A 57,671-nucleotide genomic window follows, 5' to 3' on the forward strand; every position below is an offset into this window, starting at 1 on the left:
TTAGATTCTTCATAAGTTTGTTTAGTGGCTTTTTCAGTGTACTTTCTATTATAATCCTTAACTTCTGGAATAAATTTTTTAACATCATAATCTGAACTCTTATTAGCTAATTTGATTGCGCTATTACTCAAGAGAATACGAGTGTCTTTATTAGCTTTCTGCCAAAGTGCCTTAATGATATCTACTACTGATCTTGAAATAGCATAGTCTAAGATTGTATAATTGTTATTAACCTTATCTGTCAAAACCTTTTGTATATCACTGTTGCTATTACTGTTGAATATGTCATGGACCTTTTTAAGACTGCCCTGCTGGACTGCATAATACAATGAATTTAGAGTTTTTTTACCTTTCCAGAAAGCATAGGTGTTCTTATCAGCTTTCTGACGAATTTGTTCAATGACCTCTGCATTTCCTTTGAGATTATCAGGATCGAAGATGGCACGACCGTTATAATACTCGCTTCTTAAAATTTCTTGTATATAACTGTCGCTATGACTGTTGAATATATACTGGATCTTTTGGTGATCGTTCTTCCAAATTGCATCAAGTAATAAATCTTTAACTCCATTTTTTTTAAAAATTAATTCGCTTTGTTCAAAAATTGATGCCATACCATACCTCTCTATTTAGAACAAATTTATTTGCTGTAGTTACACGTATTTATAGTCAAGTCAAGAGAAAAAATTAGCAAAGTAGTTGAATTTTTAATAACATATAGCTTTCACTGTACTATCTATGGAAAATTTGCAAATTTTACGTTCAATTGTATTTATTGTGGGAATTTTCCTATTGTTGTTTGGCGTAGCAATGCTTATTCCTGCTATTACTAATAATTATCTAGGTTACGAATGGAAAAATTTTCTGGTTGGATTTATAGTTACCTGCACATTTAGTGCGACTTTTATTCTACTGGGTAAACTAAATAGGGTACATGGAATGCCGGCAATTTTTGCGATTACCAGTTGTACCTGGATTGCATTATCTCTGTTTGCAGCTATTCCATTTTATCTTGATAGTTTAAGCTACATTGATGCACTGTTTGAAGCAGTATCTGGGATTACAACCACAGGAGCAACTGTTCTAAGTTACATCGAGCAACAATCTCCGGGGATACTACTGTGGAGAGCAATGCTACACGGTATAGGTGGTTTTGGAGTAATTACAGTAGGAATTGCAATTTTTCCCATATTTAAGGTTTTGAGCTTAAATAATTTACTCTATTCTGAGTACTCAGATGCTCTTAAAAGAAAGTTACCACATACGCGAAGCGTAGTAATACATATTGCAGAAATATATTACTGCCTAATTTTATTGTGCATATTTTCCTATTATCTAGCTGGCATGCCATTATTTGACGCAGTATGTCACGGAATGTCCGCTGTATCAACTGGTGGATTTGCTAACTATAACGATTCTATAGGCTACTACAATAACCCTATATTGGAGGTCATAACAATTATCTTTATGATTTTAGGCTCTTTACCTTTTCTGAGCTATTTAAAAATTGTAAGACGATTAGACGTTTGTTATGATGAACAGGTCTCTTACTTTATTAAGATAGTTGTTATTTCATCTTTGCTTGCTTGTTTTTGGTTATATAAAAATTTTGACTTAGGAGTATTTTTATCATTTAGGTACAGCACATTCACCATTACCTCCTTTATCACATCAACTGGCTATATAATGTGCAACTACTTGAATTGGAGCTTTATTTCAGTCTTAGCTTTCTTTTTAGCCTTTATTGGTGGATGTGGTGGTTCTGCTAGTGGTGGAATCAAAATCTTCCGTTTAGTCATTTTTCTAAAATCTATAAGGAATTACTTTAGCTCTTTATTAAATCCAAGTGAAAGCGATAGAGTAAAACTCAATGGTAAAATACTGGAAAATGATGAAGTTCAATCCGTCTTTACGTTTTTTGCGATTTACATGTTAACGTTCACTATATCATCAATAGTGATGTCTTACTTGAGCAATGCGGACTTTATAACTAGCATCAGCTCTGTTTCTGCAATGCTTACAAATTCTGGCCCAGGATTTAGTAACCTAATAGGTCCTTCAGGTAATTATTCCTCCTTTAGTGGTGGAGTAAAGCTATTTCTATCGTTTTTGATGCTGCTTGGCAGGCTTGAAATATTGCCAATTTATTTTTGTATAGGTAGTTTATACTGGAAACTTTGCCATTCCAGAGTGTAACGCTAATTCAGGTTGGCTTTGTTGCATCGCTACCTATGAAAGGCTAACTATACAAGCAACTTATTGAAAATCTTATTTTTTTGCAGTCAATCTGATCAAATTTAAGAATAGTAATTTATTGTTTGTATTAGTAAATTTAATTCTACTTAAAATAGCTAAAGCATTGAAATTCTTGAATTTTAGCTAGATTAGTGAATGGTAGTAAAATTTCTTTTACTCAAATTTAGATATTCACTGACCGTCCTTACTATAAATGCTAGAATAATAAGCTACTGATATTCTTCATCTTTTTTATCTTTAATCCGCCGTAGATAGCGATGCAACAAAGCCATTCAGGTTTACATTTAAATTCTATTACATATTATTATAAGTATTACAAAACTTTAAAGGACAATTATGGCAGTTATGCCAGATAAATGGATAAGGGAAAAGGCTGAAAACTCTAGAATGATAGAGCCTTTTGTGAATCATAAAAGCAGTAAGGGTGTTGTATCTTTCGGATTATCATCTTATGGCTATGATGCAAGAGTTAGTAATAAGTTTAAGATTTTTACTAATGTTAATTCAGCTATTGTAGACCCAAAGAATTTTTCTGAGAATAGTTTCATAGATAAGGAAACAGATGTATGTATAATTCCACCAAATAGTTTTGTACTTGCCAGCACAGTGGAGTATTTTCGTATACCAAGGAATGTACTGGTAATTTGTGTTGGTAAGTCAACTTATGCAAGGTGTGGTATTATAGTAAACGTTACTCCCTTAGAACCTGGATGGGAAGGTCACGTCACACTTGAATTCTCGAACACCACTCCACTTCCTGCAAAAATTTACGCTAATGAAGGCGCATGCCAATTTGTGTTTTTAAGCGGCGAAAGTGAATGCGAGAAATCATATGATGATATGAAAGGAAAATATATGAACCAACATGGTATCACTTTGCCGTTAGTTAAGTGATTACTTTAGATGCATTTCTTTATTAATTGATATCCTTTCAAGCCGCTAATACTGATTGCATTTCCCTAGTTACAAAAATAATGTCTGTGCTAAAACATGCTCATATATAGCTCTTTTTCTAATAGTTCGAATAGCTGGATATTCTTTCTGGCTCAATTTTTTATAACAAACCAATGGTTTGATTAAAATCAGGAGAATGTGTAGGCAGATATATAACTTCAGCACCGACACTTTTAACAAATTCACTTGTTTTCTATGAAAAGTTGCATTATCCAAAATCACCCAGCAAAAAGTTTGAACTAGCTATTAAAAACGTCTGTATCGCAGTAGCCTTCAAAAATCATAGGCGCCATAATTTTTCCCTTATTCAAAGCTGCAATCATACTAATACGCTGACTTTTGTGTTATCAATTCCAGATTAGTCGATATATACAAGAATTTCAGTGTTTTTTGTTGCTATGAGTTTTTTAAGCTCAGCACGTTTTTTCTGCGTCCTTAAATAGTCCTAATTTTAATTTGTTTTAAGTTTAAAGTCTTTCGTTAGGTTTGCAGAATACATTTCCTTATTATCTTGGTTATAGAAAGTAAATTTGTGATCGTCTAAACCTAATATTGCAAAGCCAAAGCCGAAAAAGTTTCTAACTTCGTGTGCTAAGTAATTTCTACTATTTGGATAGTTAAATTCTACGTTTTGATAAACAGGTTCTTGATCTTGAGCGTGTAATAATGCACCGCCGTTTCCAACTATAATCTGATCTGGAACATTATCCATTAATAAAATCTGGGCTATATGAATGTGGCCAGAAACTATGGTAGTAACATTGCTTGGAAATTTATCTCCAAAAGCTTCAATTTGTGTAAGATTACCATGGCTTTTTAATGTCAAAAATTCTTTTTTTGGAGATCTCCAAAGTGGTTTATGAGTCAAAAACCACGTGGGCTTATCTTGTATCAATTTATCAAACTGCCTCTCAAAAGCATCAACTGTGCTTTGGGTTGTAAAAATTTCCTCACCGGATGAAGAGTCGAAGATAAAAAACTTCATCGGCCCAGCATCTAAGAACCAACTGGAAATAAGATCTTCACATTTTTGAGGGGAAAAGGGGTATGAATCTAAATATCTGAACCATCCTTCATAAGCTCTATTACAACTCTCATGATTTCCACGAACAAAAAGAAAAGGAGATTGTGTTAAAATATCTTTTGCAGGCTCAAACCAATCAGCGTACCAAGCTTCTTTGCTATATCCATAAATATCGCCGCACTTTTTTGTGTTTCTACATTTTGTTTGTCTATAATGATAATCACCAACATGGATAATTAAATCTGGTTTATGAAAAGCGATTGAATCTAAATTTTTTTTCAAAGGCCAGCTATCTACAGAATTACATTCTTGCTGAAATAACATATTTATTCTACATCCTGTATCGCCAATGAAGGCAATTTTGCTGATCTTTTCCGCTAATACGGGAACTTTTATATTGTCAATACTAATGTTTTGAGCATTTGTTTCTACTATCAGTTCACAAACTGTTTCGGTATTGTTAATTGAGCTGCGACTTAGCATTTCTACTTCCTTATTATCGACGTAAGCAATGGGACACATGTTATTGTCTATAATTGCACGTATGCTTAATTTATTTTCTGGAATGATTTGAGACCATGTGTACAATATTTGTGCATGAGTGGAGTGAAAGCTAATTGTAAGAGATAGAATTAAAAAAATGAAGATATTAGCTACTTTCATTTGTATAAAGACCTAAATTAAGAATTAGTATTAAGATTATCTTAAATGATTAAAGTTTGTAACCATAAAATTCATAGTTAAATTATACAGGCATTTCCTAAATTATCCTAGTATCAGATTGACACTTTAGATGAAAAATCCTAAAATGATTAAGTAATTTAAAGTAATTATATAGAAACTAGAATAAAGTGCGGTCGTGGTGGAATTGGTAGACACGCAGCGTTGAGGTCGCTGTGGCTCACAAAGCCTTGGAAGTTCAAGTCTTCTCGACCGCACCAAGTTGTTTGGTGTAGGTGAAATGTTTATAGGAAATCAAAGTAGAAATAAAGTAGAAAGGGCCATCAGTGAAGTCAGGCGTGGTCTTCCAATTTTAATATATGATGATGAAAATAACTATCTATTGCTTGCTGCTGCTGAAACTTTAGAAAAAAATTTATTTAGTCAATATAAGCTTATATCAGGTAATGTGTATGTTACTTTGACTGCAAGTAAGGTAAAATACATATGTCAGAGTAAAGAACATAGTAGCAAACGTCTGTTGATAAGCAATTTTGATGAACTGCTCCATTTAATAAACTGTTCAAAGGAAGATTGGATAAAAGAGTTGCAATGCTCAAAGACAATAGATGCGTATGCTGTTGCCTTGCTTAAGTTCTCAGAATTATTGCCATACGCGTTAGTGGCTGATATGACTTTTGAGAATAAACATGAAATGCGAAATTGGTGTGAAAAAAATGACATTATTGCACTAAATACGTTACTTGTGAATGATTTTCAACAAAATCATAGTGTGTATGAAGTGTGCAAAACATCATTATTTTTAAAGCAGACTCAAGAAGTAGATATCATATCTTATAGAACCAAAAGTGGCGGAAGAGAACATTATGCAATTATCATTGGCAATCCAGATAAAGATAATGAGCCATTAGTGAGAATTCATTCTTCATGCTATACAGGAGACTTATTAGACAGCTTATCATGTGATTGCAGAAGCCAGTTACATCAAGCGATTCAAATAATGACCGACTTTGGGAATGGCATTATATTATACTTGATGCAAGATGGGAGAGGCATTGGTTTAACTAATAAGTTAAGAGCATACAGTATGCAAAGAAAATATAATCTTGATACTGTTGATGCAAATAGAGTATTGGGTTTTGAAGATGATGAAAGGAGCTTTGCTGTTGCAGCTAAAATACTTAAGAAATTGAACATTAACAAAATACAATTACTTACAAACAATGGTAGAAAGTTATCAGAGTTGAAAAATAACGGTATAGAAGTTACAAAGTGTGTACCACTTATTATGGAACGCAATGAATATAATGATTCATATATGGAAACAAAATTTGGCAAGTTAGGCCATGGATTAAGGGTTTATTAGCTTTTTTGTTATAACTACTTTGTTAGCTTGCTATGTTAATTAATATAAGTTAAGATTTTTAAGAATATTGAGATGCTGAAATTTTTAAAACAAGAAAAAAGTAATGAGTTATTGGATAAGGATATAAATTGGAATTCAAGTCGCTATAGCACAGTTGTTGCTCAGAGAAATACTTTACTTTTATTTACATTAATATTACTAGTTGCAATTTCTATAAGCATATTAGCTATATTTAAAATTAGCACAAGTAGCACTATTGAGCCATTCGTTATAGAAATTGATAAAAAGTCAGGAATAGTGCAATTGGTTGATCCTGTTACAGTAAAACAATATTCTGCAAATGAAACGCTGAACGATTATTTTATTTCAGAGTATATAAAAGCAAGGGAGGTTTTTGACCCATATAATTATAATTATAATTATTATACAAAAGTAAGGTTGTTTTCTTCGCCTAGTGTATATAGTGAATTTAGCAATTATATAAAATCGCAGAATATGAATGACCTTTTTAATTTATATTCAGATGCTAAAGGTGAGTTGAAAATTCGTTCAATTCAAAAATTAGGTAATGATGCTCTTCAAGTGAGATTTTCTATAGAATTTACACGAAAAGATGGAAATTCCTCAAGGAAAAATAAGATAGTTGTGATGTCGTATAAATATGCATCGCTTGAAATGAATGATCAGCAAAGATATATTAACCCGTTAGGGTTTCAAGTTATTTCATATAGAGTAGATGATGAATATGTGTAGGATATTGTTAGTTTTAGCTTTACTAATAAGTGGCAACTTAAATGCATCTATTAATAATAAACCTATTTCTGTAGATAGTAGAATAAAGACTTTTGTATATAGCCCTAATGAGGTGTTTACAGTAATTTTTAGTCAAGGTTACTATTCTTATATTGAGTTTGCAGAAGGGGAAAAAGTCAAAAATATTGCTGTTGGTGATGCATCAAGTTGGAAAATTAATCCTTATGATAATAAACTGCTTGTCATGCCATTTGAAGTCAGTAGTCGCACTAACATGATTATTACGACAACTAAAAAGAGAAATTACATTTTTGATCTAATTTCAAGACCAAATTACGATAAATACCCAGATACTGATGCTAAAAAAGTGGATCATGATTATTCCGTTGAAAAGGATATATCTTACGTAATACGTTTTTATTATCCTCAAGAAGAAGATGAATTTGATGTTGATTTAGATGAGGTTTCTTTACCTACTCAAATGCAATACATTACAGAAAAGCCAGAAAAAATAATACAAGAAAATAATACGAGGTACAACTATACATATATTGATGAAGGTGGTAACGTAGATATAGTTCCAATTGAGTTATTCGATGATGGTTATTTAACCTATTTAAAGTTTAGAAATAGTAATAAAATTCCTCAGATTTTTATAGAAGGCGAATCCTGTAAAAGGCTGTTATTTGATGATTATGTTGTAATAAAAGGAGTACATAAAAAGCTATTAATGCGTTATGAAGGTAGTGAAGTTGAAGTTATAAATAGGTCACTTTAGTTCTGGTACATATAATATGAGTAAAGAAAGGCATAATAGTGTAGAAGATGAATCAGAGATAGAAAGCAAGGTAGTAACAGTTGGCTCTAATCAAGGTTATAAGGCATTGATGATAGTTATGGTAGCGCTCTTAGTTGGTGGAGTGTACTATCTTTATTTTAGTCCTTCTAATAAAGAGGGTCCAGAGATTGTTAAAAAAGAGGAAACAAAGCAAAACATTCAAGAATTGAAAGGAAAGTTAGAACAAGTTCCAGATAATGCAATAGTTTCCGAAAGAGTAGTAACTGATCTCTTGCCACCCTTACCTCCTCTTCCTATTCCACAAGTCATACCAGAAGTAAAACAAATCAAAAAAGAGGAAGTGACAAAAAAAGAAGAGCAACTAAAAGAAATTCCCTTGTCAAATATACCTGTTTTACCAAAGCAAAATTTTCCTTCTGGTAATGTTATTAGCAATTTGCCTACTTCATTTCCTACAATAGGGGGTGGCGGTTATCCTAGAGACAGACGTAGTGCACAAATGTTAGCAATTTCAGGTAGTAGTGGGGAAGGTAAAGCTACAGATGCTGTTTTATCCAATACCTCAGCACAATCGAGCAAAGCTACCAAAGCTGGAAAGCTTGGTTTAATGATTATTCAAGGTAAGGTTATTGACGCTATTCTTGAAACTGCAATAAGTTCTGACTTACAAGGAATGCTCCGTGCTGTTGTTAGTAGAGACGTTTATGCAGAAACTGGTGATACAATTTTAATACCAAAAGGTTCAAGGTTAATAGGTGGTTATTCATTCGACTCAAATGTTGCAAAAGCCCGCGTGAACATAAATTGGAATAGGATCATTCTTCCTCATGGTATAGATGTTGCTATTGCATCATCTGGTACCGATGAGCTTGGAAGGGCAGGGATAGCTGGAATAGTTGATAATAAAATAGCAAGTGCATTATTCTCTTCAGTGGCACTTGCTGGTGTTTCGATTGGTTCAGCTGTTGTAGGACAAAAAGCCTCTAATCTTATCGATGCGCTAACTGCCATGGATGCAGTGAAGTCTATTACTGCAACTGAAATAGATATTTCTTCTCTCAAAGGGGCTATTGTTGAGAGATTGGAGAATTCTATAAAAACTGAAGTTGGGAAGGTAGGAGACGAAAAATGGAAATTGGGTATTAGGGCTATTGAAAAAATTCGAAATGCTAAAAGTGATCAGGATTTGCTGAGAATAATAAAGGAAGAAATAGTAAGTGTGATAAAAAGTTCTGGAGCTAGTGGAGTTGATACAATTACTAGTGACAATATCGGTATAACTTTAGACGATGTACGTCAACTGTTGAGGCAAACTCAGAAAAGAAGCAAATCTGTTTATGATGAAGAAATTGGGAAGTCAATCAATGATTTTTCCAAAGACATGCGAGATATAGTTGATAGGAGTGTAGATAAAAAACCAACTATTTATGTTAATCAAGGAACTGCATTGAAAGTATTTGTTAACCAAGATATAGTATTTCCTCCACAGTCAATATTAAATAACTGAAATGAACTATGCTGCACTTGATACATACTTGGAGCCATTACAAGGGATATTTCAAGAGGAAGGTGTAAATGAAATATCAATAAATAAACCGAAGGAAGTATGGATTGAAAATCGCGGTGAAATAAGATGCGAAAAGTTAGAAATATTTGATCTTAATCATTTAAAATCTCTTAGCAGGTTGATTGCTCAAGCTACAGAACAAAAACTGAGCGAAGAGACACCGCTGCTTTCAGCTACATTACCAAATGGTTATCGTATACAGATAGTGTTTCCTCCAGCATGTGAGCCTGATAAAGTAGTCATTTCAATTCGTAAACCTTCTTCTATGCAATTGGCATTGGATGATTATGAAAAAATGGGGGCTTTTTCTGAAACTGTTATAGGAGTGACCGATAATCCAGTAGATCGTCACCTAGATTTGCTACTGAAACAAAAAAAAATAAAAGAGTTTTTAGAATATGCTGTAATAAGTAAGAAAAATATCATAATTAGTGGTGGAACTTCCACTGGTAAAACCACTTTTACTAATGCTACTTTGCGTGCTATTCCATCTGAAGAAAGAATTATTACTGTTGAAGATGCAAGAGAGATAGTTTTGAATGATCATCCCAATAAAGTCCATTTAATTGCTTCTAAAGGAGGGCAGGGCAGAGCAAAAGTAACCACTCAAGATTTGATAGAAGCGTGCTTACGTTTAAGACCAGACAGAATAATAGTTGGTGAGCTCCGTGGAGCGGAAGCTTTTAGTTTTCTCAGGGCAATAAACACTGGCCACCCAGGGTCAATATCAACTCTTCATGCGGATAGTCCGGCAATGGCTCTTGAGCAAATAAAACTTATGGTTATGCAAGCAAATCTTGGAATTCCCCCAGATCAGATCATACCATACATTAGAAATGTAATTGATATTGTTATTCAGCTAAAAAGAACCAGTGGAGGCAAAAGAAGCATTTCTGAGATATTATTTACTAGATCTTCAAATGAAAATGCTTAAATTTATACGTAAGTTAAGAAAAAGTAGTTTATGAGTAATGGAAATCACCTACGCAATATTCTCATAGGAGGTGTAGTATCTTTTAGCATATTTGAATTTTGCTTCTATTTGTCTGGTATATTATTCTACCTGTTTGTTGACGGTCCAGATGGTGTAGATTTTAGAGCAATTAATCCTAGCTTGACACCTTTTCCTCAAGCTCTCTGGCCGACAATTTTTGATCATATACAATATTGTTGGCATCATCCAGAGCTATATAGCTTTGAGCTCAAAATTAAATTAGTTGTATCTTCTGTACTGCCTCAAATTGTTTTGATGATTATTTTGTGGAATGTGAGAGAAAGACTAATTGAGTGGCGGCCATTTAAAAAGAAAGAATCACTTCATGGAGATTCACAGTGGGCATCAGAGAAAGACATACGAAAAGCGGGATTAAGAAGCAAAAAAGGTCTATTGCTTGGTAAAGATAAGAGAGGATATTTTATTGCTGATGGGTTTCAGCATGCATTGCTCTTTGCACCTACAGGCTCTGGTAAAGGTGTTGGTTTTGTAATTCCTAATTTGTTATTTTGGAATGATTCGGTAATTGTGCATGATATAAAATTAGAAAACTATGAAATAACAAGTGGTTGGCGAGAGCGACAAGGACAAAAAGTATATGTATGGAACCCAGCGCAGCCAGATGGGGTAAGCCATTGTTATAATCCACTGGAATGGATTAGTGAAAAACCTGGACAGATGGTTGACGATGTGCAAAAAATAGCTAACCTAATCATGCCTGAACAAGATTTTTGGCAAAACGAAGCAAGAAGCTTATTTGTTGGGGTGGTACTATATTTACTTGCTGCACCAGAGAAAGTTAAATCTTTTGGTGAGGTTGTGCGTACGATGCGTAGCGATGACGTAGTTTACAATCTTGCTGTAGTTTTGGACACAATGGGTAAAATAATACATCCGGTAGCGTATATGAACATTGCAGCTTTTTTGCAAAAGGCTGACAAAGAAAGATCAGGTGTTGTGTCAACTATGAACTCGTCGCTTGAATTGTGGGCAAACCCATTGATCGATACTGCAACTGCATCAAGTGATTTTAATATTTTGGATTTTAAAAAGAAGAAAACTACAGTTTATGTTGGTTTAACTCCTGATAACTTAACTAGGCTCAGGCCTTTAATGCAGGTGTTTTACCAACAGGCAACTGAGTTTTTATGTAGAAAATTGCCATCGGATGACGAGCCTTACGGCGTATTATTTTTAATGGATGAGTTTCCAACACTTGGAAAAATGGAGCAATTTCAAACGGGTATCGCATACTTTCGTGGCTATCGAGTAAGGTTATTTTTAATTGTTCAAGATACTGAACAGCTTAAAGGAATATATGAAGAAGCAGGAATGAACTCCTTTTTATCAAACTCAACCTATAGAATAACTTTTGCAGCCAATAATATTGAAACGGCTAATTTGATATCTCAGCTTATAGGAAACAAAACTGTACAACAAGAATCATTAAACAAACCTAAATTTTTAGACTTGAATCCTGCATCAAGATCATTGCATATCTCTGAAACACAGAGAGCATTGCTCTTACCTCAAGAAATTATTATGCTGCCACGTGATGATCAGATAATTTTGATAGAATCGACTTATCCAATTAAGTCAAAGAAAATTTTGTACTATAGTGATAGCACATTCACAAGAAGGCTGATTAAACCAACACGTGTGCCTACACAAGAGCCATATGATCCAAACAAGGTCTTTTCTGCTGCTAACAAAGATAAGATTAGTAATGAAGAAGAGAGTAATGCTATTGAAGCTGCTGATTATCCTGTTGAAGCTAAAACTGAAGATGCAATATACGATGAGCCAGAGATTGAAGATGGATTTGAAGACGAGGATATTGATGATAAGTTTGAAGGTGGTGATGGGTTTGATGATGAGGAAGACGATGATGAGTTTGATGATGAAGACAGTAAGGATGAATTTGACGATGATGATGAATTTGAAGATGAGGACAAACTAGACGGCAATAAAATCGAGGATAGAGGTTAATTTTACCTATTTTTTAGCTTAGAAAATAATTAGTTTTTTCATATTAAATCATTTTTAATTAATTAGTACTAGATTAGCTATTTTAACTAGAGGAATAGTCATGATGAGTAAAAAAACATTAGCAGTTACAGCACTTGCTTTATTGTTGTCACAACAATCTTTTGCAAGTGAAACGGAAGGATTTTACTTTGGTGGTGGATATTACGGTCAATATTTGAACTTGGGTAAGTTGAAAGCAAAAATTGGAGGCAAAGATGCTACAGATGATAACCGTGTATCTATAAATGACATAGACGCTCAGAACCTGTCTTGAAAGGAGTTAATTGGCTAATTTAGTAAGCATAGAAGTAATCATATTAAATAAGATATTGTTTTTTGAAGTAAGAGGAGAATGTTCGTAATCCTTGCTCATGCGTCTAAAATTGGAAAGCCAGGCAAAGGTTCGTTCTACAATCCAACGTTTAGGAATAACTTGAAATCCTGTATCAACCAATTTCTTGGTAATCGTTAGCAAACATCCAGTTTCCAACAAACATCGATTTTGTAATTTACCTTTATACCCTTGATCAGCAAAAAACCTACGTAATGTTGGAGCTTTGCATTTAGCTTGAACAAAAAGATTGGTAGCACCATCACGGTCCTGAATGCTTGCGCTGTGTACTTCTGCAGTAATTACAAGACCTAGTGTATCTACAATAATATGACGTTTTCTACCCTTTATTTTTTTACCGGCATCATATCCTCTTGATCCCCTTTTTGAGTCGTTTTCACTGATTGACTGTCAATTATACCTACTGAAGGTGTTTCATTTTTGCCAACCATTTTTCTTACCTCTTTTACTAGCATGTCATGTATTTTTTTCAATTTTCCATTATTACGCCACCTGAGAAAATAGTCATACACCGTTTTCCATGGAGGAAAATCTTTTGGTAGCATTCTCCACTGGCAACCACCCCTCATTATGTACCTTATTGCATTAATAATTGTTCTTATGTTATGTTTTCTTGGTCGTCCTATCGCTCCTTGTGCAACATAGGGCTCTAAAATTTCCCATTCCTTGTCACTTATATCACTTGGATACAACTTACCCTCCTATTTTTTGCTTACCTCATCATACTCTTTTCTTCATTACCTTTCAAGACAGGTTCTCAGAGAACAGAAGGTCAGTTAATAAGTAAGTATAAAGGAGATTATAACCCACCTTTTGCTGCAAATGTAACGTTTGGTTACACAGGAGAACTAGGCAATAATAGCTATAGAGCTGAATTGGAAGGGATGTACTCTTCTGTAAAAGTAGATAATATTGGTTTATCAAGTAATCAAGTAACTGTTTCGTATCTAAAAGACGTTGGTGAGAGTACTAATAAAAAAACTTATATGTATAAAACTGTAATTAATCATGACCAAGTAGAAAACGCATCTGTAATGGCAAATGTTTATCATTATTGGAAAAGTGATAGTTTTTCTTTTTCTCCTTACGTTGGTATTGGAGTTGGTGGAACAAGAATGACGATGTTTGAAAAATCGTCAATAAGACCTGCAGGTCAATTGAAAGCTGGCTTTGATTATCGTATAAACGAAGATGTAAATATGCACATCGGATATAGAGGTTTTGGTGTTCTTGGTAGTAATGTTGATTTTGAAGCAGAGGTGTTAGGAGAAATGAAAGAAAAGCAACAGGCAAACTCAGATGGAAAAAAGATATTAGAATTGAATAAAAATCAAAAACCATCGGACCAGAAGTTACACAAAGAAAGTATCAGTATAGGCAATCAAGTGTTTCACACACACGGTATAGAAGCTGGTCTTACTTTTCATTTTGCCAGCAAAGCTTAACTCTGATAGAGACTATTTTCCTGTTAGCACGTCTGCGTCACACGACTGTAGCTGCTAACCAGATGACAACTTTCTCGTTATCTGAATATTTTCTTTCTTGTAATTCAGGCTCTTTTTTTCTCAGTTCCAGCGTGTAGCGCTGGAACAACAATAAAGAACATATAAAGAATGGTTATGCAAGAAGTCTACTTTTTATTCTTAATTAACTCTAAAGCCTTCTTCAGATCTATACTTTCAATATCTGCATTCTTGCCCAAAGCAACGTTTGTTTTACCGCATTTTATATAGAATCCGTACCTACCGTTGCAGATAAAAACTTCTTTTCCCTTTTCATTAAAACCAAGAGATTTTAGCTCTTTGCGTGGGCTGCTCTCAATAATTTGTATAGCTTCGTTTAATTGTGTGTCTAATACCTCCTTAGAGCTTTTTTTAAGAGAAAAGTATCGACCATCATAGAGAATATAGTACCCAAATCGTCCAAGACCTATTTTTACTTCCTTTCCAGTTTCTGGGTGTTCTCCGATTATTTTCGGCAGGGAAAGTAATCGAGTGGCGGTATTTAGATCAATATCATTAACATTTATATCTTTTGGTACAGAAATCTTTTTTTTCTTTTCTGACTCACTATTAAACTCCAGATAAAGTCCAAAAGGACCTTTTTTGATCATTACCTCTTGGCCTGTCACATCATCTATACCCAAACTTTTTGGATATTCTGAATTGTCATTACTGCCCGTAATTTCTTTTGTATGATTGCATGCAGGATAGTTAGAACATCCAAGAAACACACCGGCTTTTCCAAAATTTAATTTCAATATACCACCAGAGCAATTAGGACATTTTTTACCTATTTCTTCCTTTCCTTCCTCTGAGCAAAACCAATTGACTACCAAATCATGAATACCACTAAAAATCTCATCATGTGTCATTTGCTTAACAGAATTTACATGATTAAAAAATGGCACCCAAAAATAGCCTAGTTCTTTTTTCCAATCTGCATGTCCATTTGAGATTGAATCAAGCCTTTCTTCCATTTGTGCTGTAAAGTCATACTCTACACAACGCTGAAAAAAAGTTTCCAAAAATATAGTCACGATCTTACCGCGGCTGCTTGGAATAAATCTTTTGTTATCCAATGAAACATATTCACGATCTTGTAATACCGAAATAATTGTTGCATAAGTTGATGGGCGACCTATACCGACTTCTTCCATTTTTTTTACTATACTCGCTTCACTATAACGAGGTGGCGGTTGAGTAAAATGCTGTTTCGGATCAACAGAAATCAACTTGCACGCTTCCTCTTCCTTCATGGCAGGTAGCAGGCCTTCATTTTCGGCTTCTATGTTATCTTGATAAACTTTATAAAAACCATCAAAGAATATACTTGATCCACTTGCTCGCAGAATCACTTTCTGGTCAATAGAACTAATTTCAACTACCACTTGATCAAGAATCGCCGATTCCATTTGACTTGCAATGGTTCTTTTCCAGATTAAATCGTACAATTTAAATTGCTCTGGCGTTAAGTAATCCTTAATACTACCCGGTGTTCTATTAATATCAGTTGGCCGGATTGCTTCATGTGCTTCTTGAGCATTTTTGACCTTTTTTACATATTTACGAGGAGAATGCGGTAAATATTTATCACCATATAATGACTTAATTGATCCCCTGATTGAGTTTATAGCCTCATCTGCAATATGAAACCCATCTGTACGCATGTAAGTTATCAACCCTACGGTTTCACCACCAATATTGATACCTTCATATAAATTTTGCGCTACTCGCATAACATTTTTCACATTAAAATACAGTTTATTCACTGCATCTTGCTGAAGACTTGAGGTGATAAATGGAGGAAGCGGGTTTCTCTTAACTTGCTTGCGTTCTACTGTGCTTACAGCATACTGCCTTGACTCGATCTCCCTGACTAAGTTCTTTGCCTCTTCTTCATTCTTAATATCAAATTTTTCTAGCTTTTTATTGTCATAGTGGCTTAGCATAGCAAAAAAAGCCTCATCTTTGCTATTTTGCATTTCTGCCTTTATGCTCCAATACTCCTGTGTTATAAACTTACTGATTTCATCCTCTCGTTCGCATATAAGCTTTAATGCAACAGACTGCACTCGCCCTGCAGATTTGCTTCCCGACAATTTTGTCCACAGCAGCGGTGACAAGCTAAATCCAACTAGATAATCCAAAGCTCTGCGTGCTTGCTGTGCACGCACTAAGTCCATATTAATTTCACGTGGATTTTTTATAGCTTCTTGCACTGCTCTTTTTGTTATTTCGTTAAAGACTACTCTATGAATGTTGCTTTCATCATTGATTGCTTTTCTTTCCTTTAGTGCCTCTATCACATTCCAAGCTATTGCTTCCCCTTCTCTGTCTGGATCTGTTGCAAGGTATATATCTGATGTTTTACTAGCTTCCTTGACTAACTCTTTTACATACTTTTCTGCTTTTTCAATAATCTCATACTTCATGGCAAAGTCATTATCAGGATCAACAGAACCATTCTTCGCTGGCAGATCTCTGACGTGGCCAAAGGATGCAGCCACTTTAAATTCTTTACTCAAATATTTACCTATCGTCTTTGCCTTTGCCGGCGACTCAACTATCAATAATGCCATAATTATTAGTACTTAAAGGTAATATGTTGAAATATATAGAATAAAAAGTAAAAAAATATTTTAATGGTCTTCTCAGTTTTTTAAGTGAATTGTTTTAATGTTAGCAAAAAACCTAATGAAAGAGCCTACTTTACAAATTTTCCCAACTCCCTTACCATAAGGATAACGCTATACTATTTATCTTCGTCTGTGGAGATTAAACGACAAAAGCATAACGCAGTTGTCGTCTTATTTTTAATTTTTTGCACTATGTGCATCTTATTTCTTTACAAAACTTCCAGTTTTTTAACCATATAAGCTGAAACGGGCTGTTTAAGACAGGCCAATTTTCAGGAGTCACAACTAGCTAATAAGGGGTTTCTTTTGTCTTTTTTCTACTTGGTAAATTTCTTGATATTTGTAGCTAAAGTAATTTAAGAGAGGTGTCATCCCAGTGCTCCGACACTGGGATCCAGTTAAATTTACGAGTATAAAAGTAATCAACGTTTCTGATGATGGAAAAATGGATCCCAGTGTCGGAGCACTGGGATGACAAGAAAAGGAGTACTGGAATGACAAGAAGGACATTCCACCATGTCATTCCAGCGGATGACCAGATTTTTTTATTTGATCCCAGACTGGCTGGTTATGCAAGTTACAATTTTAATAATATTTACATATAAGCCATACGCTTGAGTTGCAAAGTTCTAAAAAGCAGCCAAAATAAAAATAAGTAGACATTTACAAATTAAACTAAGTGTACAATCAACAAACAAGAGTATTGATTGCAACAATACTCTGTAGAATCGCAATATGGTATGACCATATGCTCTTTATTGATCTGGTTAATATAATTAGTAGAGAATTTTGTTATGCAAAAGATATCTACTACAGCATATTGCAATTGTTTGGAATTGCAGGACTGGGTGCAATGGTAAGACCACTTGGTGCATTCGTATTTGGTCACATTGGTGATAGGTATGGAAGGAGAATGGCGTTAACGATTGCTATCTTGCTAATATCGATTCCTTCTAGTCTCGTTGCGTTTATTCCAAGTTATAGTAAAATAGGAATAACCTCTACTATGTTGCTTCTTACAATCCATCTGATACAAGGGGTTGCACTTGGCGCTGAGCAAGGAGGTAGCTCTGTTTATCTCATAGAGCATTTACCTAATAAGAAAAAACTAGGAATGTTTTTTGGAATAATAAGTTTTGGTCGCTCTATTGGCATATTGCTCTCTGTGGTTGCAGTGATCATCTGTAAAAAAACCACTGATTTTAACGCTTGGGGTTGGAGGCTGCCGTTTATTTTTTCAGCCATTTTAGGATTAATAAGCGCATATAGTATATATACACTAGGAGAAACTCCAGTGTATGAAAAAAATCGAGAACAAAGAAATTTACCTAATTTACCAATAATAGAGCTTACAAAACGCTATAAAAGAGCCCTGATACTTGCCATTTTAATATCTGTACCTGTTAATGTTGCTGTTGGATTTACCATATTTCTTAGAACAATTGCAAAAGAAATAGTGTCTGTTGAAACTTATGTAACAACGTATGTCAACGAAGTTGTACTCATTATAACCAGTATATTAATGCCGATATCTTCAATAGTGCTTGGAATTTTAGCTGATAAAGTAGGAAGAGAACGCACTGCAATCTTATTTATAGTGATAACAATGGTATTATGTTGTCCTATGTTATCTATTGCATATTACTATAAAAGCTATCTAATAATTATGTTGAGTGTGATGGCTCTTTCTATAATCGAGAGGGGTATTAATCCTATAGGGATAGTTACTGCTGAGCTTTTTCCTACTAATGTTAGATTTAGTGGTGTGAGTTTATCACGTAACATTTCTTATGCCCTGCATGGTGGATTTACTCCTATGATATGCACTGGGTTTACTATAATGTTTCCTAAAATAGACTTTGCTGCTGGGCTTTATGTAATTTTTTGCTTATTAGTCAGCTTAGTAGCAATATTGCAAATAAAACCACAAGATAAAAAGTGTGATTGGTAATTTTCTCTATTTAAATTTATTTCACTTATTTAGCTAATTTTTATTACAATTATAATTTTGGCTTTTATGAAAACTGCATACGTATGTCAATTCTGCGGTCATAGCACTGGAAGGTGGGTAGGAAGGTGTATTGCATGTGACAGTTGGGATACGGTTGTCGAAGAAATAGTACTAAAAACAGAAACGAGAAGTACATCTGCACCAATTTCAATAAAAGCGTTATCAGATAGTGAAATTATTACCCCCGATCGTTTTTTAACAGGAATAGAAGAGTTAGATAGAGTTTTTGGTGGAGGTATCGTTCAAGGTGCTAGCATTTTAATTGGTGGTGAACCTGGAATTGGAAAATCTACTCTTTTGCTTAGGATTGCAGCTAATGTTGTACAACTTTCCTCTTTTGAATGTCTTTATGTATCTGGCGAGGAATCTTTAGAGCAAGTGAGCCTCAGAGCAAAGCGTCTTAAGATAAATGAACCTAAAATTAAGCTTTTATCTACAGTATCTTTAACTGATGTAGTAGCAACAATAAGGAAAAATAAAAGTATTAAGTTCTTGATAATTGATTCTATACAAACTATGTATGATAGCAAAGTCACATCAGCACCAGGAACTGTAACTCAAGTCCGTACCTGCGCTCATGAATTGACTGTTCTTGCAAAGCAATATGGTGTTTCTCTCTTAATAGTTGGCCATATAACGAAAGATGGACAAATAGCGGGACCTAAAACCCTGGAGCATATGGTAGATACAGTACTATATTTTGAGGGTGAAAATAGTAATCAATATCGCATTTTACGTACTATTAAAAATAGATTTGGCCCTGCAAATGAAATTGGTGTTTTTGAGATGTCTAAAGCAGGACTCATGCCTGTTGATAATCCATCATCATTATTCTTGACCGTACATGATAGAGAAGTAGTTGGCAGCGCCGTATTTGCAGGAGTTGAAGGCTCAAGACCAATCTTAATGGAAGTGCAAGCATTAATAGCAAGGACTAATATGGCAACTCCAAGAAGAGCAGTAGTTGGTTGGGATATTAATAGATTAGCTATGATAATCGCGGTTCTAAGTGCTCGTTGTAAAATGTTTTTGCATGATAAAGAAGTATACCTAAACATTGCAGGAGGACTCAAAATACAGGAACCATCAGCTGATCTTGCTGTTGCTGCTTCCCTTATTTCAAGTTTAGTAAATTTACCGCTACCAACTTCTTCAATAATCTGCGGTGAAGTTGCACTTTCAGGAGAAATTAGGAATGTTTCGCATGCTGATCTCAGGCTAAGGGAAGCACAAAAATTAGGATTTAAAAAAGCGATTATGCCTAAAAATGGCAATTATTCTTCTCATGATATTGAGATAATTAAGCTTGGTCATATAAAAGAGTTAAAAGAGATCTTCAATCACAGTTAAATATTATCTGCATGAACATTTTGCTTGTGGGAAGGATGTTATCCCAGCTTCCATAATGTCATCTGAGTAGGTGACACTGGCTTCTTTTTTTACTGTTTTTACTGTAATTAAAAATTCATTGGATCTTGATTATATATTTCCTCTGCTATAAGCAATAATTTTTCGCTCTCATCAAAGAGACTTTTTGCGCTAGCTGCTAATTTCTCACTAATTTGTGGTAGACATTGTCATAATATACTCCTTAAATTTTTAAAATATATTTATGTTGGTATACAAGTATCAATATTACATTAATATAATAACTTTTTAGGCATGAGTGACAAGCTGAAGTGGTTTTTAATTACTCAAAAAACAGAAACGTTTCTATTTCCTACACTTTCTAAAACCATAGGTACCAGTTGGTTTTTAGCTAAAGTAAAGGTCAAGTATCTGGAATTCTGGACATAAAATCCTCCTGTGTAAAAAAGAGTTAGAAAAAAATGCAGTGCACATACGACAGATATACACTGAAGAATACATTTTTTAATAAGTTTGATTAAAAAGTCTGCAGACTAAAGATAGATTTTGAGCTCTTAAAATATCTCTATTTGTAATTATAATGAGATTGAAAATATGCGGAAGTAATTTTTATACGTTAACGGCTCACCCAACCCACTTGCAATCTGGATCCCAGACTGGGATGACAAGAAAAGGCTACTCAAATAGGAAGTACTGGAATGATACCATCTAAAAACGGCTTCTCATGATAATTAAGCTTGGTCATATTAGAAAATTAAAGAGATCTTCAATCACATTTAAACAGCGCTTCAGCAAACTCTTTGCCAGTAAATTCCCTCAGGTCTTCTATACTTTCACCAATTCCTATAGCGTGTAATTTCACCTTATAAGCTTCTGCAAGCCCAATCACTACTCCACCTTTGGCAGTACCATCTAGCTTTGTTACAATTAACCCGGTAACACCAACCATTTTACTAAAGACCTCTAATTGGCTATAAGCATTTTGGCCAGTAGTTGCATCAAGAACTAAAATAACATCATGAGGAGCAGTATCATCCAATTTCTTTATCGTTCTATGTATTTTTGACAGCTCTTGCATGAGATTTACATTGTTTTGTAGCCTTCCCGCTGTATCAATTAAAACAACATCAACGCTATCTTTTATCGCTTGATTTACAGCTCTATATGCCACACTTGCAGAATCGCTACCGTGCTCTCCAGTAACAATAGAGCAATCAGAACGTTCTGCCCAAATATTTAGCTGTTCACTAGCAGCAGCTCTGAATGTGTCGCACGCAACAAGCATAACGGATTTCCCTTTTTCCTTATATTTATAGGCAAGTTTACCTATAGTTGTAGTTTTTCCATTACCATTCACTCCGCACACCATTATTATGTGTGGTTTTTTATTCAAAATGAGCGGCTGCACTACAGGGTTTAATATCGACTCTATTTCGCTCATTAACTGCTGTGTGATAACGCTATGCTCAACTTCTGATTCAAATTTGATACTTGCGAGCTTATCAATAAGCAATCTAGAAGTTTTATGACCTATGTCCATGCTGATCAGCAGCTCTTCCAGATCATCTAAAAGCGACTGATCTAATTTTTTTTTGCCAGAAAAAATATTTTTTACTCCATCACTAAAACGGGAGGAGGTTTTTAATAGTCCTTGATAAAGATTACTGAATAAACTCAAGAAATACTCCTTCTAAAATTACCATATAAAGAATGACATGCACTATATGTATTTGTAAAGTAAATACACTCGTAACCTATATATTTTGTGAGTAAAATGTACCGCTTGCTAGTGTATTTTACTTTAGTTTTTAACCTAAATATGTTATAATGTAAGTAATGGTTTACGGGTAATCTATGAGTTATAATGAGAAAATTTTAGATCATTACGAAAATCCAAGGAATGTTGGTTCTCTGGATAAAAATGATCCAAATGTTGGTACTGGTTTAGTTGGTGCACCATCATGCGGAGATGTAATGAAACTGCAAATAAAGGTCAACGATAAAGGTGTTATTGAAGACGCAAAATTTAAAACTTTTGGTTGTGGTTCTGCTATAGCTTCAAGTTCTTTGCTTACAGAAATGATCAAAGGAAAAACTATTGAGAATGTAACAAAGATAAAGAATACTCAAATAGTGGAAGAATTGTCTTTGCCGCCAGTAAAGATACACTGTTCAGTACTTGCTGAGGATGCTATAAAAGCTGCTATTCATGATTATCAAAATAAACAAAAACATTGAGGAATATGAGTGAATTTCAAGGAGTAAATTCTGTTAAAAAACCTATCACTCTAACTGCAAATGCAGTAGAGAGGGTAAGGTTTTTATTGGACAAAAAGAAGCATGCTAACCTTGAAGAAGCAATAGGAATAAGAGTTCTAATTAAGCAAAAAGGATGCTCTGGTTTAAAATATGATATTGAATATGCATATGATGTTCGTCCTTTGGAGTCGGTAATTGAAGAAAGCTGCAGTGATGATCAAAAAGTCAAGGTGCTGATCGATCCAAAATCTATCATGTTTATCCTTGGCTCTGAAATGGATTATGTAGAGGAAAAATTCTCATCAGGTTTTATTTTCAAAAATCCTAATGAGAAAGGAAAATGTGGTTGTGGAGAGAGTTTTCATGTCTAGCAACCATTTCACATTATTTGGAATTGAACCGGCTTTTAACATCAGCTTTGATGAGCTGGAGAAAAAATATATTGAGCTAAGCAAAACTGATATAAATGAAAGAGAGTCCAAAAATATGGAAAATATCAACAAAGCTTATCAGGTACTGAAGTCACCGCTAAAGCGTGCCGAACATTTGTTGGATCTTTTTGACGTACAAAGCAAAAAAGAGCATCTTGATCCTGAAATATTAAATGAATCAATGGAAATAAGAGAATACTTTCTAGACTGCGATGATTTACAATTTGCAAGTAGGATGATTGATGAAAAGGTAAAAGATTGTACTAAAAACCTAATTAATGCTTTTGCTACAAAAAATTTTGATGAAGCTGCTACGCAAGTTTTTAGATTGAGATATTTATATAAGTCATTTGAGGAGATAAAGGAAAATGCGGCCAGTTCAAATTTCTGAACCAAGTTCAAATGAGGTAGTTTTTGGTATAGATCTTGGAACTACTAACTCTTTAATTGCCATGGTAAATAAAGCTGGCAATGTAGAAATATTTAAAGATGAGCAAGGTCGTGAACTATTACCTTCTGTCATTTCATATGAAAAGGATGTACTAAAAGTAGGCTACGATGTTGGCGAAAACGCTATCTGCTCTATAAAACGCTTAATGGGTAAAAGTGTTAAAGACTTGCATAAAGAAGGTATCAATTGTGAAATAGATAACGAAAGTGAAAAAGTTATTAGGGTAAAATGCTCAGAAGAAAAGTATCTCACTCCTATTGAGATCTCTGCTGAGATACTAAAAACTCTATGCAAGAGGGTAAAAAAATTCACAGGGATGAAAGTTAACAAAGCAGTGATTACTGTACCAGCTTATTTTGATGATTCAGCACGTAACGCAACCAAATATGCAGCAAAATTAGCTGGCATAGATGTTCTTCGCCTCATTAATGAACCAACCGCTGCAGCACTTTCTTACTCCATTGGAAAGAACAATAACAGTGGCATATATGCAGTTTATGACCTCGGTGGTGGAACATTTGACATTTCAATATTAAAATTACATCAAGGAGTGTTTCAAGTTCTTGCAGTTGGTGGTGATACTAAACTTGGTGGTGATGATTTTGATCATCTACTTAGTTTAATCGTGCTTAAAAAGTATAGAGAACAGGTAGGTTTAAATAAAAAATGCTCTAGTGTCATCCCAGTCTGGGATCCAGAAAGTTTGATTGCAAGTGAACACACCAGAAAGTTATATAATAAGAACTGGATTCCAGTGTCAAGCACTGCACCATCTGATACAACTACCTACAAATTACAACATTCATACACTAAAACTGGTATCTGCAATATACGTGCTATAAAAGAGTACCTAAGTGAAGATACCTCTGGCACTTTTGAATTCAGCATCAATGGTGAATTATTTAAGTGCAAAATTACCAAAGAAGAATTCGAGCAAGCAATCAGTCCTTTGGTTAATAAGACTATAAATATAGTTACTCGTACTATAAGCAACATAGATCTTAAAATCGATGATATAAAAGGGGTAATTTTAGTTGGTGGCGCAACTAGAGTGCCATTAGTGCAAAATTCACTAATCAAACTCTTTGGCAATAAAGTGCTGAATGATGTGGATCCGGACAAAGCAGTTGCCAATGGGGCAGCTTTGCAGGCTCATTATTTAACTTCAAACTCAAAAGATAGGAATATTCTCCTTGATGTGCTGCCTTTATCACTTGGCATAGAAACTATGGGGGGAATAGTTGAAAAAATTATACCAAGAAATACACCACTACCAGTTTCAGAAATAAAAGAGTTTACAACTTACGCTAACGGGCAAACAGCAATGAAAATTCACGTTTGTCAAGGAGAACGTGAAATGATAAAAGATAATAAATCTCTAGCACGATTTGAACTCAAAGGTATACCACAATTGCCTGCAGGTTCTGCAAAAGTTGAAATAGGATTTACAGTTAGCATTGATGGAATATTGACTGTCACTGCAAGAGAAAAAACTACTGGAGTCGAACAGACAGTTGAAATAAATTCAAGCTCTGGCTTAAGTGAAGAAGATATTCAAGATATGGTCAATCAGTCAGTAAGTAACTTTGATGAAGACATGAAGGCTCGTTCCCTTGCAGAGGCTAAAATTAACGGTAACAAGCTCATACATCTAGTTGAAAATGTTTCCACTGAGCAAAAGTTAAAAATTTTACTACAGAACGCAAAAGACGCTTTACAGGAAAATGACTTAGACAACATTAATAATGCTATCTCTGAGTTAGAAAACTCTGCTTTAGAATTATGCGAATCAGCAGACAGATAGAGTTCATACAACTTTGTGAAGTACCCTGTCAAATCTCAGAGCAATAGGTAACCTAAAATCAAACGGCAACCAATCAACTTTGCCTAATTTAAACGATAAACCAACCATGCTTACGCGTCCAACTATATTTTCAGTTGGTATTAACCCAATTTCAGAAAATCTGCTATCAAAAGAATTATTTCTATTGTCTCCCATAACAAAAAATTGATCATCAGGCAGATAATAAACTGGAGTATTGTATGATAACTTATTAGAAAGATTATCTATTAGAATTTCATGCTCCTTGCCGCTCGGGAGTGTTTCGATGTATCTTGCTATATTACGCTTTGACTCATAATCAAAAAAATTTTCAATTTGTCTTCGCTTTACTTTCTGATCATTTAAATATAACTCCCCCTCTATCATTTGCACTTTATCGCCCGGTATTCCTATTACCCGCTTAACAAATCTAATGCTGTCATTTCTTGTAGGCTTGAAAACTATTATATCACCACGCTCCGGAGGGGTATAAAAGATTCTACCGCTAAAGATGTTTGGAGAAAATGGAAAAGAGTGTTTACTATAACCATATGAATATTTACTAGTAAAAATATAATCTCCCTCAAGTAGAGTGCTTTTCATTGAACCAGAAGGAATATGAAATGGCTCAAATAAAAAACTACGTATTGATAGCGCAATTAGTAGCAAAAAAAACAGTGAAGATAAAAACTTTCTCGTTCTTGCTATCCGGTTCTCTCTCAATTCTTTCAATTTTATTTTCTTTATAAATTTAAGCTTATCATAACACATAAAAGTGGTAATGTGAAATTTTACTCATGGGTGTTATTGCTCTTTTTCGAAAGTCGAAATAAGCTCTCAAGTAATTGACAGTGATTGATAACCAATAGACATCATTTGCTATGCAATATTGTATAAATCACAATGCTAGTTTTACTGAAAATTATACTATTTTAGATATAATTATAATATTTAAACTTAAGGTATAGGGATGAACCCTACAATTAGAAAGGTTTTTTGTATTCTACTTATAGTATTATTTATTTCTTTTTCTCATGTTGGAAGTGCTGCTAACTCTAATGACGATACAACTGCTCAAGTAATATGTAATATTATTGGCTACGTTTGGGGAATAGGTGGACCGCTTATGACCGTAGTGATAATAGGAGCAGCTTTACTTGCGATATTTGGTAGAATGCCGTGGCCTGCTCTTTTCGCCCTCGGTGTATTTTGCGCTGTGTTTTTTGGTGCTAAAACTATTGTCATAAAAGTAATGGGTGGTATAAACTCTACAAATGCCTCTTTTATGGAAGAATGTGGAACGGGAGATAAAAAAAAGAGTCAATAGGACTATTTCTTTCTAAAGCAGACTTGGTGCACAGCTTCAACTATATCTTCCACTTGTGGTAATGCTTTCTTTTCTAGGTTTGCAGCATAAGGTAAGGGGACATCCTTGCCGGTTACCCGTACAACCGGAGCGTCAAGGTAGTCAAATCCTTGTTCCATAACCATGGCTGAGAGTTCTGCTCCTATTCCTGCAAATGGCCAACCCTCTTCTATGCTTACTAATCTATTGGTCTTCTTAATAGAGTTAATAACTGTTTCAGTGTCAAGTGGTCTTAAGGTTCTGAGGTCGATAACTTCAGCTTCTATTCCTTCACTAGAGAGTAAATCTGCTGCATTTAACGCATCCATTAGTTTCAATGAAAAAGCAGTGATAGTTACATCCTTTCCTTCCCGTATAACAGCAGCTTTGCCTATCTCAAGTAGATAATCTTTATTTGATAGCTCAGAGTCAGGAACTTCATGATCATGTCCATAAGCGATCTCGTTTTCTAGAAATATTACCGGATTAGGGTCACGAATTGCAGCTTTAAGCAGACCTCTGCAATCGGAGGCAAAGTAAGGTGCTATTACTTTCAACCCTGGAACATGCGAATACCAAGATGCAAAGCACTGAGAATGTTGTGCTGCAACTCTTGCTGCAGCACCATTTGGTCCACGAAATACTATAGGGCATCCAAGTTGTCCACCCGACATATAATTTGTTTTTGCTGCGGAATTCACAATTTGGTCGATAGCCTGCATAGAAAAATTAAAAGTCATAAACTCTACTATTGGCCTCAGTCCAGCAAATGCTGCTCCAACAGCAAGACCAGCAAATCCATGTTCAGTAATGGGTGTATCAACTACCCTATTTTCTCCGAACTCTTTCAGTAATCCTTTCGTTACTTTATAAGCACCATCATACTCTGCAACTTCTTCACCCATGATAAATATATCAGGGTCATTTTGCATTTCTTCTCTGATCGCTGTGCATAAAGCTTCTCTTACACTTAAGATTGCCATTTGTAAACCTGTAGATTGCAACTGAAATAACTATATCAAAATTACCAGGAAGCGCACAAGTTAAGTTTTACAAGCATCATGTTGCATTGAGCATTGAATACTTACTTCTTTTAATTCAGTAGGTTGCGGTGATAGTGCGTATGTAACTCCACCGACTATCAATGAAGACATCACAGAAGTTGCAATCATCAATAGAATTGGTAATTGGAAGGCTATACTAAAGGCAACACCTACTGTCAACATGATTGCAAAGTTTACAGAAGCAATTTTTAAGAAAGATAGTTGTCCTTTTTCTGTTTTTTCTAGTAATACTTTATTTGCTTTGGTTTTGCTTAATTCACTATTAAGTGTTGTATTCTCGTTTTCCAGATCTTTTATTTTTTGCTTTAGTGATTGATTCTCTTTACTGAGCTTATCAACTATTTCTAACCGAGTCTCATGTCCAGCTACGTCACTCTTTGATTTTTCTAGTTCTTTCTCAACATGTTTTAATTCTTTACCTGGCTTTTCTAACTTCCGAATTTGGCTATCTTTCAACTGAACTTGAGTTTGCAGGCTTTCTAAAGTTTGGTTATCAACTTCATTAGCTGCCCCGTCGTAATTTATTTCGGAGTAGGAAGAAGTATCAAACGTAGTTTCAAGTGCTAAACCGTTGTCGTCACTACTAACGCTTTCACCAATAGGAGTCTGTTTACACTACCGACAATGTTGCAAAAAACATAAAAATAAAACTAGAGAAAACCATTTCTCGAAAACTTCTGTGTCCAGAACCAAGAGTCCGATTTACTTATAGCGCTAATAATCAATTAACCATCGGCTTTAAGGAATGATATGAACATATTATTTCAAGGAAAAGTCATGAGAAACAAGAGATTAGCTATCCAAATTAGCTGTAGCTATGAACCTAATCGGTTAGCAGAACAATGCTTATCAGATGCTTATGAAAAGGTAGTGTCAAAGGAAATAAGTCAAAAAAACTTAAAACATAAAAATGGGATTCAAGGAGGGTCAAATGGTAACAGTATGTTTATATGCGAGAGTTTCTTCGGGGAAACAAGTAGAAGGAAATACGATAGAAAGTCAAATTGCAGCTTTAGAGAAGCAAATTAATCTGGACGGATACAGATTGTTAAGTGAGTATAAATTTATTGATAACGGCTACAGTGGATCTCATTTAGTCCGCCCTGATTTAGAAAAATTACGTGATAAAGTAACAGAAGGTAAAATTGATAAGATTTACATTCATTCTCCTGATCGTTTATCTAGAAAATATGCATATCAAATGGTGCTGATTGAAGAATTTGAAAAAGCAGGAGCAAAAGTGGTTTTTTTAAATTATGAGATTAACGGTAACCCAGAATCTCAATTACTGTTACAAATGCAAGGTATGATAGCAGAATATGAACGTGCGAAAATTATGGAACGAAGTCGTCGTGGTAAAATCTATGCAGCTAACAAAGGCTATGTAAATGTAATGGGAGGAGCTCCTTATGGTTATCGTTATATAGATAAGCATATGGGAGGAGGACAAGCTTTATTTGAGATTAACGAAAAAGAAGCTGATGTCGTTCGTAAAGTATTTTTGTGGATAGGCAGAGAAAGAACAAGTATTGGGGAAGTATGTCGTCGGCTAAATACTATGTCCATTAAGACACAAAAAGGAAAAGAACGCTGGAATAAAGGTACAATTTGGAGTATGTTGAAAAACCCTGCTTACAAAGGACAAGCAGCTTTTGGTAGAAGAAGGTTAGGAGTAAGATTAAAGCAAGTAAGACCACAGAAAGGCTCTTGTGAGCAGCCAAAAAGTAACCACTCTGTCTATCCTGTTGAAAAAGCAAATTGGATTTATATTAAAGTGCCAAATATAGTAGATGAAGATATATTTGATATTGTTCAAGAACAATTAGCTGAAAATAGAAAAGTAGCAAGGACAAGAAAAAGAGGAGCAAAGTACTTACTACAAGGTTTAGTCATATGTAAGCGTTGTAATTACGGATGTTACGGAACTTGCATGAGAAGTAGACGAGAAGAAGAAGGTGGTCATTATGCATATTACCGTTGTAGTGGTAAAGATTCTTACCGTTTTGGTGGTAATAAGATTTGTGACAATAAACCCATTCGCTCAGATGCATTAGAAACAGCTGTGTGGGAAGAGGTTAAGCAGTTATTGAAAAATCCAAACAGGATTTTAGAAGAATACAAGCGTAGGCTTTCAGAACTAAAAAAATCATCATTGGATCAAAAAAGTGACCTGCTAGAGAAACAAGAAAATAAATTAAAACGTGGTATTGCTAGACTTATCGATAGTTATGCTCAAGAATATATCAATCAAGAGGAATTTGAACCACGAATTAAAGCAATGAAACAAAGCTTAAAAACAATTAAAGAAGAGAAGAAAAAGATATTTTATCAAAAGGAATTAGAACAGGAGGTAACTCTGGTTGTGGCCAATTTAGAAGACTTTTCTTCCAATATTACGTTAAACCTTGATAACGCAGACTGGTTAACTAAACGTGATATTATCAGAACATTGGTCAAGAGAATTGAAATTAACCTTGAGGACGTAAATGTGGTATTTCGCGTAAAAGAGCTACCGAACTCTTCTGGACATAATGGAAAGGAAAATAAAAATTTGCAACATTGTCGTAGGTGTATTCGCAATAATGTCAATAGCAGTAAGATTTCCTACACCTTTTAGCAGGTCTATAGTTGAATTTGGATGTTCTATGAGCAGCAACAAATAAATGTAACTTGCCTTTTTCTATATGATGCTATTAACCGAATAGGTATTCGCTTGACATTTCCATATCTTTGTTATCATTAGTAATACTAAAGGGAAAACTAAACTTAATAAGATTTGGAAGCATATTGTTGTTCTATGATTCACGTAATGCTGCTATGCCTTCGTTGCAGACGTTGTCATAAAGTAAATTAAATTCTTTAATATTTGAAAAACTACCACCCCTTAGAACCTGTCTTGAAAGGAGTTAATTGGCTAATTTAGTAAGCATAGAAGTAATCATATTAAATAAGATATTGTTTTTTGAAGTAAGAGGAGAATGTTCGTAATCCTTGCTCATGCGTCTAAAATTGGAAAGCCAGGCAAAGGTTCGTTCTACAATCCAACGTTTAGGAATAACTTGAAATCCTGTATCAACCAATTTCTTGGTAATCGTTAGCAAACATCCAGTTTCCAACAAACATCGATTTTGTAATTTACCTTTATACCCTTGATCAGCAAAAAACCTACGTAATGTTGGAGCTTTGCATTTAGCTTGAACAAAAAGATTGGTAGCACCATCACGGTCCTGAATGCTTGCGCTGTGTACTTCTGCAGTAATTACAAGACCTAGTGTATCTACAATAATATGACGTTTTCTACCCTTTATTTTTTTACCGGCATCATATCCTCTTGATCCCCTTTTTGAGTCGTTTTCACTGATTGACTGTCAATTATACCTACTGAAGGTGTTTCATTTTTGCCAACCATTTTTCTTACCTCTTTTACTAGCATGTCATGTATTTTTTTCAATTTTCCATTATTACGCCACCTGAGAAAATAGTCATACACCGTTTTCCATGGAGGAAAATCTTTTGGTAGCATTCTCCACTGGCAACCACCCCTCATTATGTACCTTATTGCATTAATAATTGTTCTTATGTTATGTTTTCTTGGTCGTCCTATCGCTCCTTGTGCAACATAGGGCTCTAAAATTTCCCATTCCTTGTCACTTATATCACTTGGATACAACTTACCCTCCTATTTTTTGCTTACCTCATCATACTCTTTTCTTCATTACCTTTCAAGACAGGTTCTTAGCGCACTCATTAATATTATTTCACTTTCAACATCAATATCATTAGAAATTAAATCAAGTTTAATAAGATTTGGAAAGTTACCATTCTTTAACATTTAGTGATTGCTATTGAGCCTTCTGCGCCAATAATGCTAGAAGTTAATTTACACTCAGTAATATTTGGAAGATTAATATTCTCTAATGCTTCATTTAAAACTTCTCCGCACTGAGCATCAATATAACAATTAGATAAAGTCAAGCTTGTAATATTTTGCTTTTTCTGTAAAAAGTTTACTAGCTTTTCCATATATACATATAGATTATTTAACTCTAAGGTGTTACTATTAACATATTGATTAAAGTCAACTTCCATGGTTTCTGTAAGTTATAGAGCTGCTAATTATAGCATAAATTTAAATAATTGTCAACCTTATGAACAACTAACTTTACTTCTTTTTAACCTGATACCTATGCTTTGTTTCAAATTTCCATCAAAAAGTAACATTACCCCCTCCAGTCAACCTTTCTGCTTCATTTCGTGAAATCAATGCCTCAATAAATTCATCTAGTTCACCTTCTTTTATAATCTGTTCTAGTCGATGTGAAGTGAGATTAATTCTATGATCTGTTATTCTTGATTGTGGAAAGTTATAAGTTCTTATACGTTCAGAGCGATCTCCAGAACCAATTTGGCTTTTCCTCATTGTTGACCTTTCCATTTCTTTTTTTTGTCTTTCAATTTCGTATAGCCTTGCTCTCAACACTTTGAGCGCTTTAGCCTTATTTTTGTGCTGCGATTTTTCATCTTGCTGTATTACAACTATCCCTGTTGGCAAGTGGGTGACCCTTACTGCGCTGTCAGTTGTATTCACTGATTGCCCTCCAGGACCACTGGATCTATAAACATCTATGCGTAAATCTTTTTCTTCTATTTCAAAGTCAACCTCTTCTACTTCAGGTAATATTGCAACAGTAGCTGCGGAAGTGTGCAATCTTCCTGAGGATTCAGTTTCTGGCACTCTTTGTACTCTGTGCACCCCTGACTCAAATTTCAGTCTTGCAAAAACTTCTGTTCCATTAATGAGTGCAGAAGCTTCCTTATAGCCACCTATACCTGTATTAGAAATACTTATTGGCTCAAACTTCCAATTTCTTCTTTCTGCATATTTTTGATACATACGAAATAACATCGCTGCAAATAATGCTGCTTCTTCTCCGCCTGTGCCTGCTCTAATTTCTAATATTGCATTTCTTGAGTCATCTTCATCTTTGGGTAATAATGCCAACTTTAGTTTTGCTTTTACTTTCGGTAATAGTATCTTTTGCTTCTCAAGAAGTTCTTCTTTTGCTAACTCTTTTATATCACCATCGCTGTTCTCATCTTTCATGATTTCTTCTAAATCTGAAATTTCCTCTTTTAATATATTATATTCATCGATTATCTCGATAATTGGTCTGAGTTCAGAGTATTCCTTTGAAAAACTAACGAATTCTTTTTGACTCAAATTGGTAGGGTTTTCCAGATTTCTCTCTACATCAGAAAACTTTTTTTTTAAGTCTTGTAAATTATTCTCTATATCCATATAGTACAGGTCTAGTTTTCAGCTGTTTAAGTAAGTAATATATACTGAAATAAAAAATTTCTTATATCAAGCAATAACACTATAATTGTCTCGAATATTTCTACCTAAGTATAATGGCAAAACAGATAACATCAATCTGCAGCTTCATATTTGGAGCTTCAGACAAAAAATCATTACCAGATGAGTCGGCTCCAGAGATTGCATTTGCTGGTAGATCAAACGTAGGAAAATCAAGTTTAATCAACTTGCTGATAAACAGCAAAAAAGCTGCAAGAGTTTCTTCTAAACCTGGATGCACTAGACAAATAAATTTTTACTCTATGTACAATGATAAGTTTAGGATTGTCGACCTACCGGGTTATGGCTATTCTTGTGCAAGCAAGGAAGAAGCAGTACAATACTTAAACCTAATTGAGTACTATCTAATTCACAGGAGAAATCTAAAAAGAGTGTTTGTGCTTATAGATAGCAAGGTAGGATTAAAAGAAATAGACAAAGACTTTGTTTATTGGTTAATATGTAATAATATTAACTTTAATATTGTGCTAACAAAAATAGATAAAGTGAATCAGGAAAGTCTAGATGCTATTCTAGAAAATACTCAAAAGTGGGTTAATAATGAACATGTATCAATTCATCAAATAAGCATTCGTGTTAAGCATAAAATCACCAAGGTAAGAGATGAGTTTTTCAAATTTACAAGATAAAAAAATGAAAAGTGATGAATCTTTAAATGGTAAGATGCCATTGAAGGAAAAAACAGAAATATTATTTGAAGTTCTGTCTAACATACCTAAATTTGTAGGCGAAACTTTTATCATCAAATGCAGCAGTGTAATAATCTCAGATGAAACGCTGCTTAGTGCTTTTGCGCATAATGTTGTTCTGTTGAAACAGCTTGGTATAAATCCGGTGGTAGTTCATGACGGAGAATATGAAATTAACTTAGTGTTAAAAATGCTAGGTATGAATGATAAGTTTATAAATGGTGTCAGACTTACAGACAAAAGCACTATGAAAATCATTGAAATGGCACTGTGTGGTTCAATTAATAAAAAAATTGTTCAGCATATAAATTCTGCTGGTGGTTCAGCCATTGGACTATGTGGAAAAGACGGCAACCTCATAAAAGCTGAAAAGATAAGCACTACGCTTAGGGAAAATAGATTAAATAATATTGAAAAAATACTAGACATGGGATTTATCGGTAGACCAACTGAAATCAATCCTGATATATTATTCTTTATTGAAGAATCAGATTCTATACCAGTTATTGCACCTATCGGTTATGGAAAAAATGGAGAAACATATCATATTGATACTGATAGCACTGCAAGTGCAATTGCACTTGCAGTTTACGCATCTAAAATGATAATCTTGAGTGATACAGATGAAGAAATAAACAAAGTTGGCAATGGAAGAGTCTTGATTAAAAATTTAAAAGAATCGATTGATTGTGGAAAAATTAAAGGAGAAAAATTTGTTGAAAGGCTTATGTCATATACTAAAATGGTAGAAGAATGTGCAGGGGTTGTTCACATAGTTGATGGTAGAGTACCTAACATTATACTTGATTTATTTACTGAGAATAATTCAGGTATATCAATAATGGATGATTAATAGCTGTACTGCTTATAACCATATGAACATTGAAAATTTGGGAATAGCTTATGTCAAATTCCTATTCTCTTTTCCAGTTTTTTAGGGTTTTTTTTCTTGCAAGCATAATAGTTTCGTATACATAATGAAAGCAAATGGTATTTTTAGCTTGATAACAGAGGAAAATAAAGAGGGCTTGGGTGTAACACTCAAATAATGATTTACCTTATGGATACCGCTAGAAAAGTTGACTAAGGTATACAATTCTCTCTGCGTCAAGTTACTCAAGATATCGAATCTACAAACGCTTTGGATTGAGTGTGTTTGGTCAATGTGAGTGCTTTAAATGAAAGACGAAAATTGAGCATACTACGCCTCTGTACACAGTATCTTTAATGCAAATGCCCATGTGATTCCATAGATAATCTCTGTTTTTTTATTTTATCTGTCCATTTATCATTCTCTATATCTTGTTTGTTGGTTGCTCTTTTTTCTTGCTCAACAATTGCCTTATCTATCTTCTGATGAATTGCATCAATTGCATTAATTGCATTTTTTTCTTTGTATACTTCGCTTTTTCCTTCAACAATTAAATTGGTAAAAATATTTACAACAAACTGCACTTGATTATGATTAACCTGACCTTTTATCGAAGAAGGTAAAGAGTTTAATTCCATCAATACTTCTGATGCTGTTTTATCTTGAGTGGAAAGCCCTAAATTATCTGCTACTTCACTTATTAATAACTCTCTGTTTTCTTTATTATCTTCCAATTTAGTATAATCACGCAGTAGATCCATAACTGCAGATACTCTGACTTCAATAATATCATCAACATCTTCACCTCCTAGAGCAACTCCTGATTCCAATAACTTCTCTCTGAGGTTTTTGCTTAAAAGATTAATAAATTCTTCATTTGCATCTGATCCTATGGTTGATATCGTACCATCTAAATAGTTATTTACTTTGATTTGAGTACCTAAGTCATGCTCTATTTGTATTTTTGTCTCATATTTAAATCCTAGTTCTGCACAGAATTTCTGAAAATATTCTTTAATAATGTCAAACAAGCTCTTGCCATTATCTTTATAGTTTTTTAGCTCTTCAGGAATAGTAAGTGATAACTTACCTTCTTTATATATTATACCATTTTTGCTATCTTGAGATTCAAGTGTGAATTCTAATGAGCTGGATAGGTCACATATTTTCTCTTTCGGATTGTTAAGCGTGGTTATAGGCATTGCCATATCAGACTTCACTTTTATGTGGTTGTGATCAGTGCAGTAAATGTTTAGCGCTTTTTTAGGACTATGTGGAATCAAGCTACAACTACTGAGTGCTGCATGAGATTCATTAAATATACCAGCTTCATACCCTGCTTGATTACAATTGGTGACTAGCTCTTCTAAAATAGCATTACTTGGAACTTCTGCCCCAGCGTACCTGAACATTTCCTTGAAAATTTCCTTTGCTAATGCACGGTAATCTTTTTTGGAGAATAGATGATAAGAGCTTCTCCCTGCGTTATAAAATCTCTCAAATTCCTTTCTATATTCATCAATTTTTTTTTCATCAGCAACTGTAGGGCTATTACAATGATTTTCCCAAACTTCAGATAGTCTATCTTGATCAAGCTCCTTAAGTACTGGTTCCATAAAAGCTTTACCTTCTTCAGAGAGGTTATCAAAATTATCACGGTTAAAAATCTCATTTTTATAATCTTTAGCTCCTTCCTTAAATGCAATAATAAAATTTTTATCTATTTCTTTTTCATTAATAATAAAATTCATTCTTTGAAAATCTAAGAACATTGTTTCACCGGAATTCGCTAATTTATTATCTTGATCTGCTCTTAATTTACTAAAATTGAATTCTTTAGCTGTGGCCTTTAATCTAACTACCGGACTCTTCTTTGCCTCTTTCATAATTAACACCTTACTATAAATATGCTGTAAGTTGTACCATATAATGATGAATAATTTTATAATATATAAAAAAGTCGATAGTCTATTTCTTTATTTTAGGGATATAGGAAAGGCGTAGATTTCTCTTTTCATTTGTAGCATGCTGCATTAATATTTACGTATTAATCTAGAAAATAGTGATGAATAATATTGTAATTGTTGGTCTGCAATGGGGTGACGAAGGCAAGGGTAAAATAGTAGATTATCTTTCTGAGAATGCAGATGTAGTTGTGAGATTTCAGGGAGGAAATAATGCAGGGCACACTATAGTAATAGATGATGAGGTTTATAAATTAAATTTACTGCCCTCTGCTGTTTTGAGAGCGGACAAAATATCTATTATAGGAAACGGTGTTGCTCTTGATTCACATGCTCTAGTCTCAGAAATAGAGTCATTGAAAGTTAAAGGAGTGGACGTAAACTATAACAACTTGATGGTATCCGAGAGCTGTCCATTAATACTTAGCGTACATAAGGACAAGGAAAAGCTATTTGAAGATTTAAACGGAAATCACAAAATTGGTACAACAAACAAAGGGATAGGGCCATGTTATGAAGATAAAGTTGGCAGGAGAGCTATACGCCTTTGTGACTTAGAAAACACAGATGAGCTGAATCAAAGAGTGGATGCTCTCCTGAGTTACCATAATGCTATCAGAAAAGGACTTAACTACCAGGTAGTTAAAAAAGAAGAAATATTAAAGGAAATTCAAGAGATTTCAGAAAAAATTCTTTTATATAAAAAACCTGTGTGGAAGATATTAAATGATTTTATGAAAGAAGGTAAGAAAATAATATTTGAAGGCGCTCAAGGCGCATTTTTAGATATCGACCACGGAACTTACCCTTTTGTTACTTCAAGTAATACCGTAGCATCGCAAGCGATAACAGGCTCAGGATTATCCTACAATGCTCACATTATTGGTGTAGCAAAAGCGTATACAACAAGAGTGGGTAATGGTCCATTTCCTACTGAACAAAATAACGAGATTGGAGACAGCTTATTTTCTATAGGTAAGGAACTTGGAACAGTAAGCAATAGAAGAAGGCGCTGCGGATGGTTTGACGCAGTTTTAGTGCGCCAGGCCGTACAACTCTCTGGAGTTTCAAGCATTGTATTAACCAAATTAGATATTCTTGATTCTTTTGATACTATTAAAATAGGCACTGGTTATAAGTATGGCGGAAAAATGTATGATTATTTACCCGCATCACATTCAATACAAAAAGAATTAGAGCCAATATATGAAGAATTTCCTGGTTGGAAAGAGAAAACTCAAGGCAAAAGGTCAGTTAAGGAATTACCTGCAAATTTGATGAAATATGTGAGAAAAATAGAAGAATTAATAGGTGTACCAATTCATCTAATTTCAACTAGTCCCAATAGAGAGGATGTTATTAAGCTTAAAAATCTATGAAAACGTCTTGTTAACTTTTATCTAATAAAAAACGATACTTGTGTGACTTCAAGCAATCTATTATGCAAAGTAGCAGCGTAAACGTACAGTGAGCAGTGTGATTTTTCTTAAATACATGTTGATTGTTATAATATAAACATAGTTAAAGGAGGCGTATTATGATTGCAGGTTTGACTAAGGGAGACAAAGCAGTAAAAGCGGAAAAAACAAGTGATCAGCTGAGAGAATTGTCAGTTGCAGAATATGTAGTTAAGTCAATACATGACTTGCAAAAATTGCATAATAGATTATGTTCATCACAGGGCAACAATTGTGTTAATGATAGAGAGAAGTTTGTCCAAGATAGTGATGGGCTTGGTATATTTCAATTTCTCAAAAGCTATATTAATGATGCAGAAAAAAATGAGCCTTCCATTAAGAACCTTACTATAATGAAATTTCTTCGCTCAATTATAGAAGATAGGGAACTGTATAAAAAGTTATGCAGTTTCGATGATTTTCTCGATTGTGAGTTAGAAAATTTGAGAGATAAGATAAGCTTATTAGCGCTTTTGAGAGAAAAGATGGACTTTACTGATATACAAAAAGCTTATGGTAATTGGCGTTTTAGTAATCTAATAGGTGATAATGATTTTAAGCGAATGTATGTGGATGAAGCAGTAAAAGAAAGAGAAAAGCCTGTTAATGAGGACTTTGAGAAAAATATAGGTAAATACATAGAGTTAGTAAAGGAAGGAAAAGAAGTTGCAAGTAGGTATTTTGGAAAATGGAAAGAGGACTTTCAAGTTTACTGTGAAGAAATTGACAATAATAATAAAGTTTTGAATATTAACCTTACTCATTACGACAATAGTGAGCCAACAAAGATTAGTGACGTTTTACAGCAAGAGAAAGATATTAAAGAACTGAATATCTATTGCAATAAAAAACATGAAATACACGCTCATAAAAAAGATAAGAAAAGATATTATGAATTTAAAGAAGGTGCATATTATGAAATGACAAGCACTTGGGCTGCAAAAGATGGATCAGGAATGTGTACCATGATTATGAATGTGAGTAGCGATGGCATAACTGAAATACTAAAATTTAATGGTGAAGATTTTGTTTCATCGAAGGAGATTCTAGAATTAATAAAGCAAAACGATGAATTATATATTCAAGGTCTCTCCTTATATGATGCTGTAATGGAATCACTAGAAGAGAATAGGGCTACTCCTATTAATCTTTACAATGAATCTATGGTGGCTTATCAAGGTAAGGAACCAGAGGGGAAGTTAGATCATAAAGTTGATGCTGATAATAGCCTTCCTTCTTCTCCTTCTATTAATAGCAATGCATTGGAAGCCAATTTACAGCATACTGAAACTCAACCAGAAATTGCTTCACAACAAATAACTGATTTACAAAACAGTTTTGGAAAAGAAGAGCGAAAAAACACGGAATTGCAAACTGAACTGGCACAAAAAGATGAAAAGTTAGCAAGTGTGTTAGCAGAGTTACAAGAGAAAGCACAAGAACTTAAAAATGTATGTGAAGCAAAAGGAAAGCTAGAGGGTAAGCTAAAAGGTGTTAATACAGAAAAGAAGGAGTTAGAAGACAAATTAAAAGAAGCAGCACACATAATGAAGGAAAAGGAGCAGTATGTAAGCAATTTAAAACTTCAAGTGCAAGAGTTGAAAGATGAGCATAAAGCACAACTGGAATCTTATGAACAAGGGATATGCAAACTAGCATGGGAAGTTGAAGAGTTAAGAAGCAAGCTAGAGTGTGAGAATGAATGGGATGATAAAGTTGTAGAAATAGCTGATGGACTGGGAGAAAAAATTCATGCTGATGAACAAAGAAGCCTCAATAATCAATTTTATACTCCAACAAGAAATATTTTTAATGAGACTAATAATGAGTCTTGTGTTCCACTGGAAGAAAAGATGACGTTACTCAGATCTTCAAGCTCTGATGGCGGGTATGGTAGTGATAATGGTTTATCTTCTAACATGAGTTCTATTGAACAAAGAAGCTTCAATCATCAATTTTATACTCTAGCAGGAAACGTTTTTAGTGAGCCTGATAGTGCCTCACAAAAGAAGACAGAGTTATCCAGATCTTCAAGTTTTGATAGTGGACTTGATAGCGATGAGGAAAATTGTGATAATGATTTATCTTCTAACATAACTTCTATTGAGAAGGTAGTAGAGAGTAGAAGCGTAGGTAGCTCGCTTTCCTCTTGCATTGTTAAGGAGATGATTGGAGTTAAGTTGCAAGAGCAATACTCAAGTAGAGTATAAAAATCTCCTGTATTGATAATAATTTAAAATCTATAGTAGACTGAAAAAGATTATTAAATTATAATACGACAATGATAAAAGAAGACAAATCAAAAACAATTTTTGAAGTGGAAGGGGCAGTAACTGCTTTACTACCTGCAGCAGAATTTAGAGTGAAGCTGGACAATGAACATGAGATTATCTGTCATGTATCAGGGAAAGTGAGAAGAAGTAAAATACGCATAATTATAGGCGATAGGGTGTTGGTTGAGATGAGTGTTTATGATAGGAATGCAAAAAAGGGTAGGATAATTAGAAGGCTTAAAGGTACAAGTGACAGGACGATCTCTAAATAATCTTATTCTTGCTTCATCATCGAAAAGGCGTATAGCTTTACTAAAACAAATAAATATTGAGCCAGGTTTAATTTTGCCAGCAGACATAGATGAAGTTCCTTTAAAAAAGGAACTTCCAAGAGATTACTCAATCCGTATGGCAAAAAGTAAAGCTGAGAAAACACAAAGTTCAAATCCAAATTACTTTGTGCTTGGTGTTGATACAGTTGTTGCTTGTGGTAGAAGGATACTGCTCAAAGCTGAAAACGTTGAGCAAGCAGAAAAATGCGTTCGCTTGTTATCAGGAAGAAGGCATAGAGTATACACCAGTGTGTGTTTATTAACTCCTGATCAATCTAAACAGCATATTAGGACTGTAGTTACAATAGTGAAATTTAAGCGTCTCAGCGAACAAGAAATTAAATATTATTTAGCATCAGAAGAGTGGAAAAACAGGGCAGGGGGGTGCAACATACAAGGTCTTGCAGGAATGTTTGTATTATTTTTACGTGGCTCATACTCTTCTGTAATAGGGTTACCATTACATGAAACCCATTGCTTGCTAAGTAATTACTTTAACCTATACTAATACCATTGTCCTTTTTTTGTTTTTCTTCAGCAATAAGTTTAGCCCAGATTCTATTTCTATTTGCTAATGCAATTCTATTGCGATCAGGACTATCATTGCGTTCTGTTAAAGTATCTTTTCTTTCCTCTTCTACTATTCCAGCTTTCAGTTGTGCTGCATCTTTTTCTAGCAATTTATATAGTTCGCTATTTTTGTCTATAGTCAGATTAGTATTATCATTTTCTTGTTCTGCCACTTTTCTTTCTAATAACTTACGTACAGGGTCATATTTTTTACCTTCTTTTATTTCTTTCAACATACTTTCTGAGAATAAATCTTTAGTAGCCTGGTGTGAAGGTTCTCTCAATCCTTTATTCAATTTTTCCAATGTATCTTTTGGTTCAATGGTTTCTAATTTCTTCTCTAATTGCTCAGAATTGACCTGAAAATTATAGTTACTAGTGTAAGTTGGAGATGAGTAACCTGAGTCGTTTATTTCTTTCTCCTCTGCATTGTCTTTTAGCAATCCAGCTGCTAATAAATGTTCTTTGATTTGTTCGCTCATTTCTTTCTGATCCACCGGTTTTAGTGGGAACTTCTGAGTTTCTTTATCCAACTTACTGGTAAATTCCGTAAGTAGGGTATCATCTCTTTGTTCAACATTCATTAGGCTCGCTTTTAACTGTCCAGAATTTACTCGAGATTTTTCATGATTAGAGTGAGTTGGAGATGAATAGCCCGAATCGTTTGTTTTTATGTCTGTTGAGCTGTATTCTAGCGATTCATTTTCTTGTAATTTATCTTCGGTTTCTTTTTGTTTATCGTTTCCTCTTTCTTCGTTTTCCTTAGTGCTAAGATAATCTTTTTCTTGTTTATAATCTGATTGAGGATTTGAAAGCGTTATATACTCATCTTCGTTATTGCTCCAACCATCTTCGAAGTCAGAAAATTCTTCATCATACTCACTTTCACTACGTAATAACTCATTTTTTGCTTTCCATGCAAGAATCGAAGCTACATCATTTAGTGGTTGCTTATTTCCAGTATTGCGTGATTCTTTAGCGTTTTCATACTTAAATGCATCTTTAACTTTTTTGAATGCAACGTCTTGTACTGGTGCAGCGCTTTCAGTAGTTGTAGGATCAAAAATTGCACCTTTTTGCCGATTATTAGATATTTGCTCACTTTCATCTGATTTTCGGCTTCCAGGTACAGCATGTCCAAATGTAGCAAATGTAGGATTGTCATACCGTTCATCCTCTTGTGTATTATCTTGATTGTAGATTACAGACTTGGTGAAAATAGTACTGCTTGAAGAAGCATCAGAATATGGAGAATTGTAGTTATTTCTACTATTAATCCGTATTGGCTGATACTCATCTTTTTTCTGATTATTAGGTAATGAACTAGCTCTAGGTGGCAGTGACGGTGGAATCTTTTTAGCAGATGCGTTATTAGAATTTGTAGTGCTAGTCGTTACATGCTTAAACTCAACTTCTTGATCTTGAGTAGCTTGAACGCCGATACCTTTACTAATATCACTTTCTATGAAAGTTTCAGATGATTGTTGATTCTCTTGTTCTTGTCCTTTCTCCTTGAATTGTATTTGATATAGGAATAAGCCACCTATTTTTACATCTGTGTTTGCTTTTAATTGTTCCTCAGTAACACCATTACGTTCAGTTAGATCTACACCATCTTTATCAATCTTGATTTTGATAGTACATTTTTTTCCATTTTTGTCATGCCAATTCAAAGTCATTTCATATGAACCATCGGTTACAACATAATGCCTTATTCTTTTCTCTCCTTCTTCGGCAACAAAACCGTGCATTCCGCTCTTTCCATCACTATGCAGCGTTGAAAATCCCGAAATTCCTTTCTTCTGACAAAAGTCACTATTTAAAAACTCGCTGATTTTAAACTCTTTTTTGTCATCTCCCAGTGTAATACTTGCGTGATCGCCATATATTGAAACTCCTGCGATATCATCAACATACTCTTTTAACCTTGCTTTAACTTCACTTTCAAGCTTTTGTTCGGCTTTCTTTATCTTGTTCTGCTCTGGAAGAATAACTTCATAAGCTTTATTTTTGTCTTCATCTGTCTCCAAATTCCAGATGGGGTGCTTTATTAGAAACTTTACTGCATTAAAACCAACTCTGGAATTATAAATTGGGTCGTCTTCCTTTTTTATTTCATCGAATAAAGTAAAAAATCCTCGAATGAATTCATGATATTGTTGTGTGCTTTGAGTATTCATATTTTCCCTCACTAATAACCCTCTGCCTTTTAGCCTTAGCTAGTACAATTATTACGGGAATTGATTTAGTTTTTATTAAAGAAGTTGTATTGCTAACGTGATGACATGAGCTATTTTATGTTCACATCAAGCAATTTAAGTTGTCATTCCAGTCTGGAATCTAGATTTTTCTAGACTTGATCCTATAGTCAAATTCATAACTACAAACGTTATAATATAAGAGTAATTTTCACCAAAAAGTATGTCATTCTAGTAGCTGACACTGGGATGGCTTTGTTGCATAGCTCTTCGGATAGTAGGTAACATACAATAAATTCATGAAGCTATCTCAAATTTAGCCATGCCGATTTCAGTAAATTTGTTAAGTAAATAACACTTGAGTAGCAGTTCTCTCTCACGATTAACCTCAGATTTGTTCCTAAAACTAAACCCAAATGTTTGCTTCAGTCGCGAGAAAAAACTTTCTATATAAGATCTCTTCCCATAATTTATCTCTTTTTTCCATTTCTTTATATCATCTTCATCATATGACTTTATGAGCTTGATTGCAGAATTTCTCTCAGCCATATAGTCTAACTTTGGATGCTCTACTGCATTATTTTTCGGAGGGATTTTCGTTTTTATGCCATATTGATTACACAGCTTATAGAGCTTTTTTCTATCATATGCACTATCTGCATATAGTGCTTTTATAGCATATTTAACATCAAATTTTTCCAGCAAATCGCAAGCTCCATAGTGGTCGGAATAAACTCCACTACTGTATTTTGCAGCTATAACTTTTTTGCTACCTATCTCCAGCATTACATGTAGCTTTCTTGTTTGCTCATAGCGGCGATACTTTCTGTCTGTACCATTTGCTTTACTATGGCCCGGAATATTATTGTAGATGCTGATAACTGTACTATCTATGGCAATTTCAATATCCTTCATATCGTTTTTGTTAACTCTGCAGTCATTAATCTTAATATTGAGTTTTTTTTGATGCTTGTGAATAGCTGATAACTTGCAAAATTTTTCCTATTTGCTCCAGATATCCTTTTATAAACCCCACAGTTTGTCTCAAGCCAATTCTAAATATATAAGTTATTATATGAACCAAAATCACAACTTTATCGCTGTAAATATTGTTCCCACCTGCTACTTTTGGTCTATTTTCGTGCCAATTTTCAATGGCGTAGTTGATATAATGAAAAATATTTCCCCTTTCTTGAAGAAATTTGTTATATTTACCTTGGTTACTGACTCTCATTTTTTGTGACATATTTATCCTTAATCAGTTAAATCGTCATTTTATAATGAATTTTGTCAGTAATCGCTAGTTTTTTTCCTGCTATGCAACAAAGCCCACTGGGATCCAGTCGCACTCAGTTAGTGAGCATAAAATTATTATGTTAAAACATAACATTTTTGATGAAGTTCATGAAAGGCTGGATTCCAGACTGGGATGACAACTTAAAATATTGCTTTAGCTCTGTTTTTGCAACTTCAAGTATTTGCTACTCATAGTAAATACTTCTGGATCTTGAGAAGTGAGCTTGAGTATAGCAAGTATGTTAATAAAAAGCAAAGCAGCAATCGAGATATCAGCTATATCCCAGAGTAACTTAACTCCACCAATTGCACCAAATGGAATGATTAAGGTAAAAACTACAGTCCAGATTTTGGTGTATTTATTATCCATAGATACATAGCGTATTGTTTGTTTTGAACAAAAAAACCAAGTAAAGATAGTAGTAAAGGCAAAACAAAACATTATAGCCATAATTAAATAGTCAGTATAGGGCCAATTCATAGCTTTTCTAAAAGCAAATATGCACATGTTAGTGCTCTCTAAATCAGTAATCCAAGAATCTGTGACAAGCAGTACCATTGTTGTAATGAATACTATGAGTGCAACTATAAAAGGAGATATTATTGTGATTAGACTCTGTTCAATGATAAATTTATTGTTATTTTTTTTAGGAGTAATCGAGGAGTGTACAATTCCTTCGAGGCCAAGTCCTATATCTGTTGCAAAAATACCTCGCAAAGTTCCAACTTGAATAATAGTCAACATTTCTAAAATTAAACCTAAAGATAAACCAGAGTTAAAGCTACTAGTTGTAAAAAAATTGCTTGTTATTAGTTTTAGAGAAGGAAGAATATTTTCACTAAACTTAAATAATATGATACCGCAAAGTGTGAGGTAACTTACCGTCATTATCGGTATCATAGCCGATATAAAAATTTTAATTTTTTTTAAGCTGAGAGCTGCAACAACAAAAAATATTATGGCCATTACAATGCCGCCAATGACTACAGGTATATCTACCATGCTGAGTGGTATTGATAGAGAATTTACCTGAACAAGGTTACCAACTGTTATTGAAACCATCATCATAATAACTAGAAACACAACTGTAGCTTTTCTAGAGTTAAATGCATCAGCCATGTAGGCTACAGGTCCACCTATAAACCGTCCATTTTTTTCTTTTCTGGTTTTTATACTTAGGTAACAAGTAACATATTTTATCACAGAAGTAACAACAATAATTATTGCCATCCATAAAATGGATCCCGGTCCTCCGGTTTTTAGAGCAACAGCAGTTCCTGAAATGTTTCCTACTCCTAAATTTCCCCCTAAGATTGTAAACAGAGCAGCTATAGAAGAAAATTTATTTTCTCCTCTTTTAGCTCCAATAAGTGAAAGGGCATACGGTAGTCTAAATATCTGCAACCATTTTAGTTTAACCGATAGGTAAACACCAGCAACTAGTATGAGTAGTATTGTTGGCAGTAATAAAACAAACTTTACTGTATCCATCTGTAAAAGAGAGATTTTTACTTGAGTATATAGCAAAAGTTGAAAAATACCTAACCTATTTTCTATGTATGACTTCGGTTCCATTATTCTAGCACCTCTTATCTTGTCATACCAATCACAACTGTATGAACATTGTAATATGGTACAATGTTAAAACAATGTCATTCCAGACTGGAATCCAGAAAATGAACAATGGATCCTAGTTTTAGCTACTCGGATGATAAGAAAAGGATACTTGAATGACAAGAAAGGGGACACTAGAAAGAAATGGGTGTCATTCCAGTGCTTGACACTGGGATGGCTTTGTTGCATCACTCAAGAGAAAAGAACTGGCAGTTACTGACAAAATTCATTATAGAATAGCCATTTAACCATTGAAGAAAAAATATGCCACAGCAAATGAAAGTCAGTAACTGCAATGAATATAACAAATTTCTCCAAGAAAGAGGAAATATTTTTCATTTAGGCAAGGTGTTGATAAGAAGTTTAAGCTACAAGAGCATTAAATACACTGATGAAGTACGAGAATATCTAAATCACATATTGAAGCAACATTCAACAAGTGTAGATGGAGCACAAGCACAATCTTTAGCAGGTGAAAAGAAACAACTATAGTTTTCGTTATTGTTTAGTGTTGACCTAGAAGGTCAACACTGATATATACCTCTATATAGCTAATGTGTGGAGGTAATATGGTGGTAGATAATCCAAAAGCAGTTAATAATCAGAATTATTTTGATAAAAGTAATCGTTTTTATTTGCGCTTAAAAGATAATTTTTTTAAAAATCTGAGCCCAGATAGTAAAGTATCTATAGATTCTGAAGATAAGAACGAAGAAGTTAGTATTGATGATGATGAAGTGTGGTTTAAACACTTTTCTACTGTGGTTCCTAGTGAAGAAGGACAGGAAAAGTATAGATATGAAGTTAATGGCAGGTATGAATACAAGTATGCCAATAAGTACGATAGCAAAAATATTGTAGGCAAAATTGCTAAAAAAATTGCACAAGATGTAATTGAAAGTATAAAAGACAATACTTTAGAATATATAGAAATTAAAGAAAGTAGAAAGAAAGGTAAGATTAAGCCTGCACTCAGAATTATGCTTGGCGATCCTACAAAATCAATAAATGTGGTTGATGTTTTAAATAGTGATCTATGCAGAAAATATGGTGTAGATGGAATTACATTATTACTGCCTAGTAAAAGCAAGTGTGAAACAAGGGGAATACGCTGCAGAGTTGATGAGAATGGAGTAAGAATTTATGAAGTAGCTAATGGCTCATATTATATGAATTTAAATTGGTATGTTGAGGGGAAAGAGTGTAAAATGAAAATTAGCATTAGCGATAATGGTTCTGTAGAGTTTATTGAAAGCAATGGTGTTACTTGGGATCAATTAGCTGCACATAAAGAAGTAAAAGTAGGAAGACAATATGAAGCGAAGACTTTATATGAAGCATTGTCATATTTAAAGCGAGAAGGCTCTGAAGTAATAAAAGGATTTTATCCTCCAACAAGTGTGGAAAGCATACAAATTACTACAGGAGTTAATAAGCAAGCAACTCTTTCAAAGTCATAATTTTCGTTATTGATTGAAATGAAGCCTTTTGGGGACCAAAAGGCTTCATGATCGAAATTTTTGGAAAGATCTTTATTGGAAAATTCAGGGACAGGAATAACATTTTTAAGCTATCGTATAACTATCACTTGCTCGCTGGGAGCTCTATTTTTCATACCACTCATTTATGAGTTTATTGATATCAGAATCTATAAAATCCTTTAGTGGTTGACTGGTTTTTATCTCGGCATTTTTAGGGATACACCTATCTTTACATATTGCGTACTTTATATGAAAGTTAATATCAGCGTATTCCTGATTTGGAATGACATTGTTTTTAAAGGGAAATAACACCATATCTTCATATATGTTACTAACAAATGTAACTTCCCCAACTTTATCTTCATGTTCCTTGGGAGTAGGCCAATGAATATCTATATTTGATATGTTACCCTGACAGTCAAAGGAAGTAGGAAGGCCGAAATCTCCAGGGTCTTTGTAATATATATGCCAACCTGGTTTTATTGTAACCTTTATTGCGCCTTCAATGGTAAGGTTTGCTTTATTTACCTTACCATTGAGCAGATCAAATTTTGCAACTTCTTCTTCAGCGCACAATTCAGTGCAAGAAAAAAGTAAAAGTAGGATTGAGTATATACGTATTTTCATAAATACTCTATTTATGAAGAAAATAATTTAAGTTCTATCTATTATAATAAAAATATTATATAAATCATTTGTTAATATAATATTATGCTAATACAAATATACTAGCAATTATAACTTTAATATATTATTTTTTTATTTTTAAGCAGTTATAATATTAAAGAGACGTAACAAATATAAATAGTAGTGGCTTTGCATAGAAAGTCACAAATTTATTTCCTTTATAAATGTAAGACTTTTTAGAACTAGAAAGATACCTTGGAGCAAGTTGCTCCAAGGCTCTTGTTTACTTAGAATCCACCCATTCCGCCCATTGCTCCTGCACCCATAGGTGATGAAGCATTTTCTTCTTTGTTTGGTAGATCAACTATCATAGATTCAGTAGTAATAAGTGCGCTTGCTACAGACACTGCCGTTTCAAAAGCAATACGAACTACTTTTGCCGGATCAATTACACCAGCTGTTGATGCATTAGCGTAGTTCATGGCCTCAACGTTGTATATAAGCTCTTTATCATTCTGCTTAATCAAATAGTCAATTATAACAGCAGATTCAAGACCAGCATTTTTAACCAATCTTTTGATTGGAGCACTGAGAACTTTTTTGACAATGTTGATACCTATTTGCTCTTCATCGCTTGAAGCTTTTAGCTTATCAAGAGCAGATGCAGCGTAAAGAAGTGCAACTCCACCACCGGGAACTATACCTTCTTCAATTGCAGCTCTTGTTGCGTGAAGTGCATCTTCAACTCTATCTCTGCGTTCTTTTACTTCTACTTCGGTTGCTCCACCAACTTTGAGCACAGCAACGCCGCCTGATAATTTCGCTAAACGCTCTCTCAGCTTTTCTTTATCATAATCAGAGGTTGAAGTTTCAATCTGAGATTTAATCTGGTTAACTCTAGCATCTACTCTGTTTTTTTTATCAGAGTCGCTGTCTTCACTAACAATTGTGGTATTGTCTTTAGTGATTTTAACATTTTTAGCAGTACCAAGATCTTCAAGAGTCAAATCTTCCATCTTGATTCCAAGCTCATCTTTTATGACATACTTAGCACCTGTTAAAGCTGCTATGTCTTCGAGCATCTCCTTTCTCCTATCACCAAAACCTGGAGCTTTTACTGCAGCAACTTTTAGACCACGTAATTTGTTGATCACTAAAGTGCTTAATGCTTCACCTTCAACATCTTCTGCAATGATAAACAAAGGTTTACCAGACTTAAAAATAGCCTCAAGAATAGGAAGTAAAGGTTGAATAATATTAAGTTTTTTTTCTGTAATCAGCAAATATGGATCATCAAGTTCCACGCTCATCTTTTCATTATTTGTAACAAAGTATGGAGAGAGATAACCACGGTCAAACTGCATACCAGTTGTAAGTTCAACTTCTAATTCTTTTGAACCCTTACTCTCTTCAACAGTGATGACGCCTTCTTTTCCAACCTTTTTAACAGCATCAGCAATGCTATCACCAATAGCTTTATCACCATTTGCAGAAATTATTGCAACTTGTGCAACTTCATCCATTTTCTCTAAAGAAATTGTGCGAGACATTGATGTAATCTCCTTTAATATCACATCTTTTGCCTTCTGTATTCCATTTTTGATACAAATACGATCATTTCCAGCTGCAATTGACTTTGAAGCTTCCATTATCATATTGCTAGTCAGTATTGAGCATGTTGTGGTACCATCACCAACTTTGTCATTACACTGAGAAGCACTTTGAGCAATGGTGCTTACTATCGCAGAGTGTAATGGTTTTTCAGGCTTTATACCTTTCATTACCTTATAGCCATCCTTTGTGACCTCTGGTCCACCATATGGCTTGCTAATTCCTACTGTATTTCCCCTAGGCCCTGCAGTTGCTCCCACCGTTGAGTCAACCATTGCTGCAACTTCACGAAAGGCTTCTTGCAACTGTTCGCCTGATACTACTATGTTAGCCATTTTTATCACTCCTTAAATTAATAAAAAATTTAGAATATTAAAATACATAATGCACTATATAGCGCATTAGTTTAGTAAAATAGGAATACCTACTTGATAACAGCAAGTAGGTCTGACTCCTTCATCACGACATACTTTTCATTATCATGCTCTACTTCTGTCCCAGCCCACTGCCTGTAGAAAACCTTATCACCAGTTTTTACAGTTAAAGCTATACGCTCTCCGCTTGAGTTGCGTGAACCACTACCAATTGCTATAACTTCACCTTTAGTAGGCTTCTTTTCAGCACTTGATGGTAGTACAATTCCACCTTGTTTTTCTTCAGTAATAGGCTTTATTAGCACGTTATCATCTAATACATTCAAATTTACACTTGACATTTATGTTTCCTCATTAATAGATTAACCTACAATTCTATGTAGTCATCTAAAGGTTACATTTCAAGGGTTGGAGTTAGTAAAAGTGTATAATTTAAGGTTTGAACAGAAGTTTTATGGGCTACATACCGCTAGCAAACCGTAGTCTAATATCTTTATACGGACCAGATACGAGAGATTTTCTTCAGGGTGTTATAACAAATGATATTAATAAACTAAGTAGCCAGCAGGCAATTTACTCTTTATTACTCAACCCTCAGGGAAAATATCTGTACGATTTTTTCCTCATTGAGCATGATAAATATATTTATTTGGAGTGTGAAAATGCCCATCTACAGCAAATAATTGAAAAATTAGACTTGCTCAAAACTTACCTTAGAGTGAGGATTAAAGACATTAGTTCACTATATAAGGTTGGAGTTTTGTTTGATGCTAAGTTGGCGGAGTGTAGTAGTAAGTCACAAGTGATTTTTCAAGATCCAAGGCACAAGCTGCTAGGAATGAGGATCATACATGAAGATGAAATAAAAGAACCGGTTGGAGATTTTATTCAGTATGAAAAAGTTAGAATTAAAAACCTTGTCCCAGATGGAGCAAAAGATATGGTGCAAAATTCATCATTTCCGCTGCAATATTTAATCGATAAGATAAATGGTATAAGCTTTAATAAAGGGTGCTATATAGGTCAGGAAGTTGTAAATCGAATGAGCAGACAAGAAAAATTCAGAAGGAAACTTTACCTTGTTGAGGGAAAAAATGCACTTCCAAATATTGGCACTAAAGTAATCAGTGAACATAATGAAGAAGTAGGAGAACTACGCTCTAGTGTCGACAATATTGGACTTGCATTGCTTAATACTGGAAAAAGCCACGCAAATTTATATGTCGGTGGAGTTAGCATTAAGACGTTATAAAATATCTATTCGGGTAAAAGCCCCTTTTTCTTGTTTAAGTGTTTGTGATACTTAGTTAAATTGTTGACTTTCTTACTTAAATGCATGATAATTAAAGTATATACATTTTTATAAATATTATGAAGTGCGAAGATTTTGGACGTATGTTAAAGTATTCAGATGGGAGTAATTTACTTAGACAACTGAAAAATTGGTTACGAACAGAAGATAATGGCACATACCAAAAGTGGAAAGAGGAAGAATTTGACATAAATCACCGATTTGTCTGCGACCCGTTAAATCCACTGAGTTATCAAAAAAGTGAATTGTTGCGTGATGAATTAACATTGTTGCATATAGCAGCTAAATATAGTAACGAAAAGGTAGTACAAGCTCTATTAGGAGCAGGTGCTAGTGTTAATGCAGTAGATAGTTGTGGAAGAACTCCTTTATATCGTGCTACTGCTTCCAACTCTTTAGAGGTAGTACAAGCTCTATTAGATGCAGGTGCTGATGTTAATAAGCAAGATAAAGCTAAAAGAACTCCTTTACATCATGCTGCTATTTCCAGCTCCTCTTTAGAGGTAGTACAAGCTCTATTAGATGTAGGTGCTGATGTTAATAAGCAAGATTCTTTTGGAAAAACTCCTTTATATTATGCTAATACATTCAACCGGAAAATGGTACAAGCTCTATTAGATGCAGGTGCTGATCCTACATTAGAAGATAAGAATGGCAAAACTACAGACGATATTGCACAACAAGAAGCTAAGAGAGAGTTAAGAGGAATAGTTACTGAACAAGCAATTAAGAAGGCAATGAAAGTTGGGGCTATTTGCGGTGTTATAGCTGGATTGGCAGTTGGTGGTGGGTGTTTTGCTGCTGATGCTGCATTACCAATACTGGTTTTAGTTGGTATAGTTGTAGCTGCTGCTGTACTCACTGGACTTATTGCTGGTGGTATTACATATGCAGTATCTACTAAGATAGAAAATCCTGACACATCAAGGTCGGCAACAGAACAATGTTTGCCTCAGCCAAATTAAGTAAAAGGAAGAAAAGACTTCTTCCTTTTCTCCAAGTTTTTTACTTCGTTAGGTACCCTTAATCCTATTCAGGGTACCTAGATCTGATAATAGGTGTAACCATAAAGAATGACGCTCAAGCAAAAGCACCTTTTTCTTGTTTAAGTTATTCACAGAATTGTTAATAACTAAGTTGATAACCTAGTAGAGTATATAATTTTACATTTCTGAGTACTTTGGAGATCTATAATAAATATGATCTCCAAATACTAATATATATATAATTGAGAACAAAAAAACTGTGGATAACTCTGAAAAAGATCAAAAAAGACATCAAAAAGAGTATGATTAGATTGAAATATTTACAGAAAAACTTACTCAATTGATAAATATCTTAACGCTTTTTAAGAAAAGACAAATAGAGGGTCGTATTGGAGCTAAAAGATAAAATTTTTAAGTGCTTTTGAAGTGATACTTTAGGTATTTTTAAAGTAATACTTTTAAAGTATCAATTGAACATTTTTGAGCATTAATCTGGAGGTTCAACAGGCACTTTTTTATGCTGTTTGAGAAGAGCAAAAATTGAATTTTCTCTTGCTGAAAGCTTGTGTTTCTTGTATTTTCCATAATATACATTATGTAATTTTCAATACTAACAAAAATATCCGCCAATCTTTTAAACAACAACCTATCGAACCTCCGGATTAGTACTTAAAAGGAACTATTAAAGTACCTCTTTAAGTATTAAGAAGCACTTAAAATTTCAACCTTTAGCTCCAATACGACCCTCTATTTGTCTTTTCTTAAAAAGCGTTAAGATATTTATCAATTGAGTAAGTTTTTCTGTAAATATTTCAATCTAATCATACTCTTTTTGATGTCTTTTTTGATCTTTTTCAGAGTTATCCACAGTTTTTTTATTCTCAATTATATATAAAAAATTTGGAGAAAAGAGGAAGAAGTCTCTTCTTCCTTTTTTTACTTAACTACACTACCATACTTGCCGCTGTACTAGCTTTTTGTTCTGCATCAACGCTATAGCTTCTCACTAGGAACCTGCTTTGACATTGCATATGTAATACCAAAAACAACAAACCCTATTGCTATAGCAACAGCTGCGCCAATAAAAGCCGATATTAGTAATGAAAGACCAGCAGCAGCAAAAAGTCCATTACCAACTCCCACTCCAGCCGTAATACCAACAATAGCACCAAATTTCATTGCTTTATTGCTTGTATTTATCTTCTGCCTTTTTTAAAAGCTGCTTTGATTCATCACGGGCATGTTTTCTTGCAGTCATTCCATAATGATCCTTTATAAAAAGATTAGCACCTGCATCTAGTAAAATTTGTGTTACCTCTTTGTCATGACTATTGTGCAAAGGAGTTTTTCCAAAAGAATCTCGTGCATTAACATTAGCACCTTTGTCTAATAGATATCGTATTAACTTCTTCTTCTCCTCCTCTAAGCAATCAAAATCTCCAACTATTACATGCAATAATGTAACTTTATATCTATACTCTCTTTTCTCTAAGCTAAATAGATGATTTATATCAAATTCTTCCTCCTTCCACCTTTGATATGTATCGCAAGCTTCCGTTGAAACGATAAAAAAGGGTGAAGTTACTGCTATTCACTTTTTGTATCTTTTTTAGCAAAAGCTTCCTCCCAAGTGCCTTGAGTTGCTGCACGGCTATACTCTGTTACTCTATTTTCAAAGAAATTTGTATGTTCCACGCCATTTAGTATTTCATCAAGCCACGGAATAGGGTTATCTTGAACATTATATATAGATTTAAGACCTAATTGCGTTAACCTTCTGTTTGCTATGTAACGTATATAATTGCGCACTTCCTCTGCAGATAGCCCTTCAACATCTCCTAAATCAAAAGCAAGACTTATAAATTCATCTTCAAGTTCAACAATAGTGCTACATGCAGAATATAATTCTTCTTTGAACTCGTCATTCCAAATTTCATTATTCTCTTTAATAAACGTATTGAACAAATTGATAATTGAATTGGTGTGCAAGGTTTCGTCACGTGCTGACCAAGCAATTATTTGCCCCATACCTTTCATTTTTCCAAACCGTTGAAAATTGAGCAAAATTGCAAATGATGCAAATAACTGCAATCCTTCAGTGAAGGCACCAAATACTGCTAAAGTTTTAGCAACATGTTTTTTATCGTGCTTTTTACTTTCCTCAAATTCTAACATGTATTCATACTTCTTTCTCATAGCATCATATTTTAAGAATGCTTGATATTCACTTTCTGGAATGCCAATCGTATCTAGAAGGTATGAATAGGCTGCAATGTGTATAGTCTCCATATTGGAAAAGCTTGCAAGCATCATACATATTTCTGTTGGCTTAAATATATTTGAATAATGCCTCATATAGCAATTATTTACTTCAATATCTGCTTGAGTAAAAAACCTAAAAATCTGGGTCAATAAATTTTTCTCTACATTAGAAAGTTTAGTTTTCCAATCTTTCACATCATCAGCAAGCGGAACTTCTTCAGGTATCCAGTGTATCCTTTGTTGCTGCAACCATGCATCATATGCCCAAGGATAATTAAAAGGCTTGTATATTGGATCTGCTTCTAGCAATGACATAATGTACCTAATTATTTTGAAGTAAATATTATATTAAATGATATTGAGAATCAGTCAATTTAACTTTTTTGAAATTTGACGACAGATAGTTTATCAGTGTATTATGATTTCAAATAACTAATTGATAAAATGCGGGTATTAATATTTTCTGTTTTGCTGTTTTCAGTAGGCTGCATGCACACTATCTATAATCACGGAGTTCCTGGCATTAATGTTGAACTGTGGAGCAAAATAAAAGTAGGTGATGATAGAGAAAAAGTGGTTCATACTTTAGGATTGCCAACATTAGTATCAAAGTTCGACGAAAATGTTTGGTACTATGTCTCATATAAAATTAAACAAGCTAACTTCTTGGGAAAAAGGAAGTACAGTAGTAAGTCTCTGCAAATTTCGTTTAATCAGAATGACGAAGTTACAGATATAAGAGAAATCAACGTTGCAGAAAGGTCTTTAGCTGTTGTTGATTGAAAATTTGCTGATCTATTTTTCATCACAAGTAACTAATTCAGGTAACGTAAATTCACCTATTTAGAATAAAATCTAACGTGACTTCGCGCCAAATGTGATGATGCTCAGCAGGTAAGCCAATTAACGGGCTACATTTATACACTGCACGCATTGCATTATCTGCTGCTGATCTAAAAAGAGGATTATTTTGATAAGAACTACTATCTGCTACGTTGGCTACAACGATCTCGCCTTTACTGGATAATAATAAGTTAATTTTTATACTAAAATTTTCTTTATAAACTATGCCCTCAGGAATGCTCCAACACTCTGTCAGTTTATCCCTTATAGAATTAATAATTTCTGTTACAGCCAATTCATCATCTTTGTTCTCAATATTTTTCTTATCTCTTATTTCATTTTTCACCTCTTTGATGTCTTCTCTTAGTTTTCTTTCTACACCCTTTTTTCTTTTGGGAATTGGAATACCCTCATCAATTTCCTGTATTTCAATAATTTGCCTCGGTTGTACTAACTCAACTAATTCTTTTTTTCTTTGTGGTATAGGAATAACTGATGAATCATTCGTTTGGGCTTTCATTGAAAAAAGCAAAAAACAACATAGAGACAAAAGAAGAATATAATTAAAATAGAGAGGGCGCATATGTTAAGCAGCTTGTTTTACTGGTTTAAAGCTAATATTGCACATAAAGTCAATATATTTCAGTTGACTTAAACTCAAATTTGCTACACTAATTTTATTATCTCTATAATATCATATGGTCAATATACTCTAAATGAGATGGAAAGATGAAGGTGTTATTATAGCTGTTAAAAAATACGGTGATAAAAATTTAATTCTTTCTCTATTTACAAAAAATCATGGAAAGTGCAGAGGATTAACTAGGTTAACAAACAATAGCAATTATAAGTTTCAAATAAGTAATCTATTACATGCAGAATGGAGTGCTAAGCTACCTGAAAATCTAGGTTTTTTAAAGTGCGAATTGATTGAATCTCCATTTCATCATTTCTTTCAAGATAGGTTAAAAAGCATTGCTATTGTTTCTTTCTCGTCTATATTAGAAAAAGTGCTTCCAGAAAGTGAATCCTGCATCAAGTTGTATGATAATTTTAGACACTTCATCGATTTAATAAAACATAATAGCCAGTTTTGGCAAAGTCATTACCTTAACTTAGAGCTTCTGCTTCTTACGCAACTTGGATTTAAGTTAGACCTATCAAAATGTGCTGTAACAGGTGTGAAAGAAAATCTACAATTTATTTCTCCAAAAACTGGTAGAGCAGTGTCAAAAAAAGTAGGTGACTGTTATGCAGATAAATTACTACCTTTTCCACAGATGTTGCATGATGTATACAATAACAACCTACAAAATAGCTACTCATATCAAGAATTCAGACTAGGGTTAAAAATTACAGGGTATTTTTTAAATAAATATCTATTTCTGCAGTTAAATGCGAAATTTCCGGAGTTGAGAAATTTTATGCTATCATTTGAATCTTAGTTACTACTTATTTAAAAGAACTTCAACCAGTAACCACTCTATTTCTACCACTGTTTTTTGCTTTATATAAATATTTGTCAGCACGTACTATAAATTTTTTAACATCATCAAGGTCAGATCTTTGCATTGCTGAAATTCCAATGCTCACAGTTAAATTATGGGTTGTATTTTTATCCACAAGTATAAAAGGTTCTTTGGCAATAATTTTCCTTATTCTCTCTGCAATAGTATACGCATCTGATACATTGGTATCTGGCATTACAACAACAAATTCCTCACCACCAAACCTAGCTAATAAATCTGTCACTCTGATATTTTCAGAAATTCTTTTCTGTATTTCCTTTAAAAGTTCATCTCCAGCATTATGCCCAAAGTTATCATTCACCATCTTAAAATAATCTATATCAAGTATCATAAGAGATAAA

Annotated in this window: 52 protein-coding genes, 1 tRNA gene and 3 pseudogenes (2 of these 56 running past the window's edge); 31 read left to right on the top strand and 25 right to left on the bottom strand. The window is 34.0% G+C overall.

Going from position 1 to position 57,671, the window contains the following annotated elements:
- Positions 1–614, bottom strand: partial view of a hypothetical protein gene (locus ABWU56_RS03130; protein ID WP_353281848.1) — the 5' portion only. It extends 688 nt beyond the left edge of the window; the window shows 614 of its 1,302 coding nt (coding positions 1–614); it begins with the start codon at positions 612–614; its stop codon lies beyond the left edge, outside the window.
- Between the two features lie 124 nt (positions 615–738).
- Here ABWU56_RS03130 and ABWU56_RS03135 point away from each other — a divergent pair, with 124 nt between their 5' ends.
- On the top strand, positions 739–2,196 hold the full coding sequence (locus ABWU56_RS03135) for a TrkH family potassium uptake protein (RefSeq protein WP_264730787.1): 1,458 nt from the start codon (positions 739–741) through the stop codon (positions 2,194–2,196).
- A 396-nt stretch (positions 2,197–2,592) separates the two neighbouring features.
- On the top strand, positions 2,593–3,150 hold the full coding sequence (gene dcd, locus ABWU56_RS03140) for a dCTP deaminase (protein WP_006012513.1): 558 nt from the start codon (positions 2,593–2,595) through the stop codon (positions 3,148–3,150).
- A gap of 155 nt (positions 3,151–3,305) precedes the next feature.
- On the opposite strand, the pseudogene ABWU56_RS03145 reads toward dcd, so the two are convergent.
- Positions 3,306–3,646: pseudogene (locus ABWU56_RS03145) on the bottom strand (transposase); the annotation flags it as partial.
- Positions 3,647–3,661: 15 nt separating this feature from the next.
- Positions 3,662–4,897 (bottom strand): metallophosphoesterase family protein, encoded by a 1,236-nt coding sequence (locus ABWU56_RS03150; protein ID WP_007302607.1) that lies wholly within the window; start codon positions 4,895–4,897, stop codon positions 3,662–3,664.
- Positions 4,898–5,087: 190 nt separating this feature from the next.
- Between ABWU56_RS03150 and ABWU56_RS03155 the strand changes: the two genes are divergently transcribed.
- The 8 genes and pseudogenes from ABWU56_RS03155 to ABWU56_RS03190 all read left to right on the top strand — a co-directional run.
- A tRNA-Leu gene (locus tag ABWU56_RS03155) sits at positions 5,088–5,175 on the top strand.
- A gap of 20 nt (positions 5,176–5,195) precedes the next feature.
- Positions 5,196–6,281, top strand: a complete 1,086-nt coding sequence (locus ABWU56_RS03160; RefSeq protein ID WP_353281850.1) for a GTP cyclohydrolase II — start codon at positions 5,196–5,198, stop codon at positions 6,279–6,281.
- A 72-nt stretch (positions 6,282–6,353) separates the two neighbouring features.
- Entirely contained in the window at positions 6,354–7,034 is a 681-nt protein-coding gene (locus ABWU56_RS03165) for a virB8 family protein (protein WP_353281852.1), read from the top strand.
- The gene (gene virB9, locus ABWU56_RS03170; protein ID WP_019236950.1) at positions 7,021–7,812 is read left to right on the top strand and encodes a P-type conjugative transfer protein VirB9; all 792 of its coding nucleotides are present in this window, start codon (positions 7,021–7,023) and stop codon (positions 7,810–7,812) included. The genes ABWU56_RS03165 and virB9 overlap by 14 nt, the downstream gene beginning before the upstream one ends.
- A gap of 16 nt (positions 7,813–7,828) precedes the next feature.
- Positions 7,829–9,340, top strand: coding sequence for a TrbI/VirB10 family protein (locus tag ABWU56_RS03175; RefSeq protein ID WP_353281853.1), 1,512 nt, complete (start codon positions 7,829–7,831; stop codon positions 9,338–9,340).
- Between the two features lies 1 nt (position 9,341).
- Positions 9,342–10,334, top strand: coding sequence for a P-type DNA transfer ATPase VirB11 (gene virB11 / locus ABWU56_RS03180; protein ID WP_264682677.1), 993 nt, complete (start codon positions 9,342–9,344; stop codon positions 10,332–10,334).
- 30 nt (positions 10,335–10,364) lie between these two features.
- The gene (locus ABWU56_RS03185; protein ID WP_353281855.1) at positions 10,365–12,383 is read left to right on the top strand and encodes a type IV secretory system conjugative DNA transfer family protein; all 2,019 of its coding nucleotides are present in this window, start codon (positions 10,365–10,367) and stop codon (positions 12,381–12,383) included.
- 100 nt (positions 12,384–12,483) lie between these two features.
- Positions 12,484–12,684, top strand: a pseudogene (locus ABWU56_RS03190) (P44/Msp2 family outer membrane protein); the annotation flags it as partial.
- 18 nt (positions 12,685–12,702) lie between these two features.
- Here the strand turns inward: ABWU56_RS03190 and ABWU56_RS03195 are convergent.
- Positions 12,703–13,466 (bottom strand): IS5 family transposase gene (locus ABWU56_RS03195; RefSeq protein WP_353281091.1). Its coding sequence is split into 2 segments (ribosomal slippage): positions 12,703–13,112 and positions 13,112–13,466, totalling 765 coding nucleotides; the frame shifts between segments, so codons are not numbered across the junction.
- Positions 13,467–13,529: 63 nt separating this feature from the next.
- Here ABWU56_RS03195 and ABWU56_RS03200 point away from each other — a divergent pair.
- A pseudogene (locus ABWU56_RS03200) lies at positions 13,530–14,219 on the top strand (P44/Msp2 family outer membrane protein); the annotation flags it as partial.
- Positions 14,220–14,404: 185 nt separating this feature from the next.
- On the opposite strand, the gene topA reads toward ABWU56_RS03200, so the two are convergent.
- Positions 14,405–16,855, bottom strand: a complete 2,451-nt coding sequence (gene topA, locus ABWU56_RS03205) for a type I DNA topoisomerase (RefSeq protein WP_010404951.1) — start codon at positions 16,853–16,855, stop codon at positions 14,405–14,407.
- Between the two features lie 736 nt (positions 16,856–17,591).
- On the opposite strand from topA, the gene ABWU56_RS03210 reads away from it, so the two are divergent.
- Entirely contained in the window at positions 17,592–18,863 is a 1,272-nt protein-coding gene (locus ABWU56_RS03210; RefSeq protein ID WP_353281857.1) for an MFS transporter, read from the top strand.
- 66 nt (positions 18,864–18,929) lie between these two features.
- Positions 18,930–20,273, top strand: a complete 1,344-nt coding sequence (radA, locus tag ABWU56_RS03215) for a DNA repair protein RadA (protein ID WP_052264751.1) — start codon at positions 18,930–18,932, stop codon at positions 20,271–20,273.
- Between the two features lie 784 nt (positions 20,274–21,057).
- Here the strand turns inward: radA and ftsY are convergent.
- Positions 21,058–21,969: a signal recognition particle-docking protein FtsY gene (ftsY, locus tag ABWU56_RS03220; protein WP_353281859.1), complete on the bottom strand. Its 912-nt coding sequence runs from the start codon at positions 21,967–21,969 to the stop codon at positions 21,058–21,060.
- Between the two features lie 176 nt (positions 21,970–22,145).
- Here ftsY and iscU point away from each other — a divergent pair, with 176 nt between their 5' ends.
- Genes iscU through ABWU56_RS03240 form a run of 4 tightly spaced genes read left to right on the top strand, consistent with a single transcriptional unit; the run spans position 22,146 to position 25,236 of the window.
- A complete protein-coding gene (gene iscU, locus ABWU56_RS03225) occupies positions 22,146–22,529 on the top strand; it encodes a Fe-S cluster assembly scaffold IscU (protein ID WP_007302620.1) in 384 nt (127 codons plus the stop codon).
- 5 nt (positions 22,530–22,534) lie between these two features.
- Positions 22,535–22,921, top strand: coding sequence for a HesB/IscA family protein (locus ABWU56_RS03230; protein WP_006012614.1), 387 nt, complete (start codon positions 22,535–22,537; stop codon positions 22,919–22,921).
- Positions 22,914–23,372, top strand: a complete 459-nt coding sequence (locus ABWU56_RS03235; protein ID WP_006012616.1) for an iron-sulfur cluster co-chaperone HscB C-terminal domain-containing protein — start codon at positions 22,914–22,916, stop codon at positions 23,370–23,372. The genes ABWU56_RS03230 and ABWU56_RS03235 overlap by 8 nt, the downstream gene beginning before the upstream one ends.
- Positions 23,350–25,236, top strand: a complete 1,887-nt coding sequence (locus ABWU56_RS03240; protein WP_353281861.1) for an Hsp70 family protein — start codon at positions 23,350–23,352, stop codon at positions 25,234–25,236. Before ABWU56_RS03235 ends, ABWU56_RS03240 begins: the two co-directional genes overlap by 23 nt.
- Positions 25,237–25,239: 3 nt before the next feature.
- Here the strand turns inward: ABWU56_RS03240 and lepB are convergent, their stop codons facing one another.
- Positions 25,240–26,025, bottom strand: coding sequence for a signal peptidase I (lepB, locus tag ABWU56_RS03245; protein ID WP_353281862.1), 786 nt, complete (start codon positions 26,023–26,025; stop codon positions 25,240–25,242).
- Between the two features lie 199 nt (positions 26,026–26,224).
- Here lepB and ABWU56_RS03250 point away from each other — a divergent pair, with 199 nt between their 5' ends.
- Positions 26,225–26,581, top strand: coding sequence for a TrbC/VirB2 family protein (locus tag ABWU56_RS03250; RefSeq protein WP_007302624.1), 357 nt, complete (start codon positions 26,225–26,227; stop codon positions 26,579–26,581).
- 2 nt (positions 26,582–26,583) lie between these two features.
- Here the strand turns inward: ABWU56_RS03250 and ABWU56_RS03255 are convergent, their stop codons facing one another.
- A complete protein-coding gene (locus ABWU56_RS03255; protein ID WP_353281863.1) occupies positions 26,584–27,582 on the bottom strand; it encodes a pyruvate dehydrogenase complex E1 component subunit beta in 999 nt (332 codons plus the stop codon).
- A 60-nt stretch (positions 27,583–27,642) separates the two neighbouring features.
- Entirely contained in the window at positions 27,643–28,119 is a 477-nt protein-coding gene (locus tag ABWU56_RS03260) for a hypothetical protein (protein WP_353281865.1), read from the bottom strand.
- Between the two features lie 454 nt (positions 28,120–28,573).
- On the opposite strand from ABWU56_RS03260, the gene ABWU56_RS03265 reads away from it, so the two are divergent.
- Entirely contained in the window at positions 28,574–30,280 is a 1,707-nt protein-coding gene (locus tag ABWU56_RS03265; RefSeq protein WP_264336141.1) for a recombinase family protein, read from the top strand.
- A gap of 289 nt (positions 30,281–30,569) precedes the next feature.
- On the opposite strand, the gene ABWU56_RS03270 is transcribed toward ABWU56_RS03265, so the two are convergent.
- The 3 genes from ABWU56_RS03270 to prfA all read right to left on the bottom strand — a co-directional run bounded on the left by ABWU56_RS03270 (position 30,570) and on the right by prfA (position 32,962).
- A protein-coding gene (locus tag ABWU56_RS03270; RefSeq protein WP_353281091.1) for an IS5 family transposase occupies positions 30,570–31,333 on the bottom strand; the annotation gives its coding sequence in 2 pieces (ribosomal slippage) (positions 30,570–30,979 and positions 30,979–31,333; 765 coding nt in all).
- A 155-nt stretch (positions 31,334–31,488) separates the two neighbouring features.
- Positions 31,489–31,752, bottom strand: a complete 264-nt coding sequence (locus tag ABWU56_RS03275) for a hypothetical protein (RefSeq protein ID WP_264375588.1) — start codon at positions 31,750–31,752, stop codon at positions 31,489–31,491.
- Positions 31,753–31,870: 118 nt separating this feature from the next.
- Positions 31,871–32,962 carry a peptide chain release factor 1 gene (prfA, locus tag ABWU56_RS03280; protein WP_010401258.1) on the bottom strand — a complete coding sequence of 364 codons (1,092 nt, stop codon included), beginning with the start codon at positions 32,960–32,962 and terminating at the stop codon, positions 31,871–31,873.
- Between the two features lie 110 nt (positions 32,963–33,072).
- Between prfA and yihA the strand changes: the two genes are divergently transcribed.
- Together yihA and argB are read left to right on the top strand one after the other, a co-directional pair.
- Positions 33,073–33,669 carry a ribosome biogenesis GTP-binding protein YihA/YsxC gene (yihA, locus tag ABWU56_RS03285; RefSeq protein WP_369800778.1) on the top strand — a complete coding sequence of 199 codons (597 nt, stop codon included), beginning with the start codon at positions 33,073–33,075 and terminating at the stop codon, positions 33,667–33,669.
- A complete protein-coding gene (gene argB / locus ABWU56_RS03290) occupies positions 33,644–34,582 on the top strand; it encodes an acetylglutamate kinase (RefSeq protein ID WP_017531630.1) in 939 nt (312 codons plus the stop codon). The genes yihA and argB overlap by 26 nt, the downstream gene beginning before the upstream one ends.
- Before the next feature lie 371 nt (positions 34,583–34,953).
- Here argB and ABWU56_RS03295 read toward each other — a convergent pair whose 3' ends face one another.
- Entirely contained in the window at positions 34,954–36,486 is a 1,533-nt protein-coding gene (locus ABWU56_RS03295; protein ID WP_007302823.1) for a hypothetical protein, read from the bottom strand.
- Positions 36,487–36,665: 179 nt separating this feature from the next.
- Between ABWU56_RS03295 and ABWU56_RS03300 the strand changes: the two genes are divergently transcribed.
- From ABWU56_RS03300 to ABWU56_RS03315, 4 genes are all read left to right on the top strand, one after another.
- On the top strand, positions 36,666–37,943 hold the full coding sequence (locus tag ABWU56_RS03300; protein ID WP_010401253.1) for an adenylosuccinate synthase: 1,278 nt from the start codon (positions 36,666–36,668) through the stop codon (positions 37,941–37,943).
- A 158-nt stretch (positions 37,944–38,101) separates the two neighbouring features.
- Entirely contained in the window at positions 38,102–40,231 is a 2,130-nt protein-coding gene (locus ABWU56_RS03305) for a hypothetical protein (RefSeq protein WP_353281868.1), read from the top strand.
- Between the two features lie 71 nt (positions 40,232–40,302).
- Complete coding sequence (infA, locus tag ABWU56_RS03310) at positions 40,303–40,566, top strand: translation initiation factor IF-1 (RefSeq protein WP_052264695.1); 264 nt, start codon at positions 40,303–40,305, stop codon at positions 40,564–40,566.
- Positions 40,544–41,134, top strand: coding sequence for a Maf family nucleotide pyrophosphatase (locus tag ABWU56_RS03315; RefSeq protein WP_264686397.1), 591 nt, complete (start codon positions 40,544–40,546; stop codon positions 41,132–41,134). The genes infA and ABWU56_RS03315 overlap by 23 nt, the downstream gene beginning before the upstream one ends.
- Here the strand turns inward: ABWU56_RS03315 and ABWU56_RS03320 are convergent.
- The 4 genes from ABWU56_RS03320 to ABWU56_RS03335 all read right to left on the bottom strand — a co-directional run bounded on the left by ABWU56_RS03320 (position 41,121) and on the right by ABWU56_RS03335 (position 46,182).
- Complete coding sequence (locus ABWU56_RS03320; RefSeq protein WP_353281871.1) at positions 41,121–43,376, bottom strand: hypothetical protein; 2,256 nt, start codon at positions 43,374–43,376, stop codon at positions 41,121–41,123. The two genes, ABWU56_RS03315 and ABWU56_RS03320, sit on opposite strands and share 14 nt — an antisense overlap.
- Before the next feature lie 315 nt (positions 43,377–43,691).
- The gene (locus ABWU56_RS03325) at positions 43,692–44,309 is read right to left on the bottom strand and encodes a transposase (RefSeq protein WP_353281873.1); all 618 of its coding nucleotides are present in this window, start codon (positions 44,307–44,309) and stop codon (positions 43,692–43,694) included.
- Positions 44,310–44,340: 31 nt separating this feature from the next.
- Positions 44,341–44,640 (bottom strand): transposase, encoded by a 300-nt coding sequence (locus ABWU56_RS03330; protein ID WP_264683157.1) that lies wholly within the window; start codon positions 44,638–44,640, stop codon positions 44,341–44,343.
- 204 nt (positions 44,641–44,844) lie between these two features.
- A complete protein-coding gene (locus ABWU56_RS03335; RefSeq protein ID WP_353281957.1) occupies positions 44,845–46,182 on the bottom strand; it encodes an alanine/glycine:cation symporter family protein in 1,338 nt (445 codons plus the stop codon).
- Positions 46,183–46,569: 387 nt separating this feature from the next.
- On the opposite strand from ABWU56_RS03335, the gene ABWU56_RS03340 reads away from it, so the two are divergent.
- Together ABWU56_RS03340 and ABWU56_RS03345 are read left to right on the top strand one after the other, a co-directional pair.
- A complete protein-coding gene (locus ABWU56_RS03340) occupies positions 46,570–46,797 on the top strand; it encodes a hypothetical protein (RefSeq protein WP_064085506.1) in 228 nt (75 codons plus the stop codon).
- A 77-nt stretch (positions 46,798–46,874) separates the two neighbouring features.
- The gene (locus ABWU56_RS03345; protein WP_353281874.1) at positions 46,875–47,765 is read left to right on the top strand and encodes a hypothetical protein; all 891 of its coding nucleotides are present in this window, start codon (positions 46,875–46,877) and stop codon (positions 47,763–47,765) included.
- A gap of 144 nt (positions 47,766–47,909) precedes the next feature.
- On the opposite strand, the gene ABWU56_RS03350 is transcribed toward ABWU56_RS03345, so the two are convergent.
- The 3 genes from ABWU56_RS03350 to ABWU56_RS03360 all read right to left on the bottom strand — a co-directional run bounded on the left by ABWU56_RS03350 (position 47,910) and on the right by ABWU56_RS03360 (position 50,739).
- The gene (locus ABWU56_RS03350; RefSeq protein ID WP_353281876.1) at positions 47,910–48,413 is read right to left on the bottom strand and encodes a protein-disulfide reductase DsbD domain-containing protein; all 504 of its coding nucleotides are present in this window, start codon (positions 48,411–48,413) and stop codon (positions 47,910–47,912) included.
- Between the two features lie 287 nt (positions 48,414–48,700).
- Positions 48,701–50,359: a chaperonin GroEL gene (groL, locus tag ABWU56_RS03355; RefSeq protein WP_264683314.1), complete on the bottom strand. Its 1,659-nt coding sequence runs from the start codon at positions 50,357–50,359 to the stop codon at positions 48,701–48,703.
- Between the two features lie 89 nt (positions 50,360–50,448).
- Positions 50,449–50,739, bottom strand: a complete 291-nt coding sequence (locus ABWU56_RS03360; protein ID WP_007302813.1) for a co-chaperone GroES — start codon at positions 50,737–50,739, stop codon at positions 50,449–50,451.
- Positions 50,740–50,852: 113 nt separating this feature from the next.
- Between ABWU56_RS03360 and ABWU56_RS03365 the strand changes: the two genes are divergently transcribed.
- Together ABWU56_RS03365 and ABWU56_RS03370 are read left to right on the top strand one after the other, a co-directional pair.
- Positions 50,853–51,650, top strand: a complete 798-nt coding sequence (locus ABWU56_RS03365) for a YgfZ/GcvT domain-containing protein (RefSeq protein ID WP_264331039.1) — start codon at positions 50,853–50,855, stop codon at positions 51,648–51,650.
- Between the two features lie 119 nt (positions 51,651–51,769).
- A complete protein-coding gene (locus tag ABWU56_RS03370) occupies positions 51,770–52,675 on the top strand; it encodes an ankyrin repeat domain-containing protein (RefSeq protein ID WP_353281879.1) in 906 nt (301 codons plus the stop codon).
- Positions 52,676–53,689: 1,014 nt separating this feature from the next.
- Here the strand turns inward: ABWU56_RS03370 and ABWU56_RS03375 are convergent.
- The 3 genes from ABWU56_RS03375 to ABWU56_RS03385 form a co-directional block, all read right to left on the bottom strand.
- Positions 53,690–53,875: a hypothetical protein gene (locus ABWU56_RS03375; protein ID WP_265042333.1), complete on the bottom strand. Its 186-nt coding sequence runs from the start codon at positions 53,873–53,875 to the stop codon at positions 53,690–53,692.
- 4 nt (positions 53,876–53,879) lie between these two features.
- Positions 53,880–54,152, bottom strand: a complete 273-nt coding sequence (locus ABWU56_RS03380) for an ankyrin repeat domain-containing protein (RefSeq protein WP_264683355.1) — start codon at positions 54,150–54,152, stop codon at positions 53,880–53,882.
- A 131-nt stretch (positions 54,153–54,283) separates the two neighbouring features.
- Positions 54,284–55,273 (bottom strand): ribonucleotide-diphosphate reductase subunit beta, encoded by a 990-nt coding sequence (locus ABWU56_RS03385; protein ID WP_353281881.1) that lies wholly within the window; start codon positions 55,271–55,273, stop codon positions 54,284–54,286.
- Positions 55,274–55,402: 129 nt separating this feature from the next.
- Between ABWU56_RS03385 and ABWU56_RS03390 the strand changes: the two genes are divergently transcribed.
- Positions 55,403–55,741, top strand: a complete 339-nt coding sequence (locus ABWU56_RS03390; RefSeq protein ID WP_029237605.1) for an outer membrane protein assembly factor BamE — start codon at positions 55,403–55,405, stop codon at positions 55,739–55,741.
- A 52-nt stretch (positions 55,742–55,793) separates the two neighbouring features.
- On the opposite strand, the gene ABWU56_RS03395 is transcribed toward ABWU56_RS03390, so the two are convergent.
- On the bottom strand, positions 55,794–56,321 hold the full coding sequence (locus ABWU56_RS03395) for a hypothetical protein (protein ID WP_010401890.1): 528 nt from the start codon (positions 56,319–56,321) through the stop codon (positions 55,794–55,796).
- Between the two features lie 196 nt (positions 56,322–56,517).
- Between ABWU56_RS03395 and recO the strand changes: the two genes are divergently transcribed.
- A complete protein-coding gene (recO, locus tag ABWU56_RS03400; protein WP_353281884.1) occupies positions 56,518–57,246 on the top strand; it encodes a DNA repair protein RecO in 729 nt (242 codons plus the stop codon).
- Between the two features lie 22 nt (positions 57,247–57,268).
- Here recO and ABWU56_RS03405 read toward each other — a convergent pair whose 3' ends face one another.
- Positions 57,269–57,671 carry the 3' end of a PleD family two-component system response regulator gene (locus tag ABWU56_RS03405; RefSeq protein ID WP_010401888.1) on the bottom strand. Its footprint extends 974 nt past the window's final position, so 403 of the gene's 1,377 nt are visible here — the last part of the coding sequence; its start codon lies beyond the right edge, outside the window; its stop codon occupies positions 57,269–57,271.

Origin of the sequence: Wolbachia endosymbiont (group B) of Horisme vitalbata, from assembly GCF_964028625.1 — a bacterium.
Lineage (GTDB): Bacteria > Pseudomonadota > Alphaproteobacteria > Rickettsiales > Anaplasmataceae > Wolbachia.

Bases quoted from the DNA above. Each gene is read 5' to 3' on its own strand.
- ABWU56_RS03135 (WP_264730787.1), top strand. From the start codon at position 739: ATGGAAAATTTGCAAATTTTACGTTCAATTGTATTTATTGTGGGAATT.
- dcd (WP_006012513.1), top strand. From the start codon at position 2,593: ATGGCAGTTATGCCAGATAAATGGATAAGGGAAAAGGCTGAAAACTCT.
- ABWU56_RS03150 (WP_007302607.1), bottom strand. From the start codon at position 4,897: ATGAAAGTAGCTAATATCTTCATTTTTTTAATTCTATCTCTTACAATT.
- ABWU56_RS03160 (WP_353281850.1), top strand. From the start codon at position 5,196: ATGTTTATAGGAAATCAAAGTAGAAATAAAGTAGAAAGGGCCATCAGT.
- ABWU56_RS03165 (WP_353281852.1), top strand. From the start codon at position 6,354: ATGCTGAAATTTTTAAAACAAGAAAAAAGTAATGAGTTATTGGATAAG.
- virB9 (WP_019236950.1), top strand. From the start codon at position 7,021: ATGAATATGTGTAGGATATTGTTAGTTTTAGCTTTACTAATAAGTGGC.
- ABWU56_RS03175 (WP_353281853.1), top strand. From the start codon at position 7,829: ATGAGTAAAGAAAGGCATAATAGTGTAGAAGATGAATCAGAGATAGAA.
- virB11 (WP_264682677.1), top strand. From the start codon at position 9,342: ATGAACTATGCTGCACTTGATACATACTTGGAGCCATTACAAGGGATA.
- ABWU56_RS03185 (WP_353281855.1), top strand. From the start codon at position 10,365: ATGAGTAATGGAAATCACCTACGCAATATTCTCATAGGAGGTGTAGTA.
- topA (WP_010404951.1), bottom strand. From the start codon at position 16,855: ATGGCATTATTGATAGTTGAGTCGCCGGCAAAGGCAAAGACGATAGGT.
- radA (WP_052264751.1), top strand. From the start codon at position 18,930: ATGAAAACTGCATACGTATGTCAATTCTGCGGTCATAGCACTGGAAGG.
- iscU (WP_007302620.1), top strand. From the start codon at position 22,146: ATGAGTTATAATGAGAAAATTTTAGATCATTACGAAAATCCAAGGAAT.
- ABWU56_RS03230 (WP_006012614.1), top strand. From the start codon at position 22,535: ATGAGTGAATTTCAAGGAGTAAATTCTGTTAAAAAACCTATCACTCTA.
- ABWU56_RS03235 (WP_006012616.1), top strand. From the start codon at position 22,914: ATGTCTAGCAACCATTTCACATTATTTGGAATTGAACCGGCTTTTAAC.
- ABWU56_RS03240 (WP_353281861.1), top strand. From the start codon at position 23,350: ATGCGGCCAGTTCAAATTTCTGAACCAAGTTCAAATGAGGTAGTTTTT.
- lepB (WP_353281862.1), bottom strand. From the start codon at position 26,025: ATGTGTTATGATAAGCTTAAATTTATAAAGAAAATAAAATTGAAAGAA.
- ABWU56_RS03250 (WP_007302624.1), top strand. From the start codon at position 26,225: ATGAACCCTACAATTAGAAAGGTTTTTTGTATTCTACTTATAGTATTA.
- ABWU56_RS03255 (WP_353281863.1), bottom strand. From the start codon at position 27,582: ATGGCAATCTTAAGTGTAAGAGAAGCTTTATGCACAGCGATCAGAGAA.
- ABWU56_RS03265 (WP_264336141.1), top strand. From the start codon at position 28,574: ATGGGATTCAAGGAGGGTCAAATGGTAACAGTATGTTTATATGCGAGA.
- ABWU56_RS03275 (WP_264375588.1), bottom strand. From the start codon at position 31,752: ATGGAAGTTGACTTTAATCAATATGTTAATAGTAACACCTTAGAGTTA.
- prfA (WP_010401258.1), bottom strand. From the start codon at position 32,962: ATGGATATAGAGAATAATTTACAAGACTTAAAAAAAAAGTTTTCTGAT.
- argB (WP_017531630.1), top strand. From the start codon at position 33,644: ATGAGTTTTTCAAATTTACAAGATAAAAAAATGAAAAGTGATGAATCT.
- ABWU56_RS03295 (WP_007302823.1), bottom strand. From the start codon at position 36,486: ATGAAAGAGGCAAAGAAGAGTCCGGTAGTTAGATTAAAGGCCACAGCT.
- ABWU56_RS03300 (WP_010401253.1), top strand. From the start codon at position 36,666: ATGAATAATATTGTAATTGTTGGTCTGCAATGGGGTGACGAAGGCAAG.
- ABWU56_RS03305 (WP_353281868.1), top strand. From the start codon at position 38,102: ATGATTGCAGGTTTGACTAAGGGAGACAAAGCAGTAAAAGCGGAAAAA.
- infA (WP_052264695.1), top strand. From the start codon at position 40,303: ATGATAAAAGAAGACAAATCAAAAACAATTTTTGAAGTGGAAGGGGCA.
- ABWU56_RS03320 (WP_353281871.1), bottom strand. From the start codon at position 43,376: ATGAATACTCAAAGCACACAACAATATCATGAATTCATTCGAGGATTT.
- ABWU56_RS03325 (WP_353281873.1), bottom strand. From the start codon at position 44,309: ATGAAGGATATTGAAATTGCCATAGATAGTACAGTTATCAGCATCTAC.
- ABWU56_RS03330 (WP_264683157.1), bottom strand. From the start codon at position 44,640: ATGTCACAAAAAATGAGAGTCAGTAACCAAGGTAAATATAACAAATTT.
- ABWU56_RS03335 (WP_353281957.1), bottom strand. From the start codon at position 46,182: ATGGATACAGTAAAGTTTGTTTTATTACTGCCAACAATACTACTCATA.
- ABWU56_RS03340 (WP_064085506.1), top strand. From the start codon at position 46,570: ATGCCACAGCAAATGAAAGTCAGTAACTGCAATGAATATAACAAATTT.
- ABWU56_RS03345 (WP_353281874.1), top strand. From the start codon at position 46,875: ATGGTGGTAGATAATCCAAAAGCAGTTAATAATCAGAATTATTTTGAT.
- ABWU56_RS03350 (WP_353281876.1), bottom strand. From the start codon at position 48,413: ATGAAAATACGTATATACTCAATCCTACTTTTACTTTTTTCTTGCACT.
- groL (WP_264683314.1), bottom strand. From the start codon at position 50,359: ATGGCTAACATAGTAGTATCAGGCGAACAGTTGCAAGAAGCCTTTCGT.
- ABWU56_RS03360 (WP_007302813.1), bottom strand. From the start codon at position 50,739: ATGTCAAGTGTAAATTTGAATGTATTAGATGATAACGTGCTAATAAAG.
- ABWU56_RS03365 (WP_264331039.1), top strand. From the start codon at position 50,853: ATGGGCTACATACCGCTAGCAAACCGTAGTCTAATATCTTTATACGGA.
- ABWU56_RS03370 (WP_353281879.1), top strand. From the start codon at position 51,770: ATGAAGTGCGAAGATTTTGGACGTATGTTAAAGTATTCAGATGGGAGT.
- ABWU56_RS03375 (WP_265042333.1), bottom strand. From the start codon at position 53,875: ATGAAATTTGGTGCTATTGTTGGTATTACGGCTGGAGTGGGAGTTGGT.
- ABWU56_RS03385 (WP_353281881.1), bottom strand. From the start codon at position 55,273: ATGTCATTGCTAGAAGCAGATCCAATATACAAGCCTTTTAATTATCCT.
- ABWU56_RS03390 (WP_029237605.1), top strand. From the start codon at position 55,403: ATGCGGGTATTAATATTTTCTGTTTTGCTGTTTTCAGTAGGCTGCATG.
- ABWU56_RS03395 (WP_010401890.1), bottom strand. From the start codon at position 56,321: ATGAAAGCCCAAACGAATGATTCATCAGTTATTCCTATACCACAAAGA.
- recO (WP_353281884.1), top strand. From the start codon at position 56,518: ATGAGATGGAAAGATGAAGGTGTTATTATAGCTGTTAAAAAATACGGT.